This window comes from Mesorhizobium mediterraneum (assembly GCF_002284565.1).
GTDB lineage: Bacteria > Pseudomonadota > Alphaproteobacteria > Rhizobiales > Rhizobiaceae > Mesorhizobium > Mesorhizobium mediterraneum.
Map to the genome: position 1 here is coordinate 1 of NZ_NPKI01000043.1, position 57671 is coordinate 57671.

At 59.2% G+C, this 57671-nt stretch carries 39 protein-coding genes and 16 pseudogenes (1 of these 55 running past the window's edge); 24 read left to right on the forward strand and 31 right to left on the reverse strand.

Annotated elements, in window-relative coordinates:
• Positions 1 to 77: 77 nt before the first annotated feature.
• Positions 78 to 314, forward strand: a pseudogene (locus CIT25_RS38585) (DDE-type integrase/transposase/recombinase); the annotation flags it as partial.
• Positions 315 to 558: 244 nt separating this feature from the next.
• Here the strand turns inward: CIT25_RS38585 and CIT25_RS29390 are convergent.
• From CIT25_RS29390 to CIT25_RS29405, 4 genes are all read right to left on the reverse strand, one after another.
• Entirely contained in the window at positions 559 to 1260 is a 702-nt protein-coding gene (locus CIT25_RS29390) for a class I SAM-dependent DNA methyltransferase (protein ID WP_095488673.1), read from the reverse strand.
• 252 nt (positions 1261 to 1512) lie between these two features.
• Positions 1513 to 1815, reverse strand: coding sequence for a hypothetical protein (locus CIT25_RS36550; RefSeq protein ID WP_158302667.1), 303 nt, complete (start codon positions 1813 to 1815; stop codon positions 1513 to 1515).
• Positions 1816 to 2212: 397 nt separating this feature from the next.
• Positions 2213 to 2887, reverse strand: coding sequence for a class I SAM-dependent DNA methyltransferase (locus tag CIT25_RS29400; protein WP_095488675.1), 675 nt, complete (start codon positions 2885 to 2887; stop codon positions 2213 to 2215).
• Between the two features lie 172 nt (positions 2888 to 3059).
• A complete protein-coding gene (locus CIT25_RS29405; RefSeq protein WP_095488676.1) occupies positions 3060 to 3830 on the reverse strand; it encodes a class I SAM-dependent DNA methyltransferase in 771 nt (256 codons plus the stop codon).
• Between the two features lie 336 nt (positions 3831 to 4166).
• Here CIT25_RS29405 and CIT25_RS29410 point away from each other — a divergent pair.
• Positions 4167 to 4336, forward strand: a pseudogene (locus tag CIT25_RS29410) (transposase); the annotation flags it as partial.
• Here CIT25_RS29410 and CIT25_RS29415 read toward each other — a convergent pair.
• Positions 4331 to 4460: pseudogene (locus CIT25_RS29415) on the reverse strand (IS5/IS1182 family transposase); the annotation flags it as partial. The pseudogenes CIT25_RS29410 and CIT25_RS29415 overlap by 6 nt on opposite strands.
• On the opposite strand from CIT25_RS29415, the pseudogene CIT25_RS29420 reads away from it, so the two are divergent.
• Positions 4461 to 4588, forward strand: a pseudogene (locus CIT25_RS29420) (IS5/IS1182 family transposase); the annotation flags it as partial.
• 26 nt (positions 4589 to 4614) lie between these two features.
• Positions 4615 to 4758, forward strand: a complete 144-nt coding sequence (locus tag CIT25_RS36555; protein ID WP_158302668.1) for a hypothetical protein — start codon at positions 4615 to 4617, stop codon at positions 4756 to 4758.
• 256 nt (positions 4759 to 5014) lie between these two features.
• Here CIT25_RS36555 and CIT25_RS29430 read toward each other — a convergent pair whose 3' ends face one another.
• Together CIT25_RS29430 and CIT25_RS36560 are read right to left on the reverse strand one after the other, a co-directional pair.
• Positions 5015 to 5986 carry a dipeptidase gene (locus tag CIT25_RS29430; RefSeq protein ID WP_158302669.1) on the reverse strand — a complete coding sequence of 324 codons (972 nt, stop codon included), beginning with the start codon at positions 5984 to 5986 and terminating at the stop codon, positions 5015 to 5017.
• The gene (locus tag CIT25_RS36560; RefSeq protein WP_158302670.1) at positions 5983 to 6252 is read right to left on the reverse strand and encodes a hypothetical protein; all 270 of its coding nucleotides are present in this window, start codon (positions 6250 to 6252) and stop codon (positions 5983 to 5985) included. The genes CIT25_RS29430 and CIT25_RS36560 overlap by 4 nt, the downstream gene beginning before the upstream one ends.
• A 406-nt stretch (positions 6253 to 6658) precedes the next feature.
• On the opposite strand from CIT25_RS36560, the pseudogene CIT25_RS37795 reads away from it, so the two are divergent.
• A pseudogene (locus tag CIT25_RS37795) lies at positions 6659 to 6802 on the forward strand (transposase); the annotation flags it as partial.
• 512 nt (positions 6803 to 7314) lie between these two features.
• On the opposite strand, the gene CIT25_RS29435 reads toward CIT25_RS37795, so the two are convergent.
• Positions 7315 to 8319, reverse strand: a complete 1005-nt coding sequence (locus tag CIT25_RS29435; RefSeq protein ID WP_095488678.1) for a dipeptidase — start codon at positions 8317 to 8319, stop codon at positions 7315 to 7317.
• Positions 8320 to 8448: 129 nt separating this feature from the next.
• Here CIT25_RS29435 and CIT25_RS29440 point away from each other — a divergent pair.
• Positions 8449 to 8784, forward strand: a pseudogene (locus CIT25_RS29440) (transposase); the annotation flags it as partial.
• A gap of 626 nt (positions 8785 to 9410) precedes the next feature.
• Here CIT25_RS29440 and CIT25_RS29445 read toward each other — a convergent pair.
• The 3 genes from CIT25_RS29445 to CIT25_RS29455 form a co-directional block, all read right to left on the reverse strand.
• Positions 9411 to 10745 carry an MmgE/PrpD family protein gene (locus CIT25_RS29445; protein WP_158302671.1) on the reverse strand — a complete coding sequence of 445 codons (1335 nt, stop codon included), beginning with the start codon at positions 10743 to 10745 and terminating at the stop codon, positions 9411 to 9413.
• 34 nt (positions 10746 to 10779) lie between these two features.
• Positions 10780 to 13200 (reverse strand): GcvT family protein, encoded by a 2421-nt coding sequence (locus tag CIT25_RS29450; RefSeq protein WP_095488680.1) that lies wholly within the window; start codon positions 13198 to 13200, stop codon positions 10780 to 10782.
• Positions 13201 to 13342: 142 nt separating this feature from the next.
• On the reverse strand, positions 13343 to 14272 hold the full coding sequence (locus tag CIT25_RS29455; protein WP_095488681.1) for a LysR substrate-binding domain-containing protein: 930 nt from the start codon (positions 14270 to 14272) through the stop codon (positions 13343 to 13345).
• A 281-nt stretch (positions 14273 to 14553) separates the two neighbouring features.
• Here CIT25_RS29455 and CIT25_RS29460 point away from each other — a divergent pair.
• From CIT25_RS29460 to CIT25_RS29475, 4 genes and pseudogenes are all read left to right on the forward strand, one after another.
• Positions 14554 to 16024, forward strand: a pseudogene (locus CIT25_RS29460) (trimethylamine methyltransferase family protein).
• A gap of 203 nt (positions 16025 to 16227) precedes the next feature.
• On the forward strand, positions 16228 to 16509 hold the full coding sequence (locus CIT25_RS29465) for a hypothetical protein (RefSeq protein ID WP_095488682.1): 282 nt from the start codon (positions 16228 to 16230) through the stop codon (positions 16507 to 16509).
• A 122-nt stretch (positions 16510 to 16631) separates the two neighbouring features.
• On the forward strand, positions 16632 to 16769 hold the full coding sequence (locus CIT25_RS36565) for a helix-turn-helix domain-containing protein (protein ID WP_245330033.1): 138 nt from the start codon (positions 16632 to 16634) through the stop codon (positions 16767 to 16769).
• Between the two features lie 1370 nt (positions 16770 to 18139).
• The gene (locus CIT25_RS29475; protein WP_095488684.1) at positions 18140 to 19372 is read left to right on the forward strand and encodes a Rossmann-fold NAD(P)-binding domain-containing protein; all 1233 of its coding nucleotides are present in this window, start codon (positions 18140 to 18142) and stop codon (positions 19370 to 19372) included.
• Positions 19373 to 19980: 608 nt separating this feature from the next.
• Here CIT25_RS29475 and CIT25_RS29480 read toward each other — a convergent pair.
• From CIT25_RS29480 to CIT25_RS29510, 7 genes and pseudogenes are all read right to left on the reverse strand, one after another.
• Positions 19981 to 20784: an ABC transporter permease gene (locus tag CIT25_RS29480; RefSeq protein ID WP_095488685.1), complete on the reverse strand. Its 804-nt coding sequence runs from the start codon at positions 20782 to 20784 to the stop codon at positions 19981 to 19983.
• Between the two features lie 9 nt (positions 20785 to 20793).
• Positions 20794 to 21741, reverse strand: coding sequence for an ABC transporter permease (locus CIT25_RS29485; RefSeq protein WP_095488686.1), 948 nt, complete (start codon positions 21739 to 21741; stop codon positions 20794 to 20796).
• A 16-nt stretch (positions 21742 to 21757) separates the two neighbouring features.
• Positions 21758 to 23342: pseudogene (locus CIT25_RS29490) on the reverse strand (ABC transporter substrate-binding protein).
• Between the two features lie 650 nt (positions 23343 to 23992).
• Complete coding sequence (locus CIT25_RS29495) at positions 23993 to 25288, reverse strand: NAD(P)/FAD-dependent oxidoreductase (RefSeq protein ID WP_095488687.1); 1296 nt, start codon at positions 25286 to 25288, stop codon at positions 23993 to 23995.
• A gap of 93 nt (positions 25289 to 25381) precedes the next feature.
• The gene (locus CIT25_RS37230; RefSeq protein WP_206073012.1) at positions 25382 to 26512 is read right to left on the reverse strand and encodes a dipeptidase; all 1131 of its coding nucleotides are present in this window, start codon (positions 26510 to 26512) and stop codon (positions 25382 to 25384) included.
• A 357-nt stretch (positions 26513 to 26869) separates the two neighbouring features.
• Positions 26870 to 27259 (reverse strand): annotated as a pseudogene (locus tag CIT25_RS29505) (transposase); the annotation flags it as partial.
• Between the two features lie 52 nt (positions 27260 to 27311).
• Positions 27312 to 28226, reverse strand: a complete 915-nt coding sequence (locus CIT25_RS29510; protein ID WP_095488688.1) for a LysR family transcriptional regulator — start codon at positions 28224 to 28226, stop codon at positions 27312 to 27314.
• Between the two features lie 527 nt (positions 28227 to 28753).
• Between CIT25_RS29510 and CIT25_RS29520 the strand changes: the two are divergent.
• From CIT25_RS29520 to CIT25_RS29535, 4 genes and pseudogenes are all read left to right on the forward strand, one after another.
• Positions 28754 to 29706 (forward strand): annotated as a pseudogene (locus CIT25_RS29520) (DUF1403 family protein).
• Positions 29707 to 29708: 2 nt separating this feature from the next.
• The gene (gene scpB, locus CIT25_RS29525; protein ID WP_095488690.1) at positions 29709 to 30404 is read left to right on the forward strand and encodes an SMC-Scp complex subunit ScpB; all 696 of its coding nucleotides are present in this window, start codon (positions 29709 to 29711) and stop codon (positions 30402 to 30404) included.
• Between the two features lie 424 nt (positions 30405 to 30828).
• Complete coding sequence (locus CIT25_RS29530) at positions 30829 to 31014, forward strand: hypothetical protein (RefSeq protein WP_245330035.1); 186 nt, start codon at positions 30829 to 30831, stop codon at positions 31012 to 31014.
• Positions 31015 to 31099: 85 nt separating this feature from the next.
• Positions 31100 to 31891: a hypothetical protein gene (locus tag CIT25_RS29535; protein WP_095488691.1), complete on the forward strand. Its 792-nt coding sequence runs from the start codon at positions 31100 to 31102 to the stop codon at positions 31889 to 31891.
• Between the two features lie 315 nt (positions 31892 to 32206).
• Here the strand turns inward: CIT25_RS29535 and CIT25_RS36570 are convergent, their stop codons facing one another.
• Complete coding sequence (locus CIT25_RS36570; RefSeq protein WP_158302674.1) at positions 32207 to 33013, reverse strand: hypothetical protein; 807 nt, start codon at positions 33011 to 33013, stop codon at positions 32207 to 32209.
• Between the two features lie 307 nt (positions 33014 to 33320).
• On the opposite strand from CIT25_RS36570, the gene CIT25_RS29550 reads away from it, so the two are divergent.
• From CIT25_RS29550 to CIT25_RS29570, 4 genes are all read left to right on the forward strand, one after another.
• Positions 33321 to 33908: a helix-turn-helix domain-containing protein gene (locus CIT25_RS29550; protein ID WP_095488694.1), complete on the forward strand. Its 588-nt coding sequence runs from the start codon at positions 33321 to 33323 to the stop codon at positions 33906 to 33908.
• On the forward strand, positions 33901 to 35130 hold the full coding sequence (locus tag CIT25_RS29555; RefSeq protein WP_095488769.1) for a type II toxin-antitoxin system HipA family toxin: 1230 nt from the start codon (positions 33901 to 33903) through the stop codon (positions 35128 to 35130). The genes CIT25_RS29550 and CIT25_RS29555 overlap by 8 nt, the downstream gene beginning before the upstream one ends.
• A 62-nt stretch (positions 35131 to 35192) precedes the next feature.
• Positions 35193 to 36056, forward strand: a complete 864-nt coding sequence (locus tag CIT25_RS29560; protein ID WP_095488695.1) for a hypothetical protein — start codon at positions 35193 to 35195, stop codon at positions 36054 to 36056.
• A gap of 254 nt (positions 36057 to 36310) precedes the next feature.
• On the forward strand, positions 36311 to 36562 hold the full coding sequence (locus CIT25_RS29570; RefSeq protein ID WP_280953396.1) for a DUF982 domain-containing protein: 252 nt from the start codon (positions 36311 to 36313) through the stop codon (positions 36560 to 36562).
• Positions 36563 to 36993: 431 nt separating this feature from the next.
• Here the strand turns inward: CIT25_RS29570 and CIT25_RS29575 are convergent.
• Positions 36994 to 38340, reverse strand: a pseudogene (locus CIT25_RS29575) (NAD-dependent succinate-semialdehyde dehydrogenase); the annotation flags it as partial.
• Positions 38341 to 38617: 277 nt separating this feature from the next.
• Positions 38618 to 39079: a Ros/MucR family transcriptional regulator gene (locus CIT25_RS29580; protein WP_280953397.1), complete on the reverse strand. Its 462-nt coding sequence runs from the start codon at positions 39077 to 39079 to the stop codon at positions 38618 to 38620.
• A 361-nt stretch (positions 39080 to 39440) separates the two neighbouring features.
• Here CIT25_RS29580 and CIT25_RS29585 point away from each other — a divergent pair, with 361 nt between their 5' ends.
• Positions 39441 to 41093, forward strand: coding sequence for an MFS transporter (locus tag CIT25_RS29585; protein ID WP_095488698.1), 1653 nt, complete (start codon positions 39441 to 39443; stop codon positions 41091 to 41093).
• A gap of 145 nt (positions 41094 to 41238) precedes the next feature.
• Here the strand turns inward: CIT25_RS29585 and CIT25_RS37800 are convergent, their stop codons facing one another.
• The 8 genes and pseudogenes from CIT25_RS37800 to msuE all read right to left on the reverse strand — a co-directional run.
• Positions 41239 to 41403, reverse strand: a complete 165-nt coding sequence (locus CIT25_RS37800; protein WP_245330036.1) for a hypothetical protein — start codon at positions 41401 to 41403, stop codon at positions 41239 to 41241.
• 31 nt (positions 41404 to 41434) lie between these two features.
• Positions 41435 to 42066 (reverse strand): annotated as a pseudogene (locus CIT25_RS38590) (ABC transporter ATP-binding protein).
• Entirely contained in the window at positions 42063 to 42887 is an 825-nt protein-coding gene (locus CIT25_RS29595) for an ABC transporter permease (protein ID WP_095488699.1), read from the reverse strand. Before CIT25_RS29595 ends, CIT25_RS38590 begins: the two are co-directional and overlap by 4 nt.
• Positions 42884 to 43612, reverse strand: a complete 729-nt coding sequence (locus tag CIT25_RS29600) for an ABC transporter permease (RefSeq protein ID WP_245330037.1) — start codon at positions 43610 to 43612, stop codon at positions 42884 to 42886. Before CIT25_RS29600 ends, CIT25_RS29595 begins: the two co-directional genes overlap by 4 nt.
• Positions 43594 to 44820 carry an ABC transporter substrate-binding protein gene (locus tag CIT25_RS29605; RefSeq protein ID WP_245330057.1) on the reverse strand — a complete coding sequence of 409 codons (1227 nt, stop codon included), beginning with the start codon at positions 44818 to 44820 and terminating at the stop codon, positions 43594 to 43596. Before CIT25_RS29605 ends, CIT25_RS29600 begins: the two co-directional genes overlap by 19 nt.
• A gap of 69 nt (positions 44821 to 44889) precedes the next feature.
• Positions 44890 to 45777 (reverse strand): annotated as a pseudogene (locus tag CIT25_RS29610) (TauD/TfdA dioxygenase family protein); the annotation flags it as partial.
• Between the two features lie 69 nt (positions 45778 to 45846).
• Entirely contained in the window at positions 45847 to 47172 is a 1326-nt protein-coding gene (locus tag CIT25_RS29615) for an LLM class flavin-dependent oxidoreductase (RefSeq protein ID WP_095488771.1), read from the reverse strand.
• Positions 47173 to 47327: 155 nt separating this feature from the next.
• Positions 47328 to 47852: pseudogene (gene msuE / locus CIT25_RS29620) on the reverse strand (FMN reductase); the annotation flags it as partial.
• 1079 nt (positions 47853 to 48931) lie between these two features.
• Between msuE and CIT25_RS29625 the strand changes: the two are divergent.
• From CIT25_RS29625 to CIT25_RS37235, 5 genes and pseudogenes are all read left to right on the forward strand, one after another.
• A complete protein-coding gene (locus tag CIT25_RS29625) occupies positions 48932 to 50578 on the forward strand; it encodes an MFS transporter (RefSeq protein WP_095488702.1) in 1647 nt (548 codons plus the stop codon).
• An 883-nt stretch (positions 50579 to 51461) separates the two neighbouring features.
• Positions 51462 to 53100 (forward strand): annotated as a pseudogene (locus CIT25_RS29630) (MFS transporter).
• A gap of 130 nt (positions 53101 to 53230) precedes the next feature.
• Entirely contained in the window at positions 53231 to 54193 is a 963-nt protein-coding gene (locus CIT25_RS29635; protein ID WP_095488703.1) for a phosphotransferase enzyme family protein, read from the forward strand.
• Positions 54194 to 54218: 25 nt separating this feature from the next.
• Positions 54219 to 54653: pseudogene (locus CIT25_RS29640) on the forward strand (N-acetyltransferase family protein); the annotation flags it as partial.
• Between the two features lie 63 nt (positions 54654 to 54716).
• Complete coding sequence (locus tag CIT25_RS37235) at positions 54717 to 54932, forward strand: hypothetical protein (RefSeq protein ID WP_095488705.1); 216 nt, start codon at positions 54717 to 54719, stop codon at positions 54930 to 54932.
• A gap of 278 nt (positions 54933 to 55210) precedes the next feature.
• On the opposite strand, the gene CIT25_RS29650 is transcribed toward CIT25_RS37235, so the two are convergent.
• Positions 55211 to 56248 carry an RcgR family putative quorum lactone hydrolase gene (locus CIT25_RS29650; protein WP_095488706.1) on the reverse strand — a complete coding sequence of 346 codons (1038 nt, stop codon included), beginning with the start codon at positions 56246 to 56248 and terminating at the stop codon, positions 55211 to 55213.
• Positions 56238 to 57671 carry the 3' portion of an RcgA family putative transporter gene (locus CIT25_RS29655; protein ID WP_095488707.1) on the reverse strand. It continues 180 nt past the right edge of the window, so the window shows 1434 of its 1614 coding nt (coding positions 181–1614); the start codon falls outside the window, past its right edge; the stop codon is at positions 56238 to 56240. Before CIT25_RS29655 ends, CIT25_RS29650 begins: the two co-directional genes overlap by 11 nt.

Genomic DNA, 57671 nt, shown 5'->3' on the forward strand with positions numbered 1-57671 from the left:
CGCCCCATTGCTCGACTTACGTTTCATCATTGGCACCTATACAGATTGCAAACCCGTCGCGTGCGGCCATCGCGGTGCGCCTTCGGGAGCGATCACACAAACCACCGATCTATATCCGCAAGAGCCAGTACCTCAATAATCGGATCGAACAGGATCACCGGCGCATCAAGCGCCGCATTGGGATCCATGCTCGGCTTCAAGTCTATGGAGAATGCCCAGATCACCCTCTGCGGCACCGAGCTGGTCCACATGATGCGAAAGCGCAGGCGAGGTTCGCCTACCATCCGAGTCCGTCAATTGCCGAGCAATTCGAAAGCTCACCGCCTGAGCAATGCTTCCAGGCGACGCTCTTCCCGTCCACATCCCGGAATTGCGAGAGAGCCCTGGAGAGACATCGCCAGTGTCTGATCAGTCAAGTATGAGCAAGATTTCGCCGCTGTCGGTCTCCAGTGCCATAGCTTGCGGCCGGAAGCCCTGTACAGGTGGCAAGTGCCAAGACGCTGGCGCACTTCGTATTTGTTGCATCCAATTTCGCCAGCGAATTTTGCGGCAGCGTGGTCATGGCCGCTCCTCCGTTGGCGCGCTGGCCTTCTCGGGCACCTGGAAAACCCAGTAGTGAGCGTTCTCCTCGGCGAGGTATCTGGCGTCGTTTAGACGCTGCACCAGCACAAGAACGCCCGCATCCTGCAGACGCTGCACCTCGCTGTCAAAGCCCGTGGCCTCCACATAGCTCGTGCGGGTGCTCGCGATGACAAATCCCTTTGGGCGCGTGACGCGAGCCAGTTCGCGCAGCCCCTGAGGTCGAACATGCCTGAGCACGAAGACGCCGCAGCAGACCGTGATGTCATAGCTCGCGCTGGCGTGGTCGGAAGGGGGGCCGTTAAGGTCAACATTGCTTCGGACATGGCGGTAGACGCGGGTTTGTCTGGCCTTTTCGGCCATCTCCTCGAAGAGGTCTATCCCGTCGATCAACTGGAAGCCTAGGCGTTTCAGCTGCAAGCCGACGAGGCCCGTTCCGCAGCCAGCGTCAAGGATTGTAATGACTGCTCGCTCCTTGGCAAAATAGGCCGTCTGGGTGGCAGCCGCCAGTTCCGCTACGACGGTCGGCCCGCAGTACCCCATTCGGCCGAGATCGAGATCATAGGTACCGGCCCCATCGCGATAGGACTTGGATAAATAACCGGCATTCGTCTCGAATGAATGGGAAGCCTTCTGTCGTGCGGTTTGGTCACGCGCCGATTGCTGATCGGGGGCTTTCATAACAGTTCTCCTTTTTGGGTAGACGAGATGCGGTATACTCTTCAGCGAGCCAACGGCCTCTAATGGATCTAGTCTCTTTTCGTTATGGTATTGCCCAGTATGACTTTCCCGCCCAAAGAAGGGCCTCTACTAGGCTCCAGGTGATCACGTCGCAAATCAGGGCATTGCTCAGGTCCATGCCGCGTCCGAGATCAAGCTCCTCGGCAAGGATCAAGGGATCGACGTGGGTGAGCTCGCCGGCCAGGCACTCGATCAGGCGTATCCGGATGTCGGCATGCGGGACGTCGTGGAGCGGACAGACATATCGGGGATCCGTCCGACCGCATCGGTCAGGAATTCTTGGTCTGACGGATGCGCGGGGTCGGCACCGTACTTGGATGGCGCGCGATAGTCCGGCACTTGCAGTCGAACGCCGAAAGCCACCTGCGCCGGTTCGACAACGCCTAGACGCTTGTCGTATCGGTCCAACTTCCGTTGGCCATAGCGGTTTTCCCCCGAGCGCCCGATGCGCAATCCTACGCCGAGTTCGTCAGCTAGCTGAATAGTCAGGTCCATATCCGCGATCTCCAGAGTGCAAAAGTGATCATAGCGGCCATCCAGGAGTAAGGGGGAACTGTCCGACTGCGACGGAACCCACAGACGTGCGCCACGCCTGCTGCGCCGGTACCCCGCGTACGCTTCGGCAGAACGCGCCGCCGCTGACGACGGCATGAGCGTAAAAGAGCGGGTTCGTCTGTAGTTTGACTGACTGGCCATTACCGATGACTCCGACATGGACGAAGACAGCTTCCAAGTTGATAACAGCATCTCGCTTCGCATATAGACCTCGTGTCGCTTGACAATTCTCCTTGATTGCGTCCGCATGGGCGACAAACGCGTCCCAGCTCTTTGCATTTCGCCAACGAGATTTGCGGCAGCTTAATCATAGCTGCTGTCCCTTGGCGCGCTGCCTTTATGGCGCAATCCGCAAAACCCAGTAGTGCGCGTACTCGTCCGCGATGTATCTGCCATCAGCTAGACATTGGGCCGGCATGACGACGCCCCCACGCTGAAGACGCCGCAGCTCGTCTTCAAAGGACGTGGCCTTCAGATACCGCCTGCTAGTGCTTGCAATAACGAATCCGTTCGGGCGCGTGACGCGAGCCAGCTCGCGTAGCCCATCCGGCCGGACTTGCCCGAGCCCGAACACGCCGCAGCAGACCGTAATGTCATAGCTCGCGGTGGGGTATTGGGACAGCGCCCCGTTAAGATCGACGTCGACTTGGATATTGCGGTAGACGCCGGTTCGCCGCGCGTTTCCGGCCATCTCTTCCGTAAGATCGAACCCGTCAATCAACTGGAAGCCAAAGCGTGAAAGTTGCACGCCAACGAGGCCTGTTCCGCAGCCTGCGTCCAGGACTGTGATGGCTCCTCGCTCGCTCGCGAGATAGGCAGTCTGCACAGCACCCGCCAGTTCCGACACGATCATCGGTGCGGAGTACCTCTCGCTCCCGACATCCAGATCGTACGAACTCGCCCATTCTCGATAGAATCGTGCCAAGCGACCGGCGTCGCCTTCGAGGTAGGAAATCTCGGCGCGTTTTCGCGCGGATTGGTCCAGTACCGTTTCTCGATCGGGACTGTTCATGACAGTTCCTCCGTGCAGGGTTGATGGCATTTGGCGCAGCCGTGGCCGAGACATTTAGTTGCCCGTTGTCATTGCAGAGCCATGGCTGTCGGACCATGTGCCCCAGATAATCACGTCTTGGTTCAGGGACTCGGTAAGACGTGGCACATACGCTTTTCGAAGTCGGAGACCACTATCGAAGATCAGCCGACGAAAAGGTCCCGGATAATAGGCTAGTTCGGGAGTAAACGGAGATATGACGTTTGCTCCCTTCGGTGAACGCACCTCCCGCCCAATCTCCCCAACGTTCTACGAGCTTCAGCCCTACCAGCTCGGCCATAGTATCGAGTTCTTGATGATAAACATAACGGGCACGATGTGGTAAACGTCTGACCGATGTACCAGAAAACCAGAGGAGGCTTGAAACCAAGTTCTGGTTCAGGGGATCGTGCACATGCGCATTGAGAATCGTGTTTTCATGATCCACAAACAACGTAGTAATTTTCTGGCCGTTCACGAAACCTTCCAGGGCCGGCACATCAAGTTCGAGCACCAAACTTCCCTGATCATCCAGCACCTCCGCGACAGATCGGAAGCAAGCCAATTGAGCTTCGCGTGTGAAGAGGACCTTGAACGTATTATAGACACAATATACCAGACGATAGCGTTGCTCCGATCTGAAATCGGCAATGTCGCCTTTCCAAGCCTTGACCATATCGGTGCGCTCTGCGAGAACTTGCAGCATGCTATCCGAATTGTCGATACCTTCGACCCTGACGCCGCGCTCACTCAGCGGTACCGCCACGCGTCCGTCGCCAATACCAAGTTCAAGAGCATTTCTTCCGCTTGAATAGCGCTCAAGAAAATTCACAGTATCGAGTACTTCAGCCGTTTTACCATGCAATCGCACAAATTCTTCATAGTTCAGAGCCCATTTCTGGTCGTAGACAAAGTCGTCATCCATCACGGATTCTCCTGTCACTCTGCTAACTTATTTTCAAGTCGGCCCATCACTGTTCTTGGCCACTATCGCAAAGAAGTAATAGCGAAAGTCGTGCCAACTCCGCTAGAAAAGTCTCAGAAAAATGTTCTACATGTTTTTTAACGACTTACATCGTGATTCGGCGGGAACCAAGTCGAGCAGCCCCGGGTCGCTCATGCGACAAACCCGACAGGAATGTCGGGTGCCCGACATCCCGAATTGCAAAAGCGAGTAAGGACCGGCGACACACGCCGTGCAGCCGCTCATCGGCGAGGTCAGCCGGGAGTTTGTGGCGCTGTATTCACCGGTCAGTCGGCCTCGATCCCGCCGGAAAAGCTGCTCAGGGTGATGCTGCTTGCGGGCGTTCTATTCGATCCGCTCGGAGCGGCTTTTGATAGAGCGGCTGCGACCTCGCAGCGAAGTTCTTGGCTGCGGTGCTGGCACAGCCCAAGGTGAAGAAGCTTCTATTCGGAACTCACTTAGCCATGTCCCATGAAGCACAGCTTGGCTCTCCTTGCCCCGTCCGTTGCGGTAGAGCCTGGCGTCGGGATCGGTGGTCGAGCCTTGCGTCTCGTTCGATCGTTTCTGGCCATGGAAGTCCGCTTCCGCATTTATGCTGCCAGTCAGCGTATCCGCAAGCGCATCAAAGAGGCGTTCGGCTGGATCAAGACCACCGCGAGAGAAGACGAACTTGGCGGGGTCGCGATCGCGTCGGATGGGCCTTCACCTTCGCTGCCGCCGAAGATCATCGGTGGGACCAGGTGACATGGCCAAGGTTCCAGCGATCGCCAAGGCCTTTGCCGGTAGCTGGAGTATCGTCGAAATGGATGTCTGCGATTTCCTCGATCTGGTCGGAGAGGCGCATCTGGGCTCAGCAAGAAATAGTCGTGCCTCAGAGCGCGGGGTATAAACGTCGCCAAGCCGTTCCCGTGGGGACGATGGGCAAGGCGATTCTCGTTAGCAGCATCATCCCGGGGCGAACTCTCTCAGCAGATTGAGACGGCCTCGCTCTACTGACCCCATCGTGCGGCGGCCTAAGGACGACTGCGAAGCGAGTGACCCGCGGGGCGACATGGTCCGGGAAAATATCAGGAGGAGCTTGACCTCAACGACCCCAACCATCGAAGCCTGCTAGGGTCAGCATCCACTGTGCTTAGCCACAATGCTCACTTCCAGACGTGGTTTGCGACACGAAGGAAATTTTCTCCCATTATCCCCCTCACGTCTCTGTCCGAGTATCCGCGCATACTCAGAGTGTCGGCGATTTGCGGAAATGCTTCTGGGTCCATGAACCCGAGATTTGGCCCATTTGGATATTGCGAACTCGGCCAATAAACCGTGTTCCATGAGAGAACCAGGTCTTTGCAGTCTGGAAAGTAATCCAGCCCAATACCAACGTGTTTGGGGCCAACCAAATCCGCTTTGTGATCAATGTGTCTGACCAAGGCTTCAACGCTGGCGTCACCCGTTCCCAAAAAGATACCTAGACCGGTTACACCGCTCACTCCGCCCTTTGCGGCGCAAGCTATTATCTGCTCATCAGAGATGTTACGTTCATGACCGTAAACTGACTTGCAATTTGAGTGAGAGAATATCACGGGCTTTTCTGATATCTGAATTGCCTCCATCGAGGAGTTGTATGAAACGTGGGAACAGTCGATCACCATTCCTATCCTGTTCATCTTCTCAACAATATTTCTGCCGAAATTGGTGAGGCCTTGGTCTTCGTCATGGCATCCGGATGCGGCTCCGTTGTTCCTATTGTATGTAAGAGTCATCTGCCGAACCCCAAGATCATAGTAGAGGCTCAACATCTCTAAGGAGCCATCGAGGGCACTCATCCCTTCAATGTCAAACACAATAGCTAGCTTGCGATCTGTCTTGGCCTGCCGGATATCCTTTTCACTTCGGACAATGATGCATTGGTGTGGGCGGGCTGCAACAGCCGCTCGGTAGACCGACAAATTCTTGATGCATTCGGACCACGGACTGACATCGGAACCGACATTGAGGGTCAACAATGTCACTCCAGAATCAATGTAGCGCTGCAGATATGTTGGCTGGACAGCGTCGTCAAATATGATTCCCGAATGACTGTCCCATATCACGCCCCCGAAGCGCCGGCCTTCACCGCTCACAAGATGCATCCCTGCATCATGGTGCAGCGCTGCTCGACAGGCACATTATTGCAAGACCTTCGAGAAACCAATCCTGATGCTTCGAGCCCGCTAGCTGAAGTCCAAAAGCCGATCAACCGCACCCGATCAGGCTTTGCAACCCCGACCAGCTCCGCCTGATATTGGGCGCTTACCGGCGTGCCCTTCACTACTCCAAACCGGGGTTCCTTATGCCAAATCCGGGGTCCGATTACGCGGTCATTGAAATACTGGAAATTGTTGCCCATTTTTAAATTCCCAGGGTTTACATGGGGCGCGACATCGCTCCACGGTCGTCTGCATTTGTACGGCGGCTTTCGGCAGGTGGGCGCCATCAGATCTCTACTCCATCCTCATATGATCATCAAGTTATGTTATGTGAAGGTCTATTTTTAAAAGTGTCATGAATGTGTATAGATTGGCACAACCGGTAACATGAATTACGTTTACAATTGTCGTGGACCATGGCCGAGGCCATGATGTTCTTCTGCTTGAGGATCGTCATGGCTTCACTTCAGGGCCTCGGGCCGCTTGTTTTCCAGCTGGCCTGAGACCCTGAACTTCCTCCAGATTTGGGTAGAGTCCGTCGATAAAAGGAGACAGACGATGCGACCCTCGCGGTTGACGGAGAGCACATATCGAGATGCTGAGTAGCAGGAGGCCGGCGCAAAGACGGTTGATGTTTGCCGCAAGCATGCGACCTTCTACTAGTTCAAGGCCAAGTTCGGGGGATGGACGTGTCCGACGCCCGTGGACCTGAAGGCTCTGGAAGACGAGAACGCCCGGCTGGAGAAGCTCCCGGTCTCTCGCAAGTGAACTGCTGTTGCAGCCGCCCCAGATCAGATCTTGCGCACACAACGGTATGCTGATCGACTGTTTCGTCAGTCACTATTTCCGAGCCTTGCACAGTCTCTCAGATCGCGGCGGCGTCGGCCGCGTCTTTCTTCTCCCACGCCGCACGTAGGCCTTGACCCTGTGGTCGGCTAACTTGATACGCTCCGCCTCAGCGCTGCGTGCAGGAACCGCTTTGATTCATTTCCAAATGCCGTTCCATTCGAATGGAAACAGAGCTTGGAATTCAGCGAAGCTTTGTCGAACTCTGCCTAGGCTCGTTTGCTAGCTCGGCAAGTGCATCATATCTCCGATCCCCGGACAACACATCTTTGAAGCTTCGGATGGTATCAGCCCCAGAGCCAATCGTAATAGGCTCCCGGTTGCTTTGTTCATCACGGGCCGGAGGCTATTTGCTCCGACCAAAGATATATTTTCTGCGATAAAGTCTCCGGCAGCGGCAGCCGAATTCCAGCGCGCTATTCCCAGTTCATCGCCGCTACCCTCATGAAATTGGCTCCGAGGATACCGCTAACGACCTCGTTCGAGTAGCCACGAGCCGACAAGGCTGCGGTGAGTTTTGGGAATTCTTCAATGTCGATGAACCCTAGGTCGGATCCACTTGGATAATGTTCCGGCGGCCAGTAATCTTTGGCCTTCTCAAACCGAGATGCCAACGCGTCCGTGATTTCTGCGAAGTCGGTTCCAATGCCCACGTGTTGCGGGCCAACCAGCTGACAAAGATAATCGATATGACGCACGAGAAGGTCGAGGTCCGACGACTTATTGTCTCCTGCTTTTGCCAGGTAGATTCGAATTCCTGTGACACCAATCACACCGCCTGTACTGGCACAGGCAATGGCTTGTTCATCCCAGATGTTCCGCGGGTGGTCATGCAGCACCCGGCTGTTTGCGTGAGTAATGACAATCGGCTTGGAAGAGGCTTCAGCCATGTCGATCGACATCTTGGCGCTACAATGAGATCCGTCCACAAGCATGCCTACACGGTTCATCTCTCTGATAACATCCCGACCAAAGGGAGTTAGCCCTGTGTTGTGGCCGTGGCAGCCACCTCCTCCCTCGTTGTCTTTATTGTAGACAAAGCTGATTTGACGCACGCCTAACCGATGGTAAACCTCAACAAGATCCGTTGTCCCGTTTAGCGCGGACACGCCCTCAATATCCATGGACACTGCAAGCTTCCCGTCTCGTTTGGCGGAGAGAACGTCTCCAACGTTGGACACGGGGATGTATTTGTCACTGTTTTCGCCGAGCCAACGCCGATAGGCGCCGATCACCGGAAATGCCTGTTGCCAAGGTAACACGTCGTAACCAACATTGGTGCTAACATATGTAAACCCAGCCTTCCGGATGCGTTCCAAAGAGCTCACGTCTAGGGGTACCTGCGGGTCAATCCCGCAATGTGCATCCCAAATGATACTGTTTTGGAATAGGTCATCTATGTTCAACCGGCTTACATCCATCGAATTCACTCCTTCCGCTAATTGGCGCCCCTTCCAAATTGGGGCCGGATCTAGCTTAAACGATTGATTTTGCGCAGGATTCGGTTGTCTATCCAACCCTGCCACCGCCTCTCGCGAGCCACACCCGCCATGACCGAAGATATGTTGCTGCCGCTCTCGTTTCCAGCCGTTGGACGCAAGAAGATCCCAGCTGCGTTTGACGGCGGGCGCTTCACCTCGGGGTGGGCGTAATGCTTTTGGCCGCAGCCGAGCGACGCCTGCAACTGGCCGACAGGCTGGCCGCCGCAATCCACGATCCGCGCGATCCAGCGCGGGTGACGCACGCCATGGCCGACATTGTGCGCGCCCGCATCTTTGCGATCGCCTGCGGCTACGAGGATGCCAAACCATCTCGACCGGCTGCGCAGCGACCCGGCCTTCAAGCTCGCTTGCGGGCGGCTGCCCCACAGCGGGCTGGACTTGTGCAAGTTTCTTGACGAGATCGAGCGCAACGTACCACCGATCTCGACATTCACGTCGTCATGGACGACCACGGCACACACGAAGCCATGATCGCCATCGGTTCGCCAAGCGCCCGCGCTGGCACGTTCACTTCACTCCGACATCGGCATCATGGATCAATCAGGTCGATTCTTCTTCGCGCTGTTGACCGAACGCGCCCTCAAACGACGCGTGTTCCACTCGGTCGCCGAGCTCGAGAAGGCTATCCACGCTAATATCAAGGCCCCCAATGTCGACCCAATACCCTTCCGATAGACCAAGTCTGCTGACGACATCGTGGCCAGCATCCAACGTTTCTACCTCCGCACTTTCGCGGCGAACGCCTAAATGAAACGACTTCAGAATCAGGACACTAGTTTGGTACTACAACAACATCCTCGGCCGCCCCGAAAAGAAGAAGATCATCTCGCGACCCTCTCGACCGGCGCAACCGCGAGCGGCGCTCGCAGATATGGAATGAAAGCGGCAGGTCCTGTACCGGAAAATCGCCGATCTATCGCTCACGTAAGAAGCGTGGGTCGGATGTCGATGAGTCCGTCACCAAAATGACCTCCCTTCTTTCCGTTCTCGAAGCGGCTGGAAGCGCGAACTCAGCGCGCCATGATGCTGTCGACGAGATGCGCGCTCGCCGTCAACTTGTCGATCGACATCACCATATCCTCGATCTCTGCCGCTCGACTTTGTTGACCCGAAGCACGCATCAGCATATGGAACTTTGCGCTTATTTCCTGATCCGACAGCGGATTTTCTGCGCTCCCACGTGCAACAGCGGGCTGCGAGACCAAGCGTTCGCCGTTTTTCAACACGATCGTAGCATCGGCCCATCGCTCGGCCGGAAAGCGGCTCGAGTACTCGGACGCCTCGACGAGCGTGATGAGGTTCGAGAGGCGGAGAAGCTCTGGATCACGTAGCGCAGCACCATCGATCTCCGCCGGGCCAACCTGCCCTCGCACTAGCAGCGCCGCGACGGGGAAAGGCAGGCTGTATTGCGCTTCCTCGGTCGTTCTCGGGCTGCGTGCAGCTAGCTTGCTCGCCTCGCGAAAGATTCTTATCGTTACGCCTTCGATCGCGCCAAGGTTGAAAGAGTGACCCCGGCGAAGGGCTGCGGCTGCCTCCATGGCCGGCTGCGCCCAGCGGCAGACGGGGTAAGCCTTGATGTATTGTTCCGAAAGTCGCCACCGGATGCCGAGGTCGCTCCACCATTCCGATACGTCCTCGCGCTCGGTGGTGATGGCCGGCGCGCCGGTGAACCCCTTTCCGGCAAGCACCGCGGCGGTTGCGCCAACCATCGCACCCCAACCGGAGCCGTCCTTCACCATGGTTGGATGTTCGATGCAGCGCATCATCTGGCTGCGAGGCCCGTTGTATTCGGCAATGCCAAGTGCGTGCCGGGTCTGGCCATGGGGCAGCCCCATGGTCCGGACGCCCACGGCTGCAACACCCAGCGCGACCCAAGCGCCTGACGTGTGGTAGTCGGCAACGGTACCGTGTAGCGCGATGCCCGAACGGATTGCGATTTCGTATCCTACTATCAGGTCGGCGAGCATGTCGGCACCCGAGCGAGGCTTGGCATTCTCTGGCATTCTGGATTCTAAGAATGCCAGTAGCCCCGCCAACACACCGCAGCCGGCATGCCCCTTTGTCAGCGGATGCCCATCATGGGCATCGAAGCTATCGATCGTCATGGCATTCGCGAGCGCAGCGCCGGCGATGCTCGCCGAGCGACCGTCGAAGAAGAGACGACTGCCTTGCTGCGGCGCGGCGAAAAGTTGGAGCGCCGTCTCGCGCATGATCCGGCTTGCGTCGAGCTTCGATCCGGCTGCGGCGACGCCGATCAGATCGAGCAAGAAGCGCTTCGCATGCCGTTTGACATCTGACGGGATGGTGTCGGGTTCAACTCCGTGAATGAATTCGACCGCGTCCATGTAAATGCTCCTCGCTCCCTTGGCAGCGTCGGAATTACGCCCTGAGCCTCGCGCCCTCGGCATCGAACGGTGGCTTTTCCAGAATGACCGCGTCGTGCGGCCGGCCGAGGATCGCGACGCTCACCTTGGCGCCTGCCTTGGCGGTCCCGGCCTTGATGTAGCAGAGCGCCAGCGACATATTGACGGAATAGCCGAAGGCACCCGAGGAGACCTGGCCGACTGGCGTGCCGTCGGGCAAGAAAATCGGCTCGCCGCCGGTGGCATCAGCATCTAGGGCATCGATCGACAGAATCGCCAGCTTGTGGCGCGGCGTCTCCGAGGCGATCTTCTGATAGGCGTCCTTATTGAGGAAGTCGCCCTTGTCCAGCTTGATCAGGCGGTCGAGGCCGCTTTCCTGCGGCCAGTATTCCGGCGAATATTCACGGCTCCAGCTACCGTAACCCTTCTCAATGCGAAGTGACATCAACGCACGCGAGCCGACCGGTCCGGCGCAGAGGTCCGCGCCGGCATTGAGCAGCGCGTTATAGACATTGACCTGGTCGGCTGCCTTGCAGTGCAGCTCCCAGCCGAGGTCGCCGGTGAAGGACACGCGCAAGGCCACGACATCTACCCCGCCGACGACCATGCGCCGGGAGCGCATGAAGGGGAAGGCGGTGTTCGACAGGTTTTCGTTGGTAAGGCGAGACAGCAGTTCACGCGAATTCGGACCGGCAACATTGAAGCCGCCCAGTTCCTCGGTGCGCGACCGGAAGGTCGTGCCTTCCGGTAACGGCACCGACTTGAAGAAACGTTGATGGAAACGCTCGGCCATACCCGAGCCGACCACCATAAATTCATCGTCCGCCAGCCTGGTGACGGTGAAGTCGCCGGCAATGCCGCCGCGCTTGCCGATCAGCGGCGTCAGGCAGGAATTGCCGACCTTGGTCGGCATGCGGTTGGCGAAAATCGCGTTCAACCAGGCTTCCGCGTCCGGACCCTTCACTTCGTATTTGGCGAAATTGGAGATGTCGATGATGCCGGCATGCTCGCGCAACATGCGGGCTTCGCGGCCGACCGGCCCCCACCAGTTCTGGCGCGTGAAACCGATCGTTTCCTCGCGCGGTTCGCCTTCGGCCGCGAACCACAACGGATGCTCCCAGCCGAAATTGAGGCCGAAGACGGCGCCCATCTCTTTCTGCATTTCATAGACGGGCCGCGTCCGCACCGGGCGGCCGGCGGCGCGCTCCTCGTTCGGAAAATGGATCTTGAAACGGTGGCTGTACTGGTCGTGCACGCGCGCCTTGGTGAAGGCCTTGCCGGCCCAGTGGCCGAAGCGCGCCATATCCCAGCCGAACATGTCGAGCGTCGGCTCGCCCTCGATCATCCACTCGGCGGCAAGCTTGCCCATGCCGCCCGATTGCGAGAAGCCCGGGATGATGCCGTTGCAGCAGAAATAGTTGCTGAGCTCCGGCACCGGGCCGAACAGCACGGCGCTGTCCGGCGACCAGATCATCGGACCGTTGATCACCTTCTTCACGCCCGCGGCCGCGATCACCGGAACGCGCTGGATGGCGCGCATCATGTTTTCCTCGATGCGGTCGAGATCGTCGGGAAACAGCTCATGGCCGAAATCCATCGGCGTGCCGTCCTCGGCCCAGAATTTCATGTTGCGCTCGTAAGCGCCGATCAGCAGCCCCAGGCCTTCCTGGCGCAGATAATATTCGCCGTCGCGGTCGGCAACCGACGGCAGGCGCCGGCCCATGGAGGCGATTTCCGGAATGGTCTCGGTAACGAAATACTGATGCTCGGTCGGGATTAAAGGCAGCTGCAGGCCGGCCATGGCGGCGACCTCCCTGCCCCACAGGCCGGCGGCGTTGACCACCCATCGCGTGCGGATGTCGCCCCTCGGCGTGCGCACGATCCAGCTGCCGTCCGGCTGCGCCTCCGTCGCCGTGACCGGCATGAAGCGATGGATCTCGGCGCCGCGCTGGCGCGCGCCAGCGGCATAGGCAGCGGTCACGCCCGACGGGTCGACATTGCCGCCCTCCGGCTCGTACATGATGCAGCGTATGCCGTCGAAATCGACCAGCGGATGCAGCCGTTCCGCCTCGTCGCGTCCGACTTCGTAAAAATTCATCTTGTAGCGTCGCGCCTTGGCTTCCTGCAGCCGCAGCTGATGCTCGCGCGCTTCGGTCTGGGCAAGATACAGCGAACCCGGCTGGAAGATGCCGCAGCCCTGGCTGGTCTCCGCCTCCAGCTCCTTGTAGAGTGCCATCGTGTAGTGCTGCAGCCGGCTGATGTTGGTGGAATCATGCAGGCCATGGATATTGGCCGCCGCGTGCCAGGTCGAACCGGAGGTCAGCTCGCTGCGCTCCAGCAGGACGACATCCGTCCAGCCGAATTTGGCAAGATGATAAAGGATCGAGCAGCCGATCAGACCGCCGCCGATGACAACGGCTTGTGCATGAGTACGCACTACGTGAGCCCCTAGATGATGACCGCATCCAACTCAGCGGACGCTCATCCAAATCAGCTTAAAGAAATCGCAAAAGTTCGGGAAGCACCGGCGCGCATAGCTTGACCCTCCCATGACCAAATAAAACAAGGTCATTGACTCCTCAAAAATCGACGATGGGGTCTATCTGGCTCGTCGGAAGCACTGCAGGCATGAAGGTTTGGGCTTCCGAGAGTATCCACTCCCGCACCCTCTTGACCACAGCGCCCTTGGATGTCTGGCCCTCGGATAAATAGTAGTTCCAGGGGCTCGCGACCTGCGTCTCGAATGGCTCGACCAGCAGTCCGCGCTCCATATAGGTACGTGCGAGAGAAAGCGTAGTGACCACGCAGCCCGCCCCGTTGGCTGCGAGTTCGAGTGCTATGTTGGTGGAATTGGTAGACAGCCGCTTGTCGTTCGCGGCGGCATCGATGCGTAGTGCTGCCGCCATGCGCTGCCACTGCTCCTGACGCCCATGGACCGAAATCCAATTGGCCTCCAGCACGTGCTGTGGCACCTTAAAGCCATCCGGCCCCTCGAGGAAATGTGGCGCGCAGAGTAGTACAAGCCGGTCTTTCCAAAGCTGCAGCGCACCCTCCGGTCGATTGTCATAGCGCCTAATCGTAATGATGAAATCTGCGACCTGCTCGGCACGCTCCTCCCAGATCGTGCCATGCAGCAGGACCTCGATTTCCGGGTTTTGCTTGCTGAAGCTGGCTATGCACCGTGCAAGCCAGTTCTCAGCAAGGCTGGTGGGGCATGAGATGACCACCGTTTTGTTGCGAACAGCAGCGAGCACTGATTCCGTTGCGAAATCGATCTGGCTAAGCCCCTGGCGCAGGGTTGGCAGAAAAGCCTCGCCGATTTCTGTCAGTTCGAGGCTGCGCGGATAGCGAAGGAAGAGTTGGCGTCCGAGATATTGCTCGAGCGCGCGCACGTGGTTGCTGATTGCGGCCTGCGTATAGCCGAGTTCGTTTGCAGCTTCGGTGAAACTCAGATGCCGTGCGGCGCATTCGAAGGATCGTATATAGTTGAGCGGCGGAGGTGGCTTCATGTTGTCCCCTTCTCGGCACACATTAGTTCCTTGCCCACATTGGCCGCAATAGGTTCCCACGCAATGACATTGTTTTTCTTGCTCATTGGCGGCGTTCTTATCGTGTGAAGAGCGCGTTCACTTTGGTCATAGTTTACTGATGCATAGCGCGAAGGAATGTTGGTGGCAGATGTTGACGCCACTGCGCGGAATTTCACGGTTAGCCATTCTGAGCCGCCCATCCTTCCTGTCAATTGGACACTGTCGGCTTCGTGTATTGGAAAGGAAAGGGAAATTCGGCAATGAACCAGGACAGGCGCAGCGGCGGACGACGGTCAAAGGTCGCGCGGGGCAGTGGGGGTGTTGCGCAATTGCCCTGGCAGAGCGTCAGGAATCCCTACCCACCGATGCAGCTCCTCGACGAGGAGCGGATGCAGAGGCTCCACGACGCCTCGATGCGCATCCTGTCGGAACTCGGCATCCGTGTCATGAGCGAGCGGGTGATGGACCTGTTCGCTACCGCCGGTGCCATCGTCGATCGCGAGGATAAGATCATCCGCGTCGACGAAAGCCTGGTGTGCGAGGCGCTGCGGGCGGTGCCGTCATCCTTCACGCTGACCAGCCGCAATCCCGAAAAACAGGTGCATCTCGGCGGCAATTCGCTGGTCTTCGGACTGGTCGCAGGTCCGCCCAATGTCCATGACCGCATCAACGGCCGCCGTCAGGGCAATCTGCCCGACTACCAGAACTTCATCCGGTTGGCACACCATTTCAACGCCATCCACATCATCGGCAACCAGGTGGTGGCGCCGATGGAGCTGCCCGCCAATGCGCGCCATCTCGACACCTATCATGCCAATCTGACGCTGAGCGATCTCTCCTTCCACTGCACCGCGATTGGCCGCGCCCGTGCGATGGACGGCATCAACATGATGGCGATCGCGCGCGGCATCTCCGTCGAGGAAATGCGCGCCTCGCCGGGTGTCACGACCATCATTTCGGTCAACTCGCCGCGCCTGTTCGACGACGCGATGGCGGAAGGCCTGATCGCCATGGCCGAGCACGGCCAGCCAGTGACGGTGACGCCCTTCACGCTGATGGGCGCGATGACGCCGGTCACGCTTGCCGCCGCCCTTTGCCAGCAGAACGCCGAAGCGCTGTTCGGCGTGGTGCTGACGCAGCTCGTCAATCCCGGCACGCCGGTGATGCCAAGGCCAACATCATCGCCGGGCAGTTGGCACGGCGCTACAATCTACCCTACCGCACCTCCAATGCGAATGCCTCCAATATAGTCGACCTGCAGGCCGCCTACGAAACCGAAATGGCGACCTGGAGCGCGGTGCTCGGCGGCGCCAATCTGATCTATCACGCGGCGGGCTGGCTGGAGGGCGGGCTGACGGCGTCCTACGAAAAGCTCGTGCTCGATGTCGAGATCTTGCAGAACATGATGGAGTTCCTGCGGCCGCTGCCATTCCAGGAGGATGACCTTGGCTTCGACGCGATCAAATCGGTGCCGGCCGGCGGCCATTTCTTCGGCGCCGAGCACACCATGTCGCGCTACACGACCGCCTTTTACCAACCGATGCTTTCCAACTGGCAAAATCACGGCGCCTGGGAGGAAGCCGGCGGCAAGGATGCGCTCGAACGGCCACCGATCTCTGGCAGCAGGCCCTGCACGATTACGAGGAGCCGGTGATGGACGTTGCGGTGCGCGAGGAGCTTGATACGTACATCGCACACCGGAAGGAAGAAATCGGATCCGGCGAGCCCTGACAGTTTCGGGATTGGGCACCGAGGTTGTCGGTGCTCTCCCGCCTTTAGATGTCCCGTCAAGTTCCGATAGCGAACAAGCACCAGATCAATGCGGTTGTGGCGGAAGCCCTAATCATGGCGTCGAGAGCGCCGCTAGAACCCTGGTCGGTGCTCCATAAATGGGGGCCGACCTCCTTTGAATCGAACAATTGAAACAACACGACATGGCTGATGATCAGATCATCCTTTCCGAGCTTTCCGACGACGAGCTTTTTGTCAGAGATTCTTTTTGGTCACTTGTGCAGGGTGATTTTGCGTCCTTTGATCTTGTGATGGGTCTCATCAGCGAACAACTCGGGAAAGAAACCGCGTTAGCTGTATGTCGGCACACGACTGCTTGGCATTGGCGCTCAGCATCCGACAGACAATGGGCCATCAACGCAAACCAGACCGGTGTTAGCAAGCCGATCGCTGAAGTCATTCGGATGATGGAGGAGCATATCTAGGATCCCCTGCCCTCCGAGATATCGCGAATGCGTCGGCCGATCCGAACGCCAGGTCGAACTACTGTTCCGCCAAGCGGTCTTTTTATCACCAATGCGCTATTATCTGCATCTCAGCTTGGCACGTGCCAAAGCGTTTGATCGAAAAGACGGAACTGCCGATAGTCGAGATCGCAATCGCCTGTGGTTTTGCATCTGCCTCGCATTTTTCAAAGTGTTTCCGTAATGCGTTTGGGACAAACCCAAGCGGTTGTCGGAACTGAACATGCTTCGATCAACGCGGAACCTCGTGACCCTAGCTCGATAAATTACTTTAGGTCCGGTGGGCAGCATTTGGCCTGACAATGCGCGGGTCGGCCGTATCGTACAGCAGCTCGGCAACGACGCGGGGGGCTTGGCCTTGATGATCCATTGAACATCAGATATGCCTCGGTCACTTTGAACGTGCATCCTCCACAACATCGCGAGCTGTTTTTATTTCTGCGGATGAGGGGCGAGGCCATTGCCCCGCGCAAGATGGCGAGTGCGGGGAACTGACACCGCAGCGAAAGGGCCCATTACATGGGATAATCGCGGGAGCGGTGCCCCTATTGTGTGCTGAAATCCGGCTAACTGTTGCGGCGAGTTCCTGCTATTCTAGGTGATGCGCGCGATATCCGGTTTACTTACACCCGACCGGGACCACTCTCGTGTTCCCGTCTCCTGCCAGGCACCCTCTTCGGGCCGATGGCGTAATCGGCCCCACTTCCCTAACTAACCGCCTGTGAACACCATTCTACCCACCGTCCAAGATTGGAGGTCGGCAAGGACTCTCGAAACAAGGCCGGACGGGAAACCCTTCTACCAACCTTCTCGCCTAGCCCGGACTCCCAGCCCAAGTACCCCACAGGCAAAAAAGCTCGTGCTCCGCGAGCTGGTAAGCGTAGTGTCGTCGTAGGGTAAAACCACCAACACCGACACTCGGCCTCGGCCCAATGTGTCCCTAGCCGTCGCAACGGCGACATAATCCACGCCAATTGTCAATGAAATTCATATTAACGTTTCTCTATAAATGCATACACTTTCATGACACTTTAGCAAATTGACCTTAACATAACATAACTTGATACTCATCTGAGGATGGAGTAGAGATTTGATGGTCCCCCACCTCGAAAGAGCCGTAAGCTGTAGCTTGTGTTCCAGTAAACATAGAGCAAACGCAAAATTGACTGTGGAGAAGAGATTATGGACAGCGGACGAATGATTGCCTCGGAGCTTCGAAGGTACGCAATCGGAGTTTCCGTTCAGTTTTCTTTGGTCCCCTCAAGAGAGCGTGTTTCCTGGGTGGCGCGAGGAAACTCGTCGTGGGAGCTAGGAAAACCTCTAATCCTCTCTAGGAGCAGCCCGCGGCTCGAGCGACAACTCGCGGACCGAGATTAATTCGTATCGGTGACCCCGTTGTCCCTGCTTCTTGCTCCGCCGCGGCTCGGCCTATCGTCTGATACTAAGAACCGACCCTGCGTCAAGGCGACGCCCGCGGGCCAGACCGCGCGCACAAAGTGGCACACCAAAACTCGGCGGCCACACTCGAGCGGCATAGTCACGGCAGCGGATTGGAGTGCAGCGTGACCGAAGACTGCAAGGGGAGTTTTCAATGATGAAGATCGGTGTTTTGAAGGAAATCAAAGAAGACGAGCGGCGTGTCGCACTCCAGCCGATCCAGGCGCAAGCTCTTTCGCGCCTCGGTCACGACATCTATGTCGAAATCGGTGCCGGGGAAGGGGCTGGATTCTCGGATGCGGATTATCTGGCATGCGGAGGAAAGGTTGCGGCGAAAGATGAGGTCTTGGCCCGGGCGCGGCTCCTCCTCAAGGTGAAGGCACCGCTGCGCTCAGAATATTCTGACTATGCTCCGCATCACATCCTCTTCACGTATCTGCATTTTGATGAGAACATTGATCCTCGGGATATCTCTGAACTCATCAGTAGAGGGTTTCTCGGGATTGCTTACGAGTGGGTGGGAAAAGGTGGCCAGTATCCATTGCTTGAGCCTATGAGCCGACTGACAGGTTATCTCTTCGCCCAGCGGGCGTTGGAGTTGTGCTCAAAGGAAAAAGGAGTGTTCTGCCCGCGAAATGAGAACCTTCTCCCCGGAGGGCAGGCCCTGATCATCGGATGCGGCAATATCGGTCTGTCCGCATTCAAATACTTGTCGGACCTCGGGGTTGCCTTGACCGTTGTCGCTCGAGGCCAGGAGGATTTCAATTGCAAAGCCAACGCGCGCTTCGAAACCGTGGGCGTCGACTACATCGGCGCAACCGGCACGAAACTGATCGTCATGAATAACAAGGATCCTTCACGCACTCAGGGCACCATTGCGGCGGCACTGCAGGAGATGGACATCGTCCTCAATTGTGCGGTGCGTCGCTCCGATCTTCCGAAGCGGAGAATGGAGTACCTGATCGACAGAGGCATGGTTAAAGCCATGCAGAGAGGCAGCATTTTGTGCGACTGTACTGCGTGTGATCGCGATTTGGTCGAAACCTGTATTTCTTCTGCTTCGCTCTACCACTCGTATTTCGAAGAGAACGTCGTGCATTACAACTGCGATCATATTCCGTCAATGGTGGCTAACACCGCGACCCGGCTGCTCACAGCGGGAACTTTCCCTTACATTCGATACATCGCCAGTCTCGAATCCTTGCAGGCCATCACTGAACATGAAAGCCTGCGTAACGGAGTCTGTTGCTACGGTGGTCACCTGACTCACGCGCTGTCGGCGGAGAAGAAAGGCTTGCCGTATCGGCCTCTGAGCAATGTTGTTGAAGCGATGTCCGGCCATGTAGGCGTTAAGAATATTCAAAATGGGCAACAATATACGGTATGACAATGAGTGCGTATTCGGCCCCCGCATTCCGCGCAAAAGGGGCTCTGGTATGGGGTGGTGAAGGGCACACGGTGAGCGCCGCTAATACGGGCGGAGCTGGTCGGGGTTGCACAGCCTGATTGGGCGCGGATGATTGGCTTTTGGAGTTCAGCTTTGAGAGCGGATTTGATGCGCCTGGATTGGCTTCTGACGATCTCGCAATGACGTGTCTGCCGACCAACGGTACGCACAATGCAGGGGAGGCATCTTGTGAACGGAGAAGGCCCGCGCTTTGAGGGCGTGATACGGGACAGTCATTCGGGAATCATATTTTTTGACGATGCTGGCGACCCAACATATCTGCAGCGTCGTCTTCGGTGAAAGGCTCGTCAACCAGTGACGAAAACGGCCTCGCGCACAGAATTCCTGGCAATCCCAGGCGCTGATGCACACCCGGACTCTATCACAGTTCACATGAGGCGATCCGCGGTTACGTGTTCTGCTCGTTCCTGACTCTGCTGCGCATTTCGCAAAAGCCGGACAACGTCCACAATGCCCACCGCATCGTGGTCCATGGCGACACATGTGAAAGAAAAAAGCCGCGCCCCTGTTGACCGGCATACCAGGCTTCAGCACGGTCCTCGGTCGGCCGGCATAGAGGAGCCGCACCGATGGAAATCCCATAGCACAATAACCATTGCCGGGATGAGCGCCGCGGCGATGCAGAAGACGATGCCGTCCTTGTTCTCCTTGACCATGCCGCCCCAGTCGGCGTCCGGCGGCTGCACGCCAAGGCCGAGGAAGGACAAGGTCGACAGGAACAGCACGGCATAGATGAAGCGCAGGCCGAGTTCCGAGACCAGCGGCGACAGCGCGTTGGGCAGGATCTCGCGGAAGATGATCCAGGCGCTGCCTTCGCCGCGCAGCTTGGCGGCTTCGACATAGTCCATGACGTTGATGTCGACGGCGACCGCGCGCGACAGGCGGTAGACCCGGGTCGAATCGAGAATGCCCATCACCAGGATCAGCGTCACCAGGTTCGTCGGCAGCACCGAAAGCACGACCAGGCCCACGATCAGCGTCGGGATCGACATCAGGAGATCGATGAGGCGCGACAGGATGGTGTCGAACCAGCCGCCGAACACCGCCGCCGAGAAACCGAGAATGGCGCCGAGCGAGAAGGACAGCGCCGTAGCAAGCACGGCGATGAACAGCGTGATGCGGGCGCCGTAGATCATGCGTGACAGCAGATCGCGGCCGAGATTGTCGGTGCCCAGAAAGTGCGCCGCCGACATCGGTTCCCAGACGTCGCCGACGATCTCGGCATTGTCGTGCGGTGAAATCCACGGTGCGAAGATCGCCGCCAGCACGAACAGCGCGGTCAGCACCAGTCCGATCAAGGCGGGAATGGGGATGCGTCTTATGTCAAGCATGCCCGCCCCTCACTTTGGATGTCTGAGACGCGGATTGGCGATGATCGCCGCTATGTCCGCGATGATGTTGAGGCTGATGTAGACGGCCGCGAAGATCAGGCCGACCGCCTGCACGACAGGCACGTCGCGCTTGGTGACGTGGTCGACCAGATATTGCCCCATGCCGGGATAGACGAAGATCACCTCGACCACGACGACGCCGACGATGAGATAGGCGAGGTTGAGCATGACGACGTTGATGATCGGCGCGATGGCGTTCGGAAAGGCGTGTCTGCGGATGACCGCGAAGGCTGAAAGCCCCTTGAGCTCCGCGGTCTCGACATAGGCCGACTGCATGACGTTGAGGATCGCCGCGCGCGTCATGCGCATCATGTGGGCAAGCACGACCAGCGTCAGTGCGGTCGCCGGCAAGGCGATGGCCTGCATGCGCTCGCCAAAGGGCATGCCGTCATAGACGGTCGAGATGGCGGGGAAGATCTGCCATTTCACGGCGAAGAAATAGACCAGGAGATAGCCGATGAAGAACTCGGGGAAGGAGGTCGAGGCCAGCGCCAGTCCGGAGATCAGCTTGTCCACCCAGCCATTGCGGTAGCGCACCGCGATCAGGCCGAGGATGATCGCCAGCGGCACCGCGACGACCGCCGCCCAGAAGGCGAGGAACAGTGTGTTCCACAGCCGGCCCTTGATCGAGGTCGCGATATCCTGGCCGCTCGACATGGGGGTGCCCAGGTCGCCGGTCAGCCAGTGGCAATACCTGACATACGCCGGGTCGTTCAGCCCGAGCTGCTCACGCAAATTGGCAAGCGACTCCGGTGTCGCCGATTGTCCGAGAATGGCTTGCGCGACGTCGGCGGTCAGAATCTGGGTGCCGGCGAAGATCAGGACCGAAATGGCCAAAAGCAAGATGATGCCCAGCGCAACGCGCTGGGCGATAAGCTTCACGATTGAAGATGACATGAGCGCGGGGCGTGTCTCAGATCTGCAGCCAGCACTTGGAAAGTGCGTAGCCCCCCATCATTTCCTGGTTGCCGTCCTCATACCAGCCGCCAACCTGCGGTCCAGTGGCGTCGATGAAGTCGTTGAACATCGGGACGATGGCGCCGCCTTCGTCACGGACGATTTGGCCCATGTCGGCATAGAGCTTCTTGCGCTTGTCGACATCGAGTTCGCCGCGCGCCTGGAACAGCATCTTGTCGAACTTCTCGTTGAAGAAGCGGGTATCATTCCACTGGGCCTTGGAATAGTACGCAGTGGAATACATCTGGTCCTGAGTTGGACGACCGCCCCAGTAGGACGCAGAAAAGGGTTGCTTGTTCCACACTTCGGACCAGTAGCCGTCGCCGGGTTCGCGTTTGATCTCAAGGGTAATGCCAGCCTTGGCCGCGCTCTGCTGGTAAAGCTGGGCGGCGTCGACGGCACCCGGGAAGGCGACGTCGGAGGTGCGAAGGAGCACCGATCCCGAGTGCCCGGACTTCTTGTAGTGGAAAGCTGCCTTGTCGGGATCGAACGTGCGCTGCTCCATCTCCGTGAAGAGTGGATATGACTTGTTGATCGGCGTGTCGTTGCCGACGGAGCCGTAGCCCTTCAGGATCTTCTGTACGAGCTCCTCGCGGTCGATGGCGTATTTCAGCGCGAGCTGCAGGTCGTTGTTGTCGAAAGGGGCAGTGTTGCAATGGGCGAGGAACAAGTAGTGGCCATGGCCACTAACGTTGCGGATCGTGATCCCTGGGACACGCTTGATAAGTTCCACCACCTTGGGTTCGACCCGGTTGATCATGTGGACCTGGCCGCTCTGCAGCGCAGACATGCGGGCGGTGGTATCGTTAATGACGATGATCTCAATCTGCTCCGCGAAGCCGCGGTCGTTGCGCCAGTAATTGGCGAATTTCTCGCCGCCGAGGCGGACGCCGCCTTCATTGACGGTGACCTTGTAAGGACCGGTGCCGATGCCTTCGGTCGGATTATCCTTGCCGCCATTGGGCTGGATCATTAGGTGGTAGTCGTCCATCAGGAAGGGAAGGTCGGCATTGGCTTCCTTGAGTGTGAAGACCACGTCCTGGCCGTCGACGGCAATCTTGTCGATGCCCTGCATGATGCCGAGCGCGCCAGACTTGGAATTGGCGTCGGAATGGCGCTCCATTGTGGCGAGTACGTCCGTCGGAGTCATTTCCTTGCCGTTATGGAACTGGACACCCTTGCGGATTTTGAAGGTCCAGGTCTTCGCGTCCTTTGACGCGCCCCATTCCTCGGCGAGCGCGGGCTGGAGTTCGCGCTTGGCGCCGATCTGCACGAGCTGCTCGCCCCATTGGCGGCCAAAGAAATAGGCGACCTGGCTCTCGAAGATCGCAGGATCAAGACTGTCGGTGGCCGCCCCACCCTGCATGCCGGCCTTAAGCACGCCGCCCATGACCGGGCCCTTCGGCGCGCGCCGCAGCCGCTAGCATGGTGTTCGCGAAGGCGGCGCCAACACCGATCGCGGCCGCACGACCGAAAAACTCACGCCGAGACAATTTGCCTGTCGCGACGCTTTCACTGAGAAAACGGATTTCTTCATTCATCGTAATTCCCCATCGTGTGGGCCTTCATGGCTGTTGCTTGGGTTTGGCGCACCTTACAATGCCTGTCCAACAACGAATTGATATAGCGTGATGAGAAAATGATATCGGCGCCGAACGGTGTGACAAGCGTTCGGCGGTGGGGCGCTTTGTTTCTAGTTCTGCGATCCATTGCCCTTAAGGACGCGGGTAGAAAGGTCCGAAGAGCTGGCGCTGAATTGTCTTTTGGCCCTGCAGCAAACGACGGAAGCGGTTCCGGATTCCGCTGCGATCTGATTTGGTACATGGCAACGGGGTTACCTGGCTCGCCTAGTGACGTCGACGCGCCGGACCGTCGACTGCATTTGTTAATTCCCGTGATCAGCGGGGTTACGCGACGAAAAACCCTCCACGAAATCCGCCTGCCAAAAGCTCAGCATTGCACAACGCGCCGGGCGCAGAGTCAATTGAGCTTCACGATCATAGGACAACACATCTGCCAAGCGACCCTCGATACCTCATCGGCCTCCAGTGCGACTAAAATCCGCGTCGATTCTATCTCCAACTACCGTCGCGCGACTAATGCCGAATGTCCGAACACTCGAGGCGGCTGCCTGCTAGCCGAGTTTTAGGCCACACTTGGTGGGCAGATGATGTGCCTACGCGCTTGTTCCTCAGGCCGCCTTGATCAATTCAAAATCACCGTCAGCAAACCTGGAGCACTTGAACCTCGTTAAGTCCAAAGATGGTGTTCCGTCGATAATCCATTGACTGACTTGCTTGCCCACGATCGGTCCGAGCGCGAAGCCATGACCGCTAAAACCACAAGCTGCTAAAACGTTCCAATTGCCTGGCAAGCGGTCGATAACTGGTATCAAGTCTGGCGTAAGATCGATCCGCCCAGCCCAGCTTTCTACTAGGACCAAGTCGCTAATATGGGGAAAAAGGGCCCGGAACTCGGCGAAATTTTGCTTCACTTTTCTGAGATTCGTTGCTGGCTCCGGAAGCGGCTTGTATTTCCCAATGCCAGGCAGGAGATCTTTGAAGCTTCTGATCGTATCTTGTCCCAGACCCAAACGTAGAAGGCCTTGGTTCTGTCGAAGTGCAGGAAGGAAGTAACGGAGATTCGTGAACGCTTCGAGGGTTAGATCGTAGTTGGTTCCGGCGTTCCGATAGCCGTTGCCGATGATGAAGGAGCCGTCCGGCCTGGGTCGATAGGCAGTCGTCGGCGCCCACATAGCTATCTCGGTAAAGGGCTTGGTAGTCGAAGTTCGACCTACCGATGATCTGATGATCTGAATTGGAAGATTGTAGCCTAGTTTGGTCAGAAACTTCCTCGAGCCGATCCCGCTAGCTACAACCACTTTGTCACAATACTGCTCACCCCTCTCAGTTCGAATGCCAGACACTCTGCCGTTCACTCTGATAAAGCCAGTGACGGCCTGATCGCTGAAGAGCTCCGCCCCCGCCGCCTGCGCCGCGCGGGCGAATGTGCGCGTCGATGCCTCGGGATCACCGTGTCCGTCATCGGGTGTGTAGAGCGCGCATCGCCAGTTGCCGGAAAGTTCGGGCAGCTTTTGCGTCAGTCTCTTGCTATCCAGGATTTCTGAAGTGAGGTTGTGTTTCTGAGCGTCCAGGTAGCTTGCTTCTACTAAGGCTTCGTCTTCGGTTGTTTCTGCGGGCATGAGGATGCCCGATTTCACGCGTCGCGTTGAATCAAACCCGAATTCTTCCGTGATTTCGTCCCAAAGTAACGAGGCTTCCGCGGCGAGAGGGATTTCCGCTGGGTGTCGTCCTTGTTTGCGGATGAATCCCCAAGCCCGGCTAGATTGTTCCCCGGCAATCGGCCCGCGGTCAAAAACCGCCACACGTATGCCCCGTCGTGCCAAGTAGAAGGCTGTTGAACAGCCGACGATCCCGGCGCCTATTATGGCCACATCGTAGCTTTTGTCGGATGCATTCTTCGCCATTTGAGATCGGAGCCCCTTAGTGTATCTCAGTCGTTGCCCGCGATCAGATCGTCGAGTGTCTGGGAGAAATTCATTGTTCCGGCCGCCGATAGTTTACCCCGATGAAGGTCCAGGCGGCGGCCCCTGGTTGCGAAGTGCTACTCCCAGTTCATCGCAGCGACGCGCATGAAATTGGCACCGAGGATTCCGCTGATGTCCTTGTTGGTGTAGCCTCGAGCTGACAGGGCGGCAGTGATTTTCGGGAAAACTTCGATGTCGACGAAGCCAATGTCCGATCCACTTAATGTGCCGGCGGCCAGTAATCTTTGGCGTCTCGAACCGGGTTTCCAAGGCCTTCGTGATTTCTGCGAAATCGGTTCCGATGCCTACATGTTCGGGCCCGACCAGCTCGCAATAATAGTCAATATTGCGCACAAGAAGATCTAGGTCAGACGTACTGTCGCCTACTTTTGCCAAGAATAGCCGAATTCCAGTAATCCCGATTACGCCGCCCGTGTTTGCGCAAGCAATCGCCTGTTCATCCCAGATATTTCGTGGATGATCGTGTAGTACCCGGCTGTTTGAGTGACTAATGATAATCGGCTTCGATGACGTTTCGGCCATGTCGATCGACATTCTCGCGCCGCAATGCGTCCCATCTATAAGCATGCCAACCCGGTTCATCTCTTTGATCACCGCTCGACCGAAGTGAGTAATTCCGGTGTTTTCACCGTGGCAGCCGCCGCCGCCGGCATTGTCTTTGTTGTAGACAAAGCTGATTTGGCGCACTCCCAATCGGTGGTAGGTTTCGACGAGATCCGTCGTGCCGTTTAGCGCGGACACGCCTTCGATATCCATGGAGACCGCAAGCTTCCCGTCTCGTTTGGCGGCGAGGACGTCTGCGATGCTAGAGACGAGGGTGTACTTGTCAGTGTTCTCGCTCAGGAAGCGGCGATAGCCGGCGATCACCGGAAATGTCTCTTGCCATGGCAACACGTCGTAACCCACGTTGGTGCTGACATATGTGAACCCTGCCTTCCGAATACGTTCGAGCGAGTTGACGTCGATCGGCACCTGCGGGTCCATTCCGCAATGTGCATCCCAAACGATACTGTTTTGAAAGAGTTCATCTACGCTCAGCCGGCTTACATCCATCGAAATCACGCCTTTTGGAAATTCGGATGGCGCAATTTCACGAGCGTTATGAGGCTTGTCCAACAGCGAATTGAGATAGCGTGATGACAAACTGAGATCAGTATTGAAGGGTCGGCAATTGGGCCCATTCGTATCCAGCCGTTTTGCACACCAAAGCATCCGGTGCGCTTTTCAACCGCGGGCTGTCACGAACCTGGAGGATCAATATTGCGGGCGCGGTCTCGCAGCTTCAGGCCCACAGCGGGCGGGTCCCGGGGCATTGCCTAATGCGTGAGCCGAGGCCTTCCGGTAAGCAGATTTCGCTTATGAAATGTGATTAGCTTATCCCGAAAGCGCGAGAAGCACTGCACGTCCTCCTTTGTCTCCTCAAGGAGCTTTGCAGAACAGTTGCTAAGCATCGGTCTTACGCTCAAGCCTCAAAGCGGCCGTACCTAGAGCGCGTCCTGTTTAATCCGGTTCATATCCTGCGGCTTTGAAGTAGCCGGCACATTCGGCTGGGGTGAAGAGGTCGACGACCGCGCCGACCGCGTCCCACAACGCCTTGATGGTTCTCTCGGCCTTTGCTCGCAGCAGCGCCTTGAGTTTGGCGAAGGCGTTCTCAATCGGATTGAAGTCGGGACTGTAAGGCGGCGGGTAGAGCAGGCTCGCGCCTGCGGCCTCGATCGCGTCGCGCACGCCGGCGGCCTTGTGGGCGGGCAGGTTGTCCATGACGACCACCTCGCCCTCCGACAATGTCGGGACCAGCACCTGCTCGACATAGGCCAGGAACACGTTGGCGTTCATGGCGCCGTCGTAGATGAAGGGCGCAGTCATGCCCGTCAGCCGCAGAGCTCCCGGATTCAGCACGCGCCAGCATCCTTTGATGCCAGGCTGCCTTACTGAGATTTGTTTATGACTCCTCACCGGTTACGACGCGAATAAAATTTCGGAGAACTGGAGCCGTATTGTCTTTTCGCCAAGCAGCAAAAATGTGAAATGGTTCCGGATTGTTACGCAATGGCACAGCTGCGACCCGATCTGCGTACATAGCGGCCACGGACCGAGGAATCAAAATTATTCCAATGTTTTCCTCGACAAGCGCCAAAGCGCTGTCGTTGTCTTGCATCATGATGGAGGGTCGCGGCAAGAACCCAGCTTCACGGCAAATGTTGTTTATGCGGCGGGTATAAATCTGCCATGACTCGCTCGACCACAGCAGTACATGCTCATTCTTTAAATCGAACGCAGAGACAGATCTTTTGCGTGCCAGCGGATGACATTTAGCAGATACCATAACCATTTGATCTTCAAACAGATGGAATTGTTCCAGATCACTATCAACTATGGGTCCTACTAGAAAGCCTATGTCAACCTCGCCACTGCTAATGGTGCCCGGAGTGTTTTCAGGTGCCATCTCGGATGTACCTTGACTGCTCAGGCGTAAGTCCACGCCGGGGTAGAGTTTATAAAACCGTGCCAGTACTTTCGGCAAAAAGGTGTGGATCGAGATTTCGTTGTAAGCTATTCTCAACTGTCCAACCTCTCCCCTGATGGCAGTCAACGCTTTGATCGAGATGTCATCCAGATTTCCGACAATCGTCCTGGCGTATTGCAGCAATTTGAAACCTACAGAACTTGGCTTCACCCCACGAGCGCTGCGTTCAAACACAGGCACCCCCAACTCAGCCTCAAGTGTCTGAATTGTCCGACTGACAGCAGATTGCGATGTATTCAGGCGCTCAGCAGCGCGCCGGAAACCCCCTTCGTCGTCTACCGCAACCAACGCGCGAAGTTGCTGAAGGCTTATCCTTGGCGATCTCATCATTGCATCAGACCGTACCAAAAAGTCGTTAGACAAGCATCATCTAGCATCGAAGTGATTATCAATCTACCAGCTTCGCAGTTCACGCGCGACCGAACGACATGCAGGAAAACGAAGCTGCCAAAAGCTACGAGAACCCAATATCTGAGTATATGATGGCTTTCGAATGGGCTGGGACCTGATCGGTTCCTCTAAGATAAAGCCGCGTTTGCGCGACCGCTGTGGCGCCGACGGCGCGTGGCATTGGCTGAAGGCGCTCATGGTCAGTCAACCGTGCGTGTTCGGTCTTAAGGCGACAAGCAGGGTATGGCCTATGGCGCCCGTGTGCCCGATGAGGAGAGTCACAATGCGCTAAACAAGCTGACACAGTTAAGTCGGCCCGCGAATAGAAGTTACGGGGGCAGTGTCGGTATCGCGCGCATATATAAATATTACAATAGGTCAGTTTATGCGCCACCACGCCGACAGGCTGTGCGTTTTGGCGCGACAATCATGGCGCAAAGCGCACGAGCGCTTTACCCTCCAAAATCATGATTCGCCTCGATCCCGCGACCGCCAGCCCCGCCGCGCCGCCGACCGTCCCGGCCTGGGCGCTCGCCGGCGGCGGCGCGCTCAACGATGCGGACGCCGCCTTCCAGGCCGGCGCCGCCCTGGCTTCGCTCGACAGTCTGGCCCGCGCGCAAGTCAGCTGGGCCGGGGCCTGGCGCCAGCGGCTGGCGCTCAATTGCGCCGCTGCCAGCATGCGGCTCGCCGGCCGCGCCGAGGACGCGGCCGCCCTGCGCGACGCCTGGCAGCTTTGCCGGGCCCGCGCCGATCCCGGCCCCCACCGGTGCTATTTTGCGGCTGGCGGCAGTTGGCAGCGCAGCCGCCCGTTGCCGGCGCCGAGCGGCTCGAAAAGATCGTCGAGATGCTCGGACACCATTGGGGCGACGCGGCGTTCGCCGCGCTTTCCACAGAGATCGAAAACCTGGCGGCATCGCAGCGGCCGGCGCCGTTCGCCGCGGCGGCGATCGCCGCTCACGTCGTCGCCATGCGGCCCGATGCCGAGCTCTTGGCCTGGTGGCTCGCCGACCTGGTGCTGGCGCAAGGCCTGCGCTGGCCGCGGCCGCTGCCGCTGCTGATGGCTCAGGCCTTTGGTCCGGCTTTTCGCGGCGAGGCCGGCGGCAAGCGCATCCGGCCCGGCGAAAAAAGTTTCGAGCGCGCGGTTTGCCTGGCGCTGGTTGCGGCGGCGGCAGACGCCTGCCGGCTGGCCGCCGAGCTATCGCGTCGTGCCGAAAAACTTCTAGTGGTGGCGCCAAAGCTGCGCGTGAAAGGCGCCGGCGACGTGATTTTTTTGCTTCTCAGTGAAGACGCCGTCTCCGGATCGCTGACGACCAAAACCCTGTCTCGTTTTGCCGCGCGGCGCTTGTTCGAGCGGCTGCAACAACTCGACGCCGTGCGCGAGCTCTCCGGCCGCACCACCTTTCGGCTGTTTGGGCTGTAGCGATGAGCGAAGCCTCCGCCCGCCGCAAGCCGAACGTTCAGCCTGTGCTGCTCGACACGGAACTGGATCACCTGCCGTCAGAACTGCGCTGGCGCGAGTGGATGGGCCGCGTCGAAGCGGTGATCTTCGCCGCCAGCGAACCGGTGACACGCAGTGTCCTCGCGCGGGTGGTGGGGAAGAACTGCAATCTCGAGCTGATCCCCGACGACATCCGCGCTGAGCTCGCCGGGCGCCCCTACGAGTTGGTCGCGGTCGCCGGCGGCTGGCAGCACCGGACCAAGAAAATTTTTGGTGACGCAATCCGCGCCGCCTTCGGCACGGCAGCGGGCGAGGGGGCAAAAGAACTGTCGCAGACGGAGGCGCTTGTCTTGATGTGCATTGCCTATTTCCAGCCGATCACGCGTGGCGAGCTGTCTTCCTTCTTCGGCAAGGAGGTGTCGCGCGATCTGATCGGCGTGCTGCGCGCGCAAGACCTGATCGCCTCGGGGCCGCGTAGCCCGCAGCCGGGGGCGCCCTATACCTATGTGACGACCAAAAATTTTCTGTTGCAGTTCGGGCTCGACACGCTGCGCCAGCTGCCGGACTTCGAGGCGCTCGAAGACGCTGGGCTGCTGTCGAAGGAGAAGCTGCTGGCGGGCGACATCGTGCTTGGGTTTTCTTCTAACCGTCAAAACGTCGACCCAAAGATCGAGTATTGACTGTTCGGTGGCCCGTATTGACGTGAAGGCACTCGGCATCGTGCACCCCCCAGGGACGGTGCACGGAAAGGGGGCGACGCTTAGGCGGGATTGTCCCTAACACGGGAGCGAAGCGAAAGGCGCGGGCAGCAACGGGACAAGACGGCCGCGTTGCCCATGCCTTACCGCCACCCGCGACGGCGAAGATGCATAGGCTCGACAGGATCGGGTGCCTTTCTGCTGCGGAAGCCGGACTTGGACGGCTGCCGTTTCACCAGACGCCTCTTACGGGAGAAATCTTGCAGGGTCGCTGTGTCAAGTGCGGCCACCGTCACAGCGCCGGCAGGCGGCAATATTGCGGTTTTGTCACGTTTGTGGCACCATATGGTGTGCTTTTAATCCACTCATCCACTAGATGGAGTGCGCCACATGCGTGAACCGGGACTTGACGGCCGCCAACCGCGATCAGGACGAACGAATCAGCGAAAAACATGGAAATACCAAGGTCGAGACGCTGCGTCAGACCTACGGCGAGGACTTCGCCCCCGGGGTCCGGGGCGACGCCAAGCTGTCAACACTGCTCAAGCGGGAAGGCGTCTCGTCGTTGAGCCAGCTTCTGAAGAAAAAGTAGCCGAACTGGCCACGGGCGCTGGGCCTCTAGCGGTGGCTTCGGTAATAGGGACGGACATATGAGCTATGAATGAGTGGGACGCAGCATGGCGGACGATGGCTCCAGTGCAAAGAACGACCCGATTATTGCCCCCACCACGGACCCCAAGCGTGAGCTCGGTCGCACCTTCGTCGAGGTTATCGCATCAACAAACCCAATCACGGGCGGCTTGGCGCGGCTCTATCAGGTTACCCATCCTTCCAAATCGACGCGGGATCGCGAAGAGTGGCAACGCGCGATCTCCGAACGCACCAATGAACACGGTAAGCGTCTTGATCGCCATTGGGCGCTGCTTTCACCGCCGGCAGAGACGCTGGCGGGCCTATCGGCCCGACTCGTTGAGTTTTTGGCACGCGCATGTCCAGACGGCCTAGCGGAACATTTCCACGACCTCGATGAAGTGTTGGCCGCCCTGCCGGGAACGACCGCAGACGAACTTCGCGAAGCGGCCGAGGATTTGGTCTCGTTTGAACTTGTCGATAAACGGTCGCTGATCGGCGCCGACAGGCTGCGACCCACTCAACGTTTCTATGAGCAGTTCGATCATCAGGTGATGGTCGAATGGGGTAGCGAGGGAACCCGTCGGGATGCCGCCAAGGTTGCGTCGCTCATACTTGAAACGGGTGAAAGCCAATCACCCGAGCTCCTGGCGCTGACGGGGTGGCCGTTGCGTCGCTTCAATCCCGCTCTTGCCCATTTGAAGAACGAGCATCCCGACTGGGGCTGGCGGGATCAATCCGGTTCCGATTTTCCGAGCTTGGGACTGCTGATCGGCCCGAAGGAAAAAATGGGACTTCGCCGATTCACCGGAGCGGTCGAGCGAGAAGGCAGTACATGAACCAGTGTCTCGGTTCTCGACGCCCTCCCGGCCCTGATCGAGGCTGCATGCGTGAGACTGAGACCGCACGTGGAGTTCTGGACCGAGGCGTGGCGCTCACTGCAAGTTATGGGTCGCATCCTATTGGCGAACTTCGATGCCGCACGATGAGGTACTTTGCGGCTAATGCCCTATGAGGGGATGGATCAAGGACATCAGGGCATACCATCGCGCAATGGCCACCGATGATAAGGACGCGGCCCCGCCATCATTCGACGGTGTTCTCTCCGCGATTGAGAAGTTCCGGAGACCATTAATAGTGCGGTCCGATTGCCTTCATGAACTGACGACTAACCCTCGCAGAAACGACATCGGATCGAGGTCGTATTCTGCCATAACCGCTTCAGCCGACCGGCGACCGAACTGGGCAATAATCTCGTCAACTATCGAATTGTGATAACCGGCAAGCCACTCGAACTTCTCGCGTACGCGGCCGCTCGTCGCGGCCAGCTTGCCGCGGACGAGCTCCGCATGGCGTTCGAGGAAAACGAAATAGCCGGCAGGGTCGTCAAACTCGGACTCGCTTGCCCCAAGATAGTCGATGAAGCGTTTCCCGTCCGCGTCGACCCGCAGCAGACGGTCCACATGTCGCAGCTCCTCCTCGAGGTCGTGATCCTGCTGGCGCAGCCGCGCATCGTCGAGAAAGCTCTGATATGCAGCCTCATCCACGAGGATGCGGGGGTGAACCGCCTCATCGGTCTCGATTTCATAGGCGCGGACCATAGCAGGCCCGAAAACCGGTCCTTTGCCGTCGAGTCCGACATGAGCCTTGCCAACGGCGACGCCGGCGCGGATCACCACCCCGTGCCCAATGCACTCGACTTGAGCATGAAGCAGATCGAGCAATTCGTGGAAGAAGGCGCCATCATTGTACTGGGTATCGAAGACACGGACCCGCACGACCGCGTCCGATACAGAGTCTGCAAAGGCGCGGCTGAGCAGGCGGGGCTCCTTCACTCGGCGGATCGGGAGTTCTTCGACCGGCGCGGTGAACTCTCGCAGTTGCAGCAGCACATCACGAATGTCATAGGCATGCCGCGTTTCAAGGAGGTTGCGGAAGCCCAGCACGTCGATGAAGCTCACAACGGCTCGTAGCCCTCTCCTGGCACGCGAGCGGCGGTCTCCGCTGCGCGCTTTGCATGCGCCCTTTGCTTGCGCGCAGAAGATCGCTCGACCGAACGCAATGCTTCGTCGAGCGTTTCATATTGTTTTCTGGGCACCCCTCAAACTCCCTCATCATCCGCAGCGCCGGTGGCCCGGTATCCTGATGCGTTATTTTGTATCGATGAAGCGCTTTCAATCATCATTCTATATCAGGCGGTTGACACGAGCCGCAGATCATAGATATATGACCCCGATCACAGCAGATTTGTGATCGGGATTCTATATCATGTCCTATCAGAGCGAAAGCCTGATCGCGCAAACTCGCGAGGTCCGCGAGGCCTCCGGCGTTAGTCAGCGTGCGCTCAGCGAGAGGGCCGGGCTCACGCAGAGCCATATCTCGCAAATCGAGAGCGGCAAAATGGAGCCGGGGCTGTCGAGCTTCATCGATATGACCCGAGCGCTCGATCTCGAGCTCATGCTCGTGCCGAAGAGACTAGTGCCGGCGGTGCTGAGCTTAGTCAAGGCCCAAGCAGCGCCAGACATGCATATCCACGCCGGTCAGCCAAACGACAAGCGCTTTGCCCGCGCGGAGCGCTTGGTCAAGAAAATGAAGCACCTCTACGGGAGCTCGGCCGACCTTGATCGCATCGAGGAGACACTGCGATTCCTACGCCGGGTGAGCCTCGGGGATCAGGAGATGCAGCTGGTGCGCGAACTGATTGCCCGCCTCGAGCGCTACCAGGCCAGCGACCAAGCGGCGCCCATCGCCCGAGAGATCGCGCAGAACCTGCAGCGGTTGCGCAATTCCATCGCCCATCGCGCGATCTCTGAGCCGAGGCCGGCCTACTCGCTGGATGGAGACGACGATGCCTGACGTCTCGGTTCTCGAGGTGCGGCTCTACAACGAGCCCATCGGAACTCTGACCCATCTGCAGGGAGATCGGACGATCTTTGCCTTCAACGAAGCCTACGTCGAGAACGCGGATCGGCCCACCCTCAGCCTTTCGTTCATGGACGATCTGGGCGGCCTCATTACCAAAATTCGACCCACCCAGCGAGTGGTGCCGCCATTTTTCTCGAACCTGCTGCCCGAGGGAAGCATGCGGCGCTATCTTGCCGAGCGAGCAGGCGTGAACCAGCAGCGGGAATTCTTCCTACTCTGGGTGTTGGGCCTCGATCTCCCGGGAGCTCTGTCGATCCATCCCGCGGCCGGCGAGGCCCTGCCGCCGGGTGCCGACGATGCCTTGCCGGAGAATGCCAAGCCCAACGCCTTGCGCTTTTCGCTCGCCGGCGTGCAGCTGAAATTCTCCGCGTTCGAGAACGCCGGAAAGGGCGGCGGCCTCACAATTCCCGTCGAGGGCGTCGGGGGCTCCTGGATCGTCAAGCTCCCCTCCCAGCAGTTCGCCGGCGTTCCGGAAAACGAGTTCTCGATGATGACGATCGCCGGTATGATCGGTATGGAGGTGCCCGTCATCAACCTGATCGATCTCAATGCGATCGCCGGTATTCCAGAAGGCATCGGCGAGTTGAAGGGGCAAGCGCTTGCGGCCAGTCGTTTCGACCGCACCTCCGACGGCCCCGTTCACACCGAGGATTTCGCGCAGGTCTTCGGTGTCTTTCCGGACGACAAGTACAAGCGAGCGAGCTACGCAAACATCGCTCGCGTCATCGGCACGGAAGCGGGAGACGCCGGGGCCATCGAGTTTGTCCGGCGGATGGTGTTTAGCGCGTTGATCGGCAATGGCGACATGCACCTCAAGAACTGGTCGCTGATCTATCCGGACCAGCGGTCGGCCGCGCTTTCGCCGGCTTACGACCTGGTGTCGACCATTCCCTATATGAAGGGCGAGGACACGGCTGCGCTCAACTACTCTCGGACAAAGAAGATGGCCGAGCTCAATGCCGATGAACTACGCCACCTGGCGGCCAAGGCGCTCCTGCCCGAAAAGCTCGTCATCGACACCGCCGCCGAAACCGTCCAGCGATTTCGGCTGGCGTGGCAGGCCGAGAAGGGCAACCTTCCCCTCACGCATACCGTCGTGGAGGCGGTCGATGCCCACGCCCCGACCGTGCCGCTCTATAGTGAACTCGCATAGTAGGGAGTGATGGGAGCGTTCGTCAGCACCCAGCACCCGACCATCAATCGAGAGGGCAGGACATGTCGCCTCAGGAGCCATCGCTAGAGTTTGTATGCCCGCGATGTGGGGATACGAGCAGCGAGACCATTGAGGAAGTCCCGAGCTATGACGTCTTGGCGGACCGGGAGTCCGACGCGCAGGGCTATGTCGAACAGACGGTGACTTGCAGTGGCTGCGAGCACCAATTCGCTGTCAGTATCCGAAACACCGGGGCCTGCCTCGTGGCCGAACTCGCGGATCACAAGACGCATGTGAGGGTGATCGATGATCCGACCCACGAGCCTGACGGCCCATGGGAAGCGGAAGCCTACCAGCGCGAGAACCTGCCGGAGGATCCTGCAAAGATCTTCAAATTCGCAACCTACGACATCGGTCACGTCGCAGCCGAGATGGAGGGGCGCGGGCTCGGTGACGCGCTGAACCGCATGCTGCTCGTCCAGTACTTTTCCGCCATCGAAGCATATCTCAGCGATCGTCTCATCAGACTGGTGCTCGACGATCCGAAGGCAATGTCAGCTTTGGTGAAGGGCAACAAGGAGTGGGTTGGGGACAAGATCGAAGTCGTTGAACTCGCGTCCAATCCGAACGCTTTTCGGGATTGGGTACATATGCGGTTGCGCGAGCTGATGTACCATAACTTCGTGAAGATCGATCTGTACTATCGGAGCGCCCTCGGCTCGACCATTTTTCCAGATGAGGCGACCAAGAAAACGCTTATGGCGTTCGTGCCGGTGCGGCACGATTGCGTCCACCGCTACGGCCGCGATCACGACGGCCGAGAGCGATCCATAAGCAAGCCCGACCTTGAAAGGCTGAGCGACACCCTCGAAGGCATGGTCACTCATCTCGAGGCTGCATTCGCTCGGCGCGGGAAAGAGGGCTGAGGCGGGCGCCATGTCTATTCATTCCGTGGTCGTCGACGGGCCGCTGGCCATGCGAATACAACGGCTCAATGCGGCTCGTGAAGGAGCCACGGGGCGCCAGATACTGACCCTCCCCCTTCTTGCCGCACGCCTCGCCGGCGGCTTTATCGGGCCGGCGTCACAGGAGATCTTTCAGCGATCAAGTTCAGCCGCGGGGACGCAGCCGAATTTCGGCTGAGGAATAGTGCGGCCTGTAGCCGCGGGGTGGAGGGGGCGTGATCACGGGCTTGAGAAGATTTGAGAGACCAGTCGTCGTTCAGGTCAGCCGTCACGGCTCGGAGCGCATTGTGCTCGATGTCAATGACGCGGCAACTATCTTGATGCGGGATCTCCGTTCTCAGACCAAGAAACGCAACGCAGCGATGGACGCCTGTCTACAGGTATTGCGTGGTGAGGCTCACCCACCAGCTGCTCGGCGGGCTTTCGTCGCGGCCGCGCTCGAAGCGAAGATTCTACGCATGGATTAGAGCTAAGTGGGCTCAAAAAGGGGATCTGCAAGAGCGGCGGAATGGGATTCAGCTCCTCGCTGTGGCGGAGAACAGCAGTTGTGACGAGCAAATTGGCTCGCGCATCAATACCTGCTCTTCGAGCCAATGCAGCCCGGCTATGAAGGCGCCGGATGTTGCACCGGAATGGGCGAACTCTGGGCGGCATGCCTGGTGCCCTCCTTCTCTCGCTCGAAGCGGAAAATCGGAAGCCTGCCAATTTGCGCGTGGTCGTAGGCGGGGTGCAGCAGAGTGGATCGATGGCCTGTATGAGGCGGCCTGGATTGAACAGGTTCCGCCGGCAGACCGGGCCAACTACTGAACAGAAATGCTCCTCGGCAACATCGCGGAAAAGGGCGCGTCGTAATCTGGAGCACTACCAAACCCCTGTCGCTGACAGCCCTTCCATGGAATCAGATCCCGCCCATGCAGAGGTATTTCATTTCAAGATAATCCTCGAGCCCGTGCCACCTCGCGCCCGATACCAGACTGCTTCACGCCGCCAAAGGGGGCTGCTTCGGAGGACATGCGCCCGGTTTTGATGCCCACCATGCCGTATTCCAAGGCTTCCGCCACACGCCACACGCGCTTGAGGTTGGACGCATAAAAATAGGCGGCCAGCCCGTAGATCGTGTCGTTAGTTTGATAGACGACCTGATCCGCATCATCGAAGCGAATGACCGGAGCCAACGGCCCGAATGTCTCTTCGTGCGCCACTGTCATCTCGCTGGAGACCTGGGTGAGCACCGTCGGCTGGAAGAACGTACCGTCCTTGCCGATGCGTTCGCCTCCGCATTGAACTATACCGCCCTTTGCGACGGCATCGGCGATATGGGATTCGATGTTGGCAAGTGCACGCTTGTCGATCAGTGGTCCGACAGCCACGGCCGGATCGAAGCCGTCCCCTACCGAAAGGCGGCGGACCTTCTCCACGAATTTGTCGACGAATTCATCGTGGACGTTCGACTGGACATAAAGGCGGTTGGCGGAAACGCATGTCTGACCGGCATTGCGGAACTTCGCCTGCATCGCGCCGTCTACGGCCGCATCGATATCGGCATCGTCAAAAACGATGAAAGGGGCGTTGCCGCCAAGCTCGGGGCCGACCTTCTTGATCTGATCCGAGCACTGTCGCATCAGGAGCCGACCGACCTCGGTTGAGCCGGTGAAGCTGATCTTGCGGACCTTCGCGTTTGTGCAAAGTTCACGGCCGACCGCATCGCCATCAGATGCATAAACCAAGTTGACAACACCTTCGGGAAAGCCGGCCTGGTGGGCGAGAGCGAACATCGCTCCCGCCACGAGCGGCGTTTGTTCAGCAGGCTTGAGCACGATCGTGCAGCCCGCCGCCAACGCCGGCGAGATCTTGCGCGCCACCATCGACGCGGGGAAATTCCATGGCGTGATTGTTCCGACGACGCCGATCGGCTGCTTGATCACGATCATGCGCCGGTCCGTCGAGGGCGGGGAGATCGTCTCGCCATAGATGCGATTGGCCTCTTCAGCGTACCATTGCAGATACGCGGCCGCATGTGTTACCTCCGATTTTGCTTCAGCAAGCGGCTTGCCCGTCTCTGCGGTCAGGATAGCTGCGAGATCATCGGTGTGATCGACGATCAGCTGATGCCATAGCCAGAGCATGTCGCTGCGTTCCCGGCGGTCAACGCCGCCCGTGCAGCTTGCGCGATATAGGCTTTGTCGACCGCTGCGCGCGTCTCCTCAGCACCCATATGTGGAAGTTCTGCCAGCAATTCGCCGGTCTATGGGTTGAGGACCCAAACGCGACACCCACGATTGCGCTGGGGCAGGGCGACGTTTTGCTTGGGTGAAAGTGGTAGCGCCACAACATTGCGGCAGTCGAGACGGGCCGCAAGGCTCATGGTCGGCATTCTCGATCTGTGCATCACAAAGCAGTTGTTTCCTGAGCACCTTCTTGGACCCGGCCGGTATCCGGCATTGAGTGCCGGAGGTGAAACCAGACGGCTACAGTCAAGGCGGGGGTCTTCCCGCCTTTGCGTCCGCGCGCCCAAACAACGTTCAGACCGCGCCGTTATTGCGGGCTCTCTTTGCTGGGGCAGCCTGTTCGGCTTGGTGAGGCTTTCGACCCAGGCCGATAGTCTTGGCCAAAGCTGAGCGCGCCGCGGCATAGTTCGGCGCGACCATCGGATAGTCTGCCGGCAGACCCCACTTGGCACGGTATTCGTCGGGCGTAAGGCCGTAGTGGGTAGAGAGATGCCGCTTCAGCGACTTGAATTTCTTTCCGTCCTCCAGGCTTATGATGTAGTCGGGCGTGACTGACTTCCTGATGGGAACCGCAGGTGTGAGCGCTTCAGGCTTGGCAACCAGGCCGCCGATCGTGCCCTTCAACGCGGCATGCACCTGGGCGATCAGGGCCGGAAGCTCGCCCACGGGGACTGGATTGTTCGAAACGTAGGCAGATACGACGGCGGCGGTGAGCTCGATCACGGGATCAGTATTGTTCGCGGTTTCTTCTGTCACGAATGCTCCTGTTCTGATCGCCCCGGCAAAGTTCCTCTTCATTAGTGAAGGCAGCCCCAGAACGCAATGAAAGTTGCGTTAGGTCTGCCCTGATATCGTGTTCTCAAGGCGCGGCCTGAGCCATGCGCACATCGATGGTACATCGCGACCCGCTCAAACCTTGATGGCGGAACGGTCGCTTGGGTCCGGCACGGCGCTTTGGCCAATTTCCAGCAGAATGGTTTGGTTCGGCTTCGAAACAGCGGTCAAGAATTACTTCGGCTCGGCATCTATTATGCCCTCATCCTGCCACTGTGCATAGGCAAGTGCGCAAAGGGGGGATCTTCACCGCTCCTGTACACAAAAAGAGAGGCTCGGCCAAATGAGCAGGATGGCGCGTGCGGACGCGGCTTCAGTTTCGTCGGCGACGTTTGCACCGCTGGAGAACCCCACTTTTCGTGTGATCTGGCTTGCCGCACAGGTCTCCAGCTTGGGCTGGCTGTTTCAGACAGTAGCGGTCAGCTGGGTGATGGCAACCATCTCGAGCTCGGACGTGATGGTCGCGCTTGTGCAGACGTCCACGACGCTGCCCGTATTTATTCTGTCGATCTTTGCCGGCGCCATTGCCGATAATTTCAGCCGCCGCAAAGTGATGGCGCTGGGTTGGTGCGTGATCGCGCTGTCTTCGACAATGCTGACTGCCCTTGTCGGGCTGGGCTTTTACAATCCATGGATGATCCTCGCATTTAGCTCCTTGGCTGGATGCGGCGCCGCCTTCACTGATCCAGCTTGGCATGCCTCCGTCGGCGACGTCCTGCGAAAGCGTGAAGTTCCGGCCGCGGTCACACTTATCTCTGTTGGCTACAATGCCATGCGCAGCATCGGTCCGGCGCTCGGAGGCGTCGTTGTAGCCTCTTTCGGACCGCTGACGGCTTTCTCGGTGGCGACCCTGACCTGCTTTGCCATGCTGTGGGCAATAGCGATTTGTAAATGGAGCGGCCGCTCTTCGCCCCTTCCGCGTGAGCCATTGACCACGGCCATCCATGACGGCGTGCGCTTCACGGCCTTGTCGGGAGAGATCAAGGCGGCAATCGCGCGCGGAACTCTATTTGGACTGACCAGTATCTCGATACTGGCGCTGCTGCCTCTCGTCGCCCGTGATCAACTGGGGGGAGGCCCGATAGCCTATGGTGTCCTGATGGCCGGATTTGGGGTGGGGGCCTTGTGCGCCGGCATCTCCAACAACGTGCTGAGACAGTCGCTATCGCAGGAGCGGCTGACGACACTGGCGTGCATAGCCTGCGCCGCTTGTTGCCTGGCGCTTGCTTTAACACCGTCACTGGTCGTGGCGAGTGTTGCCCTCACCCTCGGCGGCGCGGGCTGGGTCGTCACCTGGACGGGGCTTGACGTAAGCGTGCAGTTGTCGAGCCCACGGTGGGTCGTTGGTCGCTCGCTGTCGATCTACTCTGCCCTGTCATCGGGCGGCATCGCCGCCGGCAGCTGGGTGTGGGGTATGGTGGCTGAGAACTATTCGCTCAGCCTGGCGCTGGAGAGTTCCGCTGGCGCTCTGCTGTTGGTTGCCGCCACCGGGTTCCTGCTCCCAATCCGTCAATGGATAGAGTCTGACCTCGATCCTCTTGCCTTCGAAACGCCAGAGCTCGCCCTGGACTTGAAGTCGAGAAGCGGGCCTATCGTCGTCAAAATCGAGTACTCAATCCCGGAGCCAAATGTCGAAGCTTTTCTGGACCTCATGCGCGAACGCCGCCGGGTGCAAAGCCGCGTCGGTGCCCGGCACTGGAATCTCCAGCGCGATCTGCAGGAGCCGTTGCATTGGACGGAGACATTCCGCACGCCGACCTGGATGGACTTCCTTCGCTTGAACCATCGTCTCACTGGGGCGGACAAAGAGCTGGACCTACGCCTCCTCGAATTGCACGTGGGAGAGATTTTACCTCGCACCAGGCTTTCGATTGAGCGGCCGACCGGGGGAACCCGCAAGCGGGATCAGTCGACGGGGTTGCTTTTCCGACGTTGATCGCATCGGCTTCGGTGGGATGGTGACTGATCATCGATCACCCTTTGGGGCATCGAGCTATTGGCGCACTCGATCATGGTCCGCACAGTGAGCAAATCGGGCGGTTCAGCTTTTGGGGCTTCCAGCAGGCGAGCGATGCCGGCGGTCAGCCGCTGCGGCGAGTTTCGGCGCCATGGTTTTCGGTTCGGGACACGCCGAGCCGGGACAAAACCTCGTCGCGAAGGCCAATGAAATTCGGATCGGAGCGGTCGCGGGAGACTGCGTCGGTGACGGGCAGGATCGTGGCGATCCGCCCGGGGTGGGGATGCATGACGACGATCCGATCTCCAAGGTAGACGGCTTCATCGACGTCGTGCGTGACGAGCACGGCGGTCGTGCCACTCGTTCCGGACGATTCTTTGAAGTTCGTCCTGCAGGCGCAGCCGGGTCAGTGCGTCGAGGGCCCCGAAGGGCTCATCGAGCAGCAGAAAGCGCGGCTTGGTGACAAGCGCCCGGGCGATCGCCACACGCTGCGCCATGCCGCCCGACAATTGGGCAGGATAGGCTTTGGCAAATTGCTCGAGGCCGACCAGATGCAGATGGTCGCGAACGAGTTGGCCCCGCTCAGCCGCGCCCAACCCGCTTTGGCGCAGCGCCGCCGCCACATTGGCCTCGACATTGAGCCAGGGCAAAAGCCTATGCTCCTGAAAACGATCGAGCGGTCGAGACCAGGCCGTTCCACCCTGTGCCCATCGACCTGGATCTCGCCGTCATAGTCGGTGTCGAGGCCGAGAACCAGCCGCAGCAAAGTGGATTTGCCGCACCCCGAAGATCCCACGATGCTGACGAACTCGCCCTCGTTGACTGCAAGATGGACATGCGACAGCGCCTGGACCTGCCGGCCGGCGACCCTGAACCTCTTGCTGACGTCAGCAATCTCCAGAGCGCAGCTTTGGCCACGCCCCCGGTCGAACGTGGCGACAGGGCCGCTCATGGGATCCTCCAGCGCAGAAGGCGATGCTCCAGGGCGCCGGCGACGACATTGAAGACCACGCCGACGCCACCGAGCAAAAGAATGCACAGCAACAGCAGATCCATGTGGAACAGGTGCTGGCCCTCGTTCATGCGCCCGCCGAGACCGGGTGCGATGTTGAGCAGAAGCTCGGCGCCCACCGTAGCGGTCCAGGCGTAAATCAGCGCCGAATGCAGGCCCGTGAAGATTTGTGGCAGCGCACCCGGGATGGCGATGATCCAGGCAAATTCGAACCAGCCGAAGGTCAGGACGTCGGCAAGCTCGCGATAGCTCCGCGGGATGCCTGACACTCCCTGCCAGGTGTTGATCAGGGCCGGCTGAAACGCCGCGAGCGCGATGAAGACGACCTTGCCGGCCTCGCCGCCGCCGAACCACATCGAGATGAGGGGAACCCAGGCGAACAGGGCGATCTGACGGTGTACCAGCAGCACCGGCCCGAGCAGGCGTTCAATGATGCGGGAAAACCCGATCGCCAAACCAAGCGCGATTCCCGCCACACTGCCACAGGCGAACCCAATCAGGTCGCGCTGCAGGCTCGCCAGTAGATTGAAGCCGAGGCCGCCGTCGCCGAACTCCGCAATGCCACGGGCCACCACTGCTTCGAGCGGCGGCACAAAACGCGCGTCGGCAACGCCGGCGTGCGCGAGCAACTCCCAGATCGCCAGCAGCGTAATCGGTAAGGCAAGCGGCCGCAGATATCGGCTGACAAGGCGGAAGGGCGGCGGGGCGATAGGAACGCTGTGCGACAGCCGCTCCAGACCCATAATTGTGATCAGGCTCATCGTGGGGTCTCCGGACGCCAGCGTTGCAGATGGCTTTCGGCAAGCGTGAGCAGGCCATGGATCACCAATCCTATGAGGCCGACGACGATCATGGCCGAAAGAACGAGTTCCAATTGAAAGAGCTGACGGCCATATGCCATCAGGTATCCGAGTCCTTCGAAGGATGCGATGAGCTCTACCGCAACCAGGGCCTGCCAGCCGTTGGCAAGGCCTTCGCGCAGCCCTGTGAAGATCGACGGCACGGCGGAAGGCAGCACGATCATAGTAAGTTTCGACCAGCGGCTGAACGAAAGGACGCGGCCAAGCTCTAGATAGGCTTCCGGGACGTCGCGCACGCCTTGGGAGGTGTTCAGTACGACTGGAATGAAGGCTGACCAGCCGATGACGATGATCTTCAGGCCTTCGTCGATCCCGACTGTCAGGATGATGATCGGCATCCAGCCGAGGGTCGGGACCTGGCTGAGGGCCAGGAACAGCGGATCGACGAAGTCGCGAAGGGTCTTCGACAGGCCAACCGCAGTGCCGAATACCAGGCCCGCCAGCGCGCCCGCAGCAAATCCCTCCGCAACGCGCTCAAGGCTGGTAACCGTGCTGGAAAGCAGCGAGCCGTCCTGGATGGCATCCAACAAAGTGTCGACCACGACCCATGGCGGCGGCAGGATCTGCTCGGGCAATTGGCCGAGCAGAGCTGCCACCGTCCAGGCCGTCAGAAGGCCCAACGGCACCACCAGGCCAAGAACCAGGGTGCCGGCAGCCGGGAGGATGCGGCGCCGATTGGGGGCAACACCGGCGGTGCTGTCCCCATGGCCAGTCTGGGCCGCGCGGTGGCCGGCGCCCATCTTAGTTGCTCGCCGCTTTGGTGTGTTCGACTTCGCCCTCGGTCACTTTCTGGCCTCTCGAGTCGAAGGTGGACCAGTAGTTCTCGAGCTTCAGGTCTACCAGGGCCTGCTTGAGGTACTTGGTCTCGAACCAACTGTCGATGTCGACGTCCTTCTTGATCAGGCCATAGGCTTTGGCGCGCGCCGCCTGATCTTTTGTAGCGCGCCATAATGAAGTCATCGACTACAGGCGACAGGCGGTGCGCCAGGCGCTCGTCTTTGAAATCGGCCTCGAAGCTTTCGACCGGCAGGCCGGCCTTCGACCAGAGCTCGAAGACTGCCTGGCGATTGGCCTCGTCCGAGCCGAAGCGCGCGCCCTTGACGAAGGCACGCACGACCTTGGCGGTGAACTCTGGGTGGGCCTTCTCGAACTCCGCGGTGACGAGGAGCCCGGCGTTGCGCCCGAGGGTCGGGTCGTCGTTCTTGGTCGAGTAGATGATCTTGACCGCGCCACGTTTCGCGAGGTCGAGATATTCCGAGCCGCCGAAGGAAGCCTCGACATTGCCCGAGATGAGCGCGGCCGTGGCGGAATTCGAGTCGAGACTGACGAAGCGGATATCTTTTTCGGCAAGGCCGTGTTTTTCGAGGACGCGGTCGGTGGCGATCTGCAAATTGGTGCCGCGGAACTGCGCCACCTTATGGCCCTTCAGGTCCTCCACCGTCTTGAGCTGTGAATCCGGAGGTACGGCGAGATAAAGCGCATCATGGCTGCCGGCGGAGGCCAGATATTTGGTCTGAAGACCGCGCGAGCGGCCGACGATCGAAGGCAGATCGCCGAGGCCAGCGGCGAAGTCAAGTTGGCCGGCGGCAAGCGACTCGTTGAGAGCCGGGCCGGCTCCGCGGAAGAACGTCCATGTGATCTTTGCGTCGGGCACGTCCTTGAACTCGGCCTCGACAAGCTTCTGCACATTGGCCACGGCGACATAGTCGCCATAGGCATAGGGCCGGTCGTCGATGCCGGTTCCGGGATAGCCGATGCGGATGAGGGTCTCGGCCGACGCGGGAGCGGAGGCGAGAAGGCCGCCGATCAGGGCTGCGATATGCGCGAATTTCATGAGTGAGGATCCTGGCTGGAGGGAAGGGTCAGGCGGCGCGGGTGACGGCGTCGCGAACCAGCTTCTTGCGGTGACGCTGTGGCGGCCGTCGACGCTCACCGGAACGTCGCCGTCGAGAGTGGTGCGGCGCACGACACGGGCGCGGTCGCCATAGTCGTTGACGGCGTAATGCTGGGTGGCACGGTTGTCCCAGATGGCGACGTCGTTTTCTCGCCAGCGCCAGCGCACCGTGTTTTCGATGCGCAGGACATGAGACTGGAGCAGGGCGTAGAGCTGCTCGGAATCGCTCTTGGAATAGCCGACGAAACGCTGCACGAAGGAGCCGAGTATGAGCGAGCGCTCACCGGTTTCCGGATGGACGCGCACCACGGGATGGTCGGTCTCGTAGACGGTGGAAGCAAAGACCTCTTCATAGTGGCGGCGATCGGCTTCGCTGGCATGCGGGCGCTGTGCGGCATAGTCATAGGCATTGCTATGAGTTGCCCACAGCTGTTCGGCGGTCGCCTTGAGCGCCGGTGGCAGGCTGTCGTAGGCGGCCACTGTGTTGGACCAAACCGTATCACCGCCAACCTCGGGAATGGTTACGCCGCGCAGGATCGAGATCTTGGGATAGGCGTCAACGAAGGTAACGTCAGTGTGCCAGGCATCGGCGCGGCCACCGCGCGAGGAGTCAAGTTCAAGAATCGAGGGTGTGCCGTTGCGGACATGCTCGGTTGGATGTGGAACGAGATTGCCGAGGCGCTTGGAAAAACGCTCCTGCTCGGCATCGGTGAGCTGATCCTGGTCGCGGAAGAAGATCACCTTGTGCTGCAGCAGAGCGGCATTGATGGCGGCGATCGTCTCGCCGGAAAGGTCGCCCGAAAGCTTGATGCCGCCGATCTCGGCGCCGATCCGCGCGGCGACCGGTTTGATAGTCAGCGAGGATGCCGTAGGGCGGGTCTGCGTTGATATGGTCATGAGGGACTGCTCCTTGGTTTGGGCCGCCGGCGTGGCTCGGCCCTTTGCCGGTGGTTGAAGGGAGTTGGCTTATTCGGCCGCCTGACCGGCAGGCTCGCGGTGAGGGGCACGATGAGCGGGATGCTTCAATCCGAGGTTCTCGCGAAGGGTAGAGCCTTCATATTCGGTGCGGAAAAGGCCACGTCGGCGCAGCTCGGGGATGACCAGCTCGATGAAATCATCGAGCCCGCCGGGCACGGTCGGCGGCATGATGTTGAAGCCATCGGCGCCGCCTTTGGTGAAGCGCTCTTCGAGTTGGTCCGCAATGGTCTCGGCCGTCCCGACAAGCTGCCAATGGCCGCGCGCCCCGGCAATCGTTTCATAGAGCTGACGGATGGTGAGATTGTCCCGCCGGGCGAGATCGATGATCAATTGCTGGCGGCTCTTGCCGCGCTCGGTTTCGCTCAGGTCCGGCAGCGGCCCGTCGAGCGGATAGGCGGAAAGGTCGACCCCGCCGGAGAGGTTTGACAGGAGCTCCAGCCCGACATCGGGGTGGATCAGCGACTGGATCTTCTCGAACTTTTCGCGCGCCTCGCCTTCCCTTTGCGCCACCACCGGAAAGACGCCCGGCATGATCTTCAAATCATCGGGATGGCGGCCATACTTCTCGAGACGTCCCTTGAGGTCTGCGTAGAAGCTCTGCGCATCCGGGAGTGTCCGCTGGGCGGTGAAGACAACCTCCGCGGTGCGGGCCACCAATTCTTTGCCCGTCTCGGAAGAGCCGGCCTGAACGACTACCGGGTGACCCTGCGGCGAACGCGAGACCGTCAGCGGTCCGCGCACCCGGAAATGGCGTCCGCTGTACCCGAGGATATGCAGTTTCTCCCGGTCGAAGAACAGGCCGCTTTCCTTGTCGCGCAGAAAGGCATCATCCTCCCAGCTGTTCCAAAGGCCGAGCACGACATCAGCGAATTCTTCCGCCCGTGCGTAACGGTCCTGATGCGCGAACTGGCTGATGTTGCCGAAGTTCTGCAATTCGAGCGGATTGGACGAGGTCACGAGGTTCCAGCCGGCCCTCCCGGCGCTGATCTGATCGAGCGAGGCGAATTTGCGGGCCAGATTGAACGGCTCGTTGAACGTGGTGGAGGCTGTTGCCACCAGGCCGATGCGCTCCGTCACCACGGCAAGCGCCGACAGCAGCGTCACAGGCTCGAAGCCGACTGCCCACTCGTCGGTCCGGGAGAGGGACTTGAGATCATCCGTATGGGCCGCGACCCCGTCAGCCAGGAAGATCAGGTCGAATTTCGCACGTTCTGCCGCCTGGGCGAATGCGATGCGCCGGCTGAGGCTTGTCGTCGCGTCCGCGGCGGTGTCCGGGTGGCGCCATGCCGCCACATGGTGGCCAGCAGGATACATAAAGGCGCCTAGCCGCAGCTTGCCAACCTTGCTCACCTTCAGTCTCCTTTTCAGCCACAACAGAAATTCACGATCAGGACGACGTGTTGCCGGGATGCGATCGATCGGGATCTCGGCGGCGGCCAAGGTTGCCGATGCCCCCCATCCGGCCGCGCTCAGGCGGCCAGGCTGACGTTGCCCGTCTCTCCAACCAGCCGGCAGGCCTCGATAACGGCTTGTTCGGTGCGGTTGCGGATCGCTTCGGATACGATGACGCCATCGGCGAAGTCTCGGTCGGAGGCGTAGATGCCTGTCGGGATGGTCAATGCTTCGAAGAAGCCGAAGAGCGGCCGAAGCTGATGTTCCACCACGAGGGAATGACGTTCTCCGCCTCCTGTCGCCACGAGGATGATTGGCTTTCCTTTGAGCGAGGACGGTTCCAGCAGATCGAAGAAATGCTTGAAAAGCCCGGTGTAGCTGCCTTTGAACTTCGGCGAGCCAACCACCAGGACAGCGGCGTTCGACAATTGCTCGATGATGTTTCGGGCCGAAAGGTCAAGGTCGCCAAGCCGCTTAGACTGCGCAAAGGAAGGGCCTAAATCCTGGATGTCGAAAGTAGCTGAGGATGCGCCAATCTTCTTCGCTACTTGTCCGACTATGTGGTCGACAAACCCCCTTGTCTTCGAAGGGCGAGTAAGATTGCGGTAGAGTTAAAAGAGGGAGCAGATTTCAAAAATAGGGGGCCAATCGGATGAAGTTTGCGGAACATAGACTGCATGGGGTCAATCCATGTTGACTGAAAGCATCGGCTGTGCTGCCTGCCGCTCACGACTTGGGGTTGATCACCCCTTCGACCCCTTGGCGCACGCACATGCTCCGCGATTGACAAAGCGTACGAGCAGGTCGGATCTCGATCAGGAGGCCGTTACGCGGAGTGTGCGCGCGCGGACAGCGGCGCGAAGTCATCTCGATCGGGCAAACTGGATGGTCACGACCGGTTATAAGTTGTTCTCGGAACGAGAGTGAACGGGCGGCGACACGCGCTGCTTGTCAGACCCAATCACGGCGTGCCCACGAGAGGCGGATGGAGGGATAGTTGCCAAGCCTGCTCGTGTAAAAGGCAGGCGCTGATTGCGTCTGTGCGCTCAACGGCGGCCGCGGCCATGGCTTGGAAGGCGCAGCAAGACGGACACGTTGAAATCGTGTCGGGGGTGCGCGTCAAAGCCGGGCGATATTCCAACGTCATCACAAGAGCCGGAAGCATGTATATTCGCGACCTGGTAAGCCGCGCGGTGACGGCGTGTCGGAGGTTGAGAAGCTCGACCCGGGGCTCTCTTGCATTTCACCATGACTGCTACCGGATTTCGCCTGCCGAGTGCCGTCTGGCATCGCCAAGGAGTAGATCGAGGCCAGCGGCTTAGAACGTCCTAATTGCCGGAAGAATTAACTTGAGACATTCCAGGCGATAATGCCGGATCCGCCCAGATTGGACTGGCCGCCGAGTAGCCCAGAGCTGGCTCACTCCGGGCGGTTTGACAAGCCGGCCTTCGTGGCTGTAGCACGATCCAAAGCTGAAAGTCGCAAGGCAGAACTGAACAGCCCTTCGGGCTGCGACCCTGACCCAGCTTACACCCAATTCGGCGCCCCATCGCGCATCAGCTTGGTGATGCAATATCTCCGGTTGAGAGCGCGATTACGGAACTTGGTTGTGACGCAGCTGTGCGCAAACGCGCAGCTGTCAGCAGGTGAGCGAAGAAGCATTTGATGGAGGTGAGAAGTCATGCGGCCCGAAAATTCCTCGCCCTTCGCGGCAGCCACACTGATGCCTCTTCAGAACCCGGTCTTTCGTTCGATCTGGACTGCCACGCAGATTTCAAGCCTCGGCTGGCTCGTTCAGAGCGTGGGTATCAGCTGGCTCATGGCGACGACTTCAGCCTCCGACCTGATGGTCGCGCTTGTTCAGGCTGCGTCGACACTGCCGGCCTTCTTCTTGTCTATCCTTGCTGGAGCTATTGCCGACAGTTTGAGCCGTCGCGGGGTGATGCTTGCCGGACATTGTCTGATCGCACTGGCATCCATGACGCTGGCTCTCTCGGTGGGGCTCGGCTTTGCCAATCCATGGCTGATCCTGGGGCTCAGCTTCTTGGCCGGATGCGGTTTCGCCTTGAATGATCCAGCCTGGCATGCCTCCGTCGGGGACATCCTGGAAAAGCGCCATATACCGGCTGCAGTCACGCTGATGTCGGTGGGTTACAACGTTGTTCGTAGCATAGGCCCAGCGCTGGGCGGTGCGATTTTGGCCTTCCTGGGACCTCTCACGGCTTTCGCTTTTGCGGCGCTGAGCGACCTGGTCCCATTGAGCGCTGTCCTGCGCTCGAAATGGCGGGTGCGCTCTTCGCCTCTTCCCCGCGAGCGGATGACAACTGCCATTCATGATGGCATGCGCTTCACAGCAATCTCGTCAGAGATTAGAGTGGCGATTGTGCGTGCAACCCTGTTCGGGCTGTCAAGCATCTCGATCCTTGCTCTGCTCCCGCTTTTGGTCCGCGACCAGCTCGCGGGCGGCCCAATCGTTTACGGCGTCCTCTTGGCCGGCTTCGGCGCCGGCGCCTTTGTCGCGGGTATCAGCAACGGCTATCTGAGGCGCATCGCTTCGCAAGAACTGTTGATCACGCTTGCGTGCATAGGCTGCTCAACGTGCTGCCTTTTGCTTGCTCTCACCTCATCGGTGGCTGTTGCGGCGATCGCGCTCGCCATCGGCGGCGCAGGCTGGGTTGTGACCTGGACCGGAACCGACGTGTGCGTGCAGCTGGCAAGCCCCAGGTGGGTCGTTGGTCGCACTCTATCGATCTACTACGCTTTGACCTATGGCGGCATGGCAGCTGGCAGCTGGATCTGGGGTGCGGTTGCGCAGAACTACTCGATCACCTGGGCCTTGGAAGGCGCTGCAGTGGCGTTGCTGCTTGTCGCAGCAGCGGGAAAGATATTGCCCATTAGACTTTGGGAAGAATCGGATCAGGGCGCTTCCGACTTCACTCCACCGGAACTGGCACTCACTGTCAGGCCGAGGAGTGGTCCGATCGTGGTCAAGGTGGAATATTCGATTCCCGAAGCCAACATCGAGGCTTTCCTGCATTGCATGCGCCAACGGCGGCGCGTCCAGAGCCGTGCCGGTGCGCGCAACTGGACGCTCCAGAGAAACCTTCTGAATCCGACGCTGTGGACCGAGACATTCCGCACGCCCACCTGGACGGATTATCTTCGTCTAAACCATCGGCTGACCGTGGCTGACAGGGAACTGGGCGAGCGCCTTGCCGCTCTGCAGGTCGGTGATTGTCCTCCTCGTCTGACACTTTCGATCGAGCGATCGACAAGCCCGGCGTCCGACAGGCAAGTTCAGCCTGTGCCGTTTGTGTCGCGTCCCTGAGTTCGTCCGAAAGAGCACCACGCTCGGCGGGAAGGAGTGCCGTTTCCCTTTTTTGAGAGTCGCTGAAAAGCCCTTCGCCTAAACCGGATTATTGTGGGTCTTCTGTCGTATTTGCGACGCGCATCGCGAGGTAGGATGGCAGTCGAAAGCTCAGAAGGAACAATGGAGCTAGTCGCCCGGCCAGCTCACATCTGGCTATAAACTCCGCAGCCCAGTTAGTGCCGTTGGGAAGGGTGACCAGCGTTAAGGCGGCACAGACCGCCACGCTCACACAGCCATTCTCCAGAGGGATGATCATCAACGGCCCGGCGGTGAGGAGGGTCAGCCGGCTGAAAGAGGACAATGGCAATGCCGCAATCACAAGACCGACGCTACGATACGGCCGGTTCACGGCTCGCCGGCCAAAAATGGAGGTCCGGCTTCGCAATCGAGGCACCGTCACGTGCTGTTCGCGGCCCCGGCGGCTTTGCAGTCTGCTGTCCCCAGAGCGAAGCCCGGACCAACTGAGCTTTGCGTCTTTTGGATCCCCGGTCGTCAGCACCACGGTTGTCGCGCCGAACTGCACGGGAGCGCCGTCGGTTGGAATCCCAGTCCGACCTGAGGTGCATTTCCTCCGGCTTCGAAGCTGTGACCGTGCCGATAGCTTCGCATCAATCATGCGCGGCTCGCTTTACTCGCGTTTCAGCCGTTTTTGAGGAAGTGACGCCGGTCCGAAAATAGGCGCGATCGGCCTGCGTGCCGTTCACACGATTTTCTCCTCTGGTCCATTTTCGAGCGGCAACAAGCGAGGTTAAAAGCGAAGCTGAACTACCCAGAACACTACTTGGTATCGGATGCCCAGCGACGGGAGCTTGATCTCCTTGTCGGGAAGAGACTGATCGTCATGCCTTCGACCGACGAAAACGCATCCATAGGGTTGCTGGCGCCGCTGAAGAACCCGACATTTCATTCGATCTTTCTGGCTTCGCAGCTTTCGAGCCTGGGCTGGCTGATGCAAACGGTGGCGCTTGGCTGGCTGATGGCCACGGTTTCCAGCTCGGACGTTCTGGTTGCGCTGGTCCAGGCCTCGTCGACTTTGCCGGCGTTCTTTCTGGCAGTGTTCGTTGGCGCCATTGCCGACAACTATAGCCGCCGCATGGTCATGATCGTCGGTCGCAGCCTGATGATGGCAGCCTCCGCCATGCTGACGATCCTGATGGCCTTGGGGGTTACCAATCCGTGGATGATCCTTGCGTTCAGCTTTCTCGACGGCTGCGGCATCGCGCTCAGCGACCCCGCCTGGCGAGCCTCGATCGGCGATATGCTGGAGCGCCGCCAACTGTCGGCCGCGGTCACGCTGCTCAATGTCGGGTTCAACACGGTCCGCAGTGTCGGCCCCGCGCTCGGCGGCATCATCGTGGCTGCTTTCGGGCCACTTGTCACATTCGCGCTCACCACCTTGGGCTTTGTTGCCCCTCTCACTGCCTTGTGGCGCAACAAGTGGACGGTCCAGACCTCATCTCTCCCGCGCGAAGCCTTGATGACCGCCGTGTTCGATGGCCTACGTTTCACGGCCATATCCTCGGAAATCAAAGCGACCATCGTCCGCTGCACCCTGTTTGGGTTTGCAAGCACCTCCACATTGGCGCTGCTGCCGCTGGTTGCCCGCGACATTTTGAAGGGCGGTCCGGTCGGCTACGGTATCATGATGGGTGGCTTCGGCGCCGGCGCACTTGCGGCCGGGCTCATGAACCCGACGCTCAGGCGGACACCGACCCAGGAATGGCTGGTGGTTCTTGCCTGTATCGCGCCATATGTGAGGTTTCCCTTGCGCTCACGTCCTCCCTTGCAGTCACAACGGTCTGCCTTGCCGTTGGCGGCGCAGGCTGGGTAATGGCATGTCCGGACTTGGCGTGAACGTGCAACTGGCAAGCCCGCGCTGGATCGTTGGCCGAACGATCTCGATCTATAGCGCGTTCACCTATGGCGGCATCGCCGCCGGCAGCTGGTTTTGGGGCGTTATCGTCCAAAACTACTCGCTTCCCTCGGCGATTGCTTGGTCGGCTCTGGCAACGCTGGCCGTCGCAGCACTCGGGTTCAAACTGCCGATCAGCAACCGTTCCGCGTCGGAGCTCGAGCCGTCGGGTGGCTTCTGCGCGCCGGCGGTCGCGCTTGATCTGAAACCAACGAGCGGGCCCATCCTTGTCACGACCGAATACGCGATCCTTGAGCAAGACGTAGATCAATTCCTGGAAATCATGCAGAAGCGCCGCTATGCGCAAAGTCGCATCGGTGCTCGGCAATGGACACTCACGCGCGATGTTCAGCAGCCATCACGATAGGTCGAGTCGTATCAGACCCCAACCTGGACGGACTATCATCGCCTTCATCATCGCCTTACGGAAGCGGATGAAGAACTGGGCCAGGCACTCCTGAAACTCACTGCAACGACGAGCCCACCACGAACAAGCATCCTGGTCGAGCGCCCCGCTGGCCCGGTGCGCAAGTCTCATTCGCCAATGGCGTATATATCGCACAAATGAAGGAGGCGGGCTGGAACGAAGAATGTCATCCCGTTGAATTATTCGACGGGGTCATGTCAACACGGGCGGAAGCGCCCTGCGCGCCGCTGGCGTTCTTCCTGTGGCTGGAACGATTTGTGCGGCAAGTGACATGATGGTGGCGACGAACGATACTGCAGCAGTGGAACGGGTCGTTGCGGCCGCTTTGGAGGCGGAGTACCGCCTTTCGGCCGAGGTCCGCACGGTCGTCCGCGGCGTCAACTGGACGCTTGCTGCAGGGCCGGACGGAGCGCCAGTGGCCTATGTTCGCCTGTACCGGCCCGAAGGTCGGCCGAAGGCCGAGATAGCGGCCGAGCTTGCGGTGCTCGATGCCGTAGTGGCCACCGATCGACTGGACGTGGCAAGGGCCGTGGCTAGTCAGAAGGGGCAACTGCTGACGCAGCTGGAGGTGCCGGGGTCCGGCACCCGGCCAATGGCCGTGTTTCAGGTGGCGGCGGGCGAGCCGGTGCGCGCGCGTCCCGATGATCTGCGGGCTGCCGGCGCGGCATTGGCCGACCTGCATGGTCAGACGCAGCTGGCCGCGCTCGCGCCCCAACGCGAGCTGGTGGCCGAGGCGGAGGTTGATCGGACCATCGCCCGGATTGAGGACGGCTTCGCCACTGAGCGCGCTAGGCTGGTGGCCGCGGTGGCCGATTTGCGCGCTCAAGGAATGAACCGGGCGGCGGGACCTGCAGGATTCTGCCACGGCGATTTTCGGCTGGCCAACCTGCACAGGACTATCGATCGAATTGTGATGTTCGACTTTGATGATTGCGGCCTTGGCCCACAGTGGCTCGATCTGGCCACCGTCGGCTGGTGGCTGGAACTGGCAACGGGCGACGGCGCCGCCGAGTTGTGGCGAGCGTTCCTCACTGGTTATGGTCGGGCGAAAGGCGACGCCGAGCTAGACAATTCCCTGCGGTGGCTTGTGGCAGTCCAGCACCTGCGGTCGCTGCGTTTCTTGCAGGACTACTGCCGCTTGGATGCCGAAACCTGGGTTGATGCCCTAGGGAGTGCCGCTGGTATGGTCGAGCGGGCTGCCAGCGGTTCCCTACGCTTCTTGAGGGGCTCGTGATAACCTCTTCGATGCCAGGCCGGCCGACGTGCCGTGGCTGGCCGAGCTGCAGGCTGGGGAGGAATTCAACCGGTGGATTTCCACTCCGCCGCCTGTCGCAGAGCTTCGGACGGAAATCGAGGGGAAGCTGGTGGATATCGCGGCCGGGCGCGGCCACTACATTGTGGCCCGTTGGGCAGGAATGCCCGCGGGCTATGGGGCGGCCTACCTGACCCCATGCCGGCGGCGGGCTCACATCGAGGTAGGAGTGCGCCCTGACCATTTCCACAAGGGGATCGGCACCGCGATCGTGGACGTGCTGATTCAGTACAAGCGGGCGGCATTCTTGGAGCGGCTGCTGGCGGTCGTGGATGCCCGCAACAAGGCCTGCCTGACCCTGCTACGCTCGCGCGGTTTCTTCGAGGCGCAGCCGGCTCCGAGGCCGGGCCTCGTTTCGTTGGTGCAGGACCCTGGAAACTGAAAACTCGGCCCAAGATCGTGCCGCGGTTCAAGTCGCTCCGGGTGTAGATCTGCGATCAGCGAGGTGATCGAAGACTTTGTTCGGCAGATTCGCGGGCTGCCGAATGTGATGAAGGAGTTGACGACCCGCTTCTGCCCTCCGCATGCGAGCCTGCGCACGACGGATCTCGAGTTTTTCGAGAACGGCTCGCATCAGCGCCCAGCCGTTTGCTCGAGTATCGTCATCGTCTGGAACCGCAAAGCGGTGATCCGGCTTTGCCTCGAACGCGGCTTTGCTTGAGTCGACAATCGCATGAGCGACTCCAATGGAACGCCACGCATTAGTTCGCCGGCGATGCACGGGAAAGGCTTAACCGTGTGCGATTGCCAAATGTATGGAATTGCAAACAGCGATATGCGAAATTGCAATTGGCAAACGGTAAGCTCTCATTGGACGCTGCGTCCGCGAACTGCGGGAGCTGGCGCGGTCCTGAAGAGCATAAGGCCATGCGCCGGTGGGGCGGCCGCAAATTCCATAAACAACGCGATCGCCAAGGCAGTGCGCGCCGCCCGAGGAAACTACCGCTTCCGCCGCCAACCCAGGGCAGAGTTGTCCGCACACGACAGAAACCGTCTCAAGCTCAAACCGGCCAACAAAATGTAAGGCGGCATGGCAAGCGAATAGTGACCACAGTTCAATGCCAAAATAGTTAGCCTGGCTCCGGCGTTCTCCAGCCTCTGCATGAAACTCTCCGAGAGCGCCGGCAATACCACTTTGTCTCTCTTGGCCAACACGACGTGAAGATCGAGATCAGGCCTTGCCAGACTTTGTGCGTAGTTCTCTAAGTTAAGTGGACCCCAGGCCCTTCTGAGATCGGTCAGCTCAATCTCAGGCTCAAGGCTATCGCGTATCGATCGCGTCGCGCGGCCCGTCCAGACCATGTCCGCTAGACTCCCCGCCGTCAGGAACAGCGAGGCTTTTGACACGGCCTGGTCGCGCGCAGCAATCAATCCCGCGACCCACGACCCTAAGCTCATACCAAGAACCGAAATCTCTCTATAGCCTTCGCTTTTCAACCAACGTATGAGCTTTCGCCCATCCAATACTGCCTGCCTTATGGACTGGATCGTTCGCCCGAGATTGGGGCTAAGCATATAATCGGCCTGGACGGAGCCAGGACGGCTGCGCTCGAAGTGATACGGCATGGCAATCTCGACAACGGTGATACCACGCCGCGAGAAAAAACTGGCAATCCGACGGTTCCGCGTGCTTGCATTCCAATGGTGAAAGATCACCATCGCCCGATCAAACGACCCGCTTTCTGTGACTTTCGCCCAAACAACATTGTTCGGTTCGATATCAGTCGCAATGTCCGACGGAAATTTTAGCCAGCCATCTTTCCATTCAAAACGCTCATCGCTCTCACTCGGCTCATCGAAAAAGGCTGGATCAGCCACGGCTTGGTCGGCAAGGACACAAAACTCCTCGATGCTTGCAATCTTCCCCGCGCCCGGAAAGGCGCGGTCCGCCTCAAGGATGAAATCCGTTGGTTTCTTCCCTACCTCACCGCGTCGCGCACGCCGCTCATCCCAACGATCAAGCCAGCTATGATACACTGTGATTTTTTCCTAATTCGCTTGCTCGCCATCGACCAAATCCGGGATCAAATAGGCCGTATGTCGCGAGCAGCACTCCAACGGCCAGCAGGATCGAAAAGCCAGCAAATGCATCGATCAGCAAGTAGCCAGCAACGAGTAACGCCACGACCGCCGACATCTTCCACAAGGGAACCTGAACCCGACTTCCGCCGCCTAACCGGATGGTCCCGTACACAAAAACAACACAGGTCGAAATAACGATAAGAAAGCTGCTGTAATGCGTCGGCATCCTATAGGCGATCCCGTCGCCCACGTCGTTGCCGCCATAGAAGGCTGACGACATATCGCCGACCAACCAAGCCACGATATTTTCTCCAGGCGATGTCAGGTAAGCACTCTGGAGCTTCATGACTATGGCGATCAGAACCCCCAAAACAGTACACCGAAAAATTCCGCGCATCACTCTGGGGCTGACTTGGTTGTGCTCGTGTTGATAATCCACTTCCGGCCGATTACTCGCTGCTTCTCCAATTCTCCAAAGATCATGGATCACCGTATAGAGCAAAATGAGACCTACGAAGAACAGATAAAAGCACAGGCACATGTATAGGTAAGCGAGCCCGGTGAATACGATCGCTTCTGGAACCGATATGACCTCAGGGCGCACAATCGCTAACGAGCCCCAATCCGTCGCATAGTTGCCACCACCTTTCATCAGCGGGAGCAAACACACGCCGATCCACTGAAAAAGACCGGCGAACAGCACACAAATCAAAAAAACCGCCCAATATGAATAGGAAGAAGCTTCTACGCTGCGCGCCCAGGCATCGTCGCTTTCCATCTTATTGCCATTCCCCACAAGCTTTGGGCGGCCTTCATCTTTCCAAAAGGTCACTAGCTCGGTCACGAAGGCAAAAAACAGTGGCAAAAATACCATGAAGACGAATGTCCAGTTCGCCGTCCAAAGAAACCCAACCTGCTTGACGACGCCATCCGCCCGGCCATATGTCACGCTGTGAATCCCGGTAATATACGACAAAAACCCAAGAGCGGTGACACCCGCAAACACCGACGCCGGTAAATTCAGGGGAGATCCGTGACTAAAAAACGCCTCCGATTTCCTCGCCAAACCAAAACGCCGCCTCGGCCCCTTGACGTCAGTATCCCGTTTTAGCTCTGCCGGAGACGCTGTGTCGTCATCGAAGGTCGGAGCCAGTGCTGTATCTGGAATCTCCTGTGCAACACTGCTTTCGGCTCTCTTCCATTCTCGTCTCTTGGCCGATAACCGCGATTGCGCCGCACTAAGCTCCATCTGCCATTCGCTGGTTGCCACCGGATCATCGCACCCAAAAACCCTCGCCAGCCAACGGATGTTGGCAGCGCTAATTCCCTTCTCGTTCTCTTGAAACCAAAGCTGCACTGTTCGCAGATCGACTCCAAT

Bases quoted from the DNA above. Each gene is read 5' to 3' on its own strand.
- CIT25_RS29390 (WP_095488673.1), bottom strand. From the start codon at position 1,260: ATGAAAGCCCCCGATCAGCAATCGGCGCGTGACCAAACCGCACGACAG.
- CIT25_RS36550 (WP_158302667.1), bottom strand. From the start codon at position 1,815: ATGGACCTGACTATTCAGCTAGCTGACGAACTCGGCGTAGGATTGCGC.
- CIT25_RS29400 (WP_095488675.1), bottom strand. From the start codon at position 2,887: ATGAACAGTCCCGATCGAGAAACGGTACTGGACCAATCCGCGCGAAAA.
- CIT25_RS29405 (WP_095488676.1), bottom strand. From the start codon at position 3,830: ATGGATGACGACTTTGTCTACGACCAGAAATGGGCTCTGAACTATGAA.
- CIT25_RS36555 (WP_158302668.1), top strand. From the start codon at position 4,615: ATGGCCAAGGTTCCAGCGATCGCCAAGGCCTTTGCCGGTAGCTGGAGT.
- CIT25_RS36560 (WP_158302670.1), bottom strand. From the start codon at position 6,252: ATGGGCAACAATTTCCAGTATTTCAATGACCGCGTAATCGGACCCCGG.
- CIT25_RS29435 (WP_095488678.1), bottom strand. From the start codon at position 8,319: ATGGATGTAAGCCGGTTGAACATAGATGACCTATTCCAAAACAGTATC.
- CIT25_RS29445 (WP_158302671.1), bottom strand. From the start codon at position 10,745: ATGGACGCGGTCGAATTCATTCACGGAGTTGAACCCGACACCATCCCG.
- CIT25_RS29455 (WP_095488681.1), bottom strand. From the start codon at position 14,272: ATGAAGCCACCTCCGCCGCTCAACTATATACGATCCTTCGAATGCGCC.
- CIT25_RS29465 (WP_095488682.1), top strand. From the start codon at position 16,228: ATGGCTGATGATCAGATCATCCTTTCCGAGCTTTCCGACGACGAGCTT.
- CIT25_RS29475 (WP_095488684.1), top strand. From the start codon at position 18,140: ATGATGAAGATCGGTGTTTTGAAGGAAATCAAAGAAGACGAGCGGCGT.
- CIT25_RS29480 (WP_095488685.1), bottom strand. From the start codon at position 20,784: ATGCTTGACATAAGACGCATCCCCATTCCCGCCTTGATCGGACTGGTG.
- CIT25_RS29485 (WP_095488686.1), bottom strand. From the start codon at position 21,741: ATGTCATCTTCAATCGTGAAGCTTATCGCCCAGCGCGTTGCGCTGGGC.
- CIT25_RS29495 (WP_095488687.1), bottom strand. From the start codon at position 25,288: ATGGCGAAGAATGCATCCGACAAAAGCTACGATGTGGCCATAATAGGC.
- CIT25_RS29510 (WP_095488688.1), bottom strand. From the start codon at position 28,226: ATGATGAGATCGCCAAGGATAAGCCTTCAGCAACTTCGCGCGTTGGTT.
- scpB (WP_095488690.1), top strand. From the start codon at position 29,709: ATGAGCGAAGCCTCCGCCCGCCGCAAGCCGAACGTTCAGCCTGTGCTG.
- CIT25_RS29535 (WP_095488691.1), top strand. From the start codon at position 31,100: ATGGCGGACGATGGCTCCAGTGCAAAGAACGACCCGATTATTGCCCCC.
- CIT25_RS29550 (WP_095488694.1), top strand. From the start codon at position 33,321: ATGTCCTATCAGAGCGAAAGCCTGATCGCGCAAACTCGCGAGGTCCGC.
- CIT25_RS29555 (WP_095488769.1), top strand. From the start codon at position 33,901: ATGCCTGACGTCTCGGTTCTCGAGGTGCGGCTCTACAACGAGCCCATC.
- CIT25_RS29560 (WP_095488695.1), top strand. From the start codon at position 35,193: ATGTCGCCTCAGGAGCCATCGCTAGAGTTTGTATGCCCGCGATGTGGG.
- CIT25_RS29585 (WP_095488698.1), top strand. From the start codon at position 39,441: ATGAGCAGGATGGCGCGTGCGGACGCGGCTTCAGTTTCGTCGGCGACG.
- CIT25_RS37800 (WP_245330036.1), bottom strand. From the start codon at position 41,403: ATGCATCCCCACCCCGGGCGGATCGCCACGATCCTGCCCGTCACCGAC.
- CIT25_RS29595 (WP_095488699.1), bottom strand. From the start codon at position 42,887: ATGAGCCTGATCACAATTATGGGTCTGGAGCGGCTGTCGCACAGCGTT.
- CIT25_RS29605 (WP_245330057.1), bottom strand. From the start codon at position 44,820: ATGAAATTCGCGCATATCGCAGCCCTGATCGGCGGCCTTCTCGCCTCC.
- CIT25_RS29615 (WP_095488771.1), bottom strand. From the start codon at position 47,172: ATGTATCCTGCTGGCCACCATGTGGCGGCATGGCGCCACCCGGACACC.
- CIT25_RS29625 (WP_095488702.1), top strand. From the start codon at position 48,932: ATGCGGCCCGAAAATTCCTCGCCCTTCGCGGCAGCCACACTGATGCCT.
- CIT25_RS29635 (WP_095488703.1), top strand. From the start codon at position 53,231: ATGATGGTGGCGACGAACGATACTGCAGCAGTGGAACGGGTCGTTGCG.